Below are 57671 nucleotides of genomic sequence, written 5' to 3' on the forward strand. Positions count from 1 at the left end.
CGTAGCGCGACACTGCTTTGACTTCGCCGGTGGCCGGATCCAGGGTGATCTGATTCAGGGCGCGCGGATGCGGGGCGTCCTTGAGCAGATAGAAGACTTGCCCAGGCTGGCCGGCAGCTGGCGGCAGACGCAAGTTGTAGGCCTTGAGTCCGGGCCCTGCGGTTTTCTGGATGGTGTCCCAGATCGCCACGTAATCGACGACCAGCGGCGCTGCATCGGCTGGCGCTTGATTCCCGCCACGACCACGACCGCCGCCCTCGCCCCTGCGCTGCTCGCCAGCGGCCGGCGGATCACCGATCAACTTGGTCATGCCGTTGCTGACCCAGTCGTAGGACCAGATCAGACCGGTGATCGCCAACAACAGATAGACGATCAGGCACCAGGTACCGAACACCGAATGCAAATCCCAGTTGAAACTGCGTCCCTTCTTCGCCCAGTCCAGAGTCAGCCACACCCGCCAGTTCAGCGCCTGACGCGGCCAGCGCAGGTACAACCCGGACAGGCAGAAAAACACCAGGATCAAGGTACAGGCGGCAGTCACCTGCTTGCCGTACTCACCCGCGGCCAGGAATCGGTGCAATTGCAGAATGAAACCGAAGACGTCCTGACCGAACGCATCAGGCTTGAGATCGCCAGTGTAAGGGTCGAAGTTGTGCATTTCGCCCCGACGCTCGCCGGGGGCCGGCTTCATCCAGACTTGTGCAACCTTGTCACCGTCGACTTCGATGCGCAGCATGGCGACGGTGTCATGGGTTTGCGCCTGGATCTTGCGTACCAACTCCACCGGCGGCAGTTGGTGATCCCGGGGCTGCACGAAAAGGGTATCGGGATTGAGCACATCGAGAATTTCGTCCTCGAACGAATACAGCGCGCCGGTGATCCCCATCAGGGCAAGTACCAGGCCCGCTGTGATTCCGAAGAACCAATGCACTTGAAACAGGACTTTCTTCAACACCCTCGATCACCTCGATAACCCGCTGCGACGCGCATTATGCGCATAAACGGAATGCATTCTCATCCGTAGCTGATTCTTTATTCGGTCACAATCAGGACACAACAGCCGGGGCCAGCGTCCCGCAACCCCACCGCTCCCGGCTCTGTAGCAGTCCGGCTTGCCGGCGGGGGCGTCCCCTCGGCAACGCGGAGCTGCCTACACACAAAAGCCCCACTGGCCAAAGGCAAGTGGGGCTTCCCGGTTCCCCGTCTTGTTAGAAGTGGAAGCTGGTGGTCAGCAAGGCGGTACGACCGGCTGCCTGAGTCGCGAAGTGCGAGGCATAGGCTTTGTCGTAATAGGTCTTGTCGGTCAGGTTCTGCACGTTCAATTGCAGGTCGATGTTCTTGGTCAGCTTGTACGCCGCCATCGCGTCGTAACGGGTGTAGGACGGTACATAGACGGTATTGCCGGTATCGCCCCAGACGTCATCGACATAGAACGCGCCGCCGCCGATGGTCAGCTTCGGCAAGACTTGATAGGTGGTCCACAGGCTCGCGCTGTTCTTCGGCGTGTTCGGCATTTCGTTGCCGTCCTGCGAAGCAGCACCTGCGGTAACGGCACCGTTACGACCCGCTAGGCCGGAGCTGACCAGTTCGCTGTCCAGGTAGCTGTAACCGGCGAACACCTGCCATTTGTCGGTGATCTTGCCGCTGGCCGACAGTTCGACACCATCGACGCGGGACTTACCGGCATTCTGATAAGTGCCGCTGCTGACCAGTACCCGAGTGTTGTCTTTCTCGGTGCGGAATACCGCAGCGGTCAGCGACAGGCGCTCGTTGAACAGATCCCACTTGGTGCCGACTTCGTAATTCTTGGTGGTTTCTGGCTCAAGATCGCTGGTGGCGGTACCGGCAGTCAGCGGGTTGCCGTCCGAACCTTCGCCGACCAGACCGCCAGGGGGTGTCGCAGAGGTCGCGAACGACGCATAAATGCTGCCGTTTTCAGCCGGCTTGTAAGTGATGCCAGCCTGCCAGTTCCAGAAATTGTTATCGCTGCTAGCGTGCACGGTCGGTGAATTGGCGGTGACGTCGAAGCTGTCGTAGCGAACGCCGCCATTGATCAGCCACTGCGGCGTCAACTCGATGGTGTCGAAGGCGTAGATCGAACGGGTGTTGGCCGCCGTCTCGGTGGTGGTGTAGTTGCGAGCGATGGTGCCACCGTAGGCGTCATCCGGGTTCGGGTTGGCCAGCGAGGTACAGTTGCCCGAAACGCTGTTGCCGATACCGGTCGGCGAGCAGTTCTGCATCGCGCTGGTGCTGTACGTGTAGCCGTTGACACGGCTCTTCTCGCGGGTCAGTTCGATACCGGTCGAATAGTTGTTCTTCAACCCCAGCGTCTGGAACGAACCGAACAGATCGGTCTGGTTGGTGGTGGTATCGGTGTTGGATACGCGAGTGTTGGCACGGCGCCAGACAGTGCCGTAGCGGTTGACGTTGCGCTGGCTGTCGTCCGGTTGGGTGAGGATGTAATCCTGGCCCGAGTTGCCGTGGCGGAATGTGTTCTTCAGCGTCATGTCTTCGTTGAAGTCATGCTCGAAGCTGATGGTGGCGATGTCAGTGCGGGTCTTGCGGAAGTCCCGGTCCTTGAGGCCATAGAAGTTGTTGCTGTTGCCGCCATCGTCCGGTTTGTCATGCACGTGGGCGGTCGCGGTCGGCGAGGCGTAACCGTACGGAATGCCCGAATCCGGCAGGTCGTCGCTCTGCATGTGGTAGTAGCTGAGGTTCAGACGGTTTTCGGTGCCCAGCCCGAAGGTCAGCGACGGCGCCACACCCCAACGGTCATAGTTGATCGCGTCACGCCCGGCGACGTTCTGCTCGTGGCTCATCAGGTTCAGACGGAACGCGGCGTCGTCGAGGAACTTGCGGTTCACGTCGAGGGTGTAGCGGCGGGTCTGATCGGTGCCATAGGTGAAGCTGCCGTCGGTGAAATCGTTGGCTTTGGGCATTTTGGTGACCAGGTTCAGGCTGCCACCGGCCGAGCCACGACCGCCCATGGCCGAGTTCGGCCCCTTGCTCACTTCGATCGATTCGATGTCGAAGATCTCACGCGTCTGCGCGCCGGTGTCGCGCACGCCGTCGATGTAAGTGTCGCCCTGAGCATCGAAACCGCGAATGAACGGACGGTCGCCTTGCGGGTTACCGCCCTCGCCTGCGCCGAACGTGATGCCGGGTACGGTACGCAGTGCGTCCTGCAGCGAGACGGCAGCAGTGTCTTTCAACACCTGCTGAGGCACTACGGTGATCGAACGAGCGGTATCGATCAGCGGTGCGGTGTACTTGGGTGAAGAACCTTTTTCGGTTTTGTAGTCGGTGGACTGAGCTTCACCGTTGATGCTGGTCGCGCCCAGCGAAATTGCGCCCGCGTTGGCCTTTTCGGATGCTTCGGCGGCGTGGGCCATCTGCGATGCGGACATTGCAGTGACGGCCATGCCAATTGCCGAAGCGAGAAGCCGAGGCGAACTGACAGACGGATGTAAAGTGAGGCGCGACATGGTGGTTTCCTTCCCCAAGGATCGATGAGGTCGCGGAATATAGTTGAGACTGATTGCTATTCGCAGAAAACTTACATTCTTTACAGTTTCGCTTTACGGTTTTTTCACCCTCATCCGTCTACGCACGCTCGCGGGGTTTTACACAGACAATAAGAATCACTACCATTCGTTTCCTCTTTCGATCCTGAGTGGCACTGCCATGCTTCTACACATTCCCGGCCTGTTTACCCGTGAGGAAGTGCTGCGTGTGCGCCAGGCTCTGGAGCAGACCGAATGGGCCGACGGGAAGATCACCGCTGGACACCAGTCGGCGAAAGCCAAACACAACCTGCAATTGCCCGAAGGTCATCCTCTGGCCAAGGAAATCGGGGCGGCCATGCTCGAACGCTTGTGGCAGAACCCGCTGTTCATGTCAGCCGCGCTGCCGCACAAGGTATTTGCGCCGCTGGTGAACTGCTACACCGGCGGCGGCAGTTTCGACTTTCACATCGACAACTCGGTGCGCCAGGCCAAGGGCAGCATCGAGCGCGTGCGCACCGACCTGTCCTCCACCCTGTTCTTCAGCGATCCCGACGATTACGACGGCGGCGAACTGGTGATTCAGGACACTTTCGGTACCCGTCAGGTCAAACTGCCCGCTGGCGACCTGCTGCTCTACCCCGCCACCAGCCTGCACAAGGTCAATGCCGTGACTCGGGGGGCCCGCTACGCATCGTTCTTCTGGACCCAGAGCCTGGTGCGCGACGACGGGCATCGCACCCTGTTGTTCGAAATGGACAGCGCCATCCAGCAGCTGAGCCGTGACGTGCCTGATCATCCTTCGCTGATTCAGCTCACCGGCACTTACCATAACCTGCTGCGCCAATGGGTCGAGGTGTAGGTCATGAGTTGGAATCTGCGGCGTCAGGAAGTGCTCGATGGCGATCAACTGCGTGCGATGCTGCAGGACAATCCCGCCAGTGCTGCGAAAGCGATCCTCATCGCCGCCCAGGCAAACATGCTCGACGCCCAGGCCCTGCTCGGGCAGATTCTGCTGGACGGCACGGGCATCGAGCAGGACGCGGCGCTGGCCCTGGTCTGGTTTCAGATCGCCGCCCGTAACGGCCACGCAATGGCCAACAACATGGCAGGACGTTGTCATGAACATGGCTGGGGCTGTGAGCCCGATGCCGCCAAAGCCGCCGAATACTATCGCCTGGCCGCCGAGAGCGGGCTTGATTGGGGCTTCTACAATTACGGCAACCTGCTGGCCACCGGGCGCGGCGTCAACAAGGATCAGGCCCGGGCACTGGCCTGCTACCGCAAGGCCGCGCAAATGGGCCACGCCAAGTCGATGAACCTGCTTGGGCGTTATCTGGAAGAAGGCCTGTGTTGCGAACGCGATCTGGCCGCCGCCCATGACTGGTACCGGCGCTCGGCCGAGGGTGGGGATTTTCGTGGGCAGTTCAGCCATGCCGCCGTGCTGGCAGATCAGGGTCTGATCGATCAGGCGCTGGCCTGGCTCGGAACCGCTTTGCGCGTAGGCAATCTGAATTTTTTGCGCGTCAGTCGCAAGACGTTGCTGTCCTCCCCTCATCCGCAAGTCCGCGCACTGGCCGTTGAGTATCACCAGCGCGCGGCGGAGTTAGGGGATGGTTCGGACCTTCATGAGTTGAACGCCCTAAGCGTCAACGACTGAATCCCAGCGTAGGGGGTAATGAGATCAGCTCTGCCACTGTCGGCGCAAACCGTGGAGGTATGCAGTCATGGTCGCGGCATTTTCGATGAAACGGCCCACCTGCTCGACCACATCGCCATTGGCATCGAACTGGTTCTGGTGCGCAAAATCCCTGATCGTCTGAACGATGATGTCGACCTCTCGCAGGTACACCAGGCGATGGCCGGCCAGGCCCTGATAAGCCTTCAGCTGCCCGATCCTGAGTTCTTGCTCGCCGATCTCGTCGCCCAGTTCGCGCAGCCTGCGCTTTAGCGTATCCAGATCCCGTTGCAGCCTGCTTCTCAGGGAAATCAGGTGGCTGTACTTGACGGCCTCGTTGCCCAGATTCAGCTGATTCTTTAGACCCTCAAGCCCGGCCTGGATAGAACCCACCAGCGGATTCTTCGGGTCAACCTCAAGCAGCTTGGCCAGCGACTCCACCAGGGGTTGCAGACGATTCAGAAGGCTGATGGACTCCACCTCGGCAATCAGTTTGTTCAGAGCGGTTTCGTGCACCTGCAATTCGGCCAGTGGCTTGCCCTCTTCTTCAATCATGGCCCTGACTGGAGCAATTTCGGCCTCCAGCTGGATGATCACAGGATCGGCATCATCGAGGTTGATTGCTCTGAAATTACTCAGCGCGTGGTCAAGGCTGCCGACGTGGTCGGCAACATGGGAAATGCGGTTTCGAGCATCCTCTTCCAACTCCCGGGTCAGCTCCTCGATCACGACACTCGAGGCCACCGGCGCGTGCTCGCGCAGATCCATGATGGTCTTGATCAGTTCGGGCAAGCCATCGGTATTCAACGCGATGGGCGTTATGGTCAAGGCATGGAGCCCCTGAGCGTCAGCGATGTTGAGGTCGAGGAGTAACGAGCGGAGCTTCTCGCGCAGCCGGGACAAGTGAATATTCGCCAATGCCAACGTTTGCTGCCGCAATTGAGTACGACTGGTGTTAAAGGCAGCCATGTCGGGGGTGGGAAGTTGAAGGGGAGCATCCATGATGTAAGGCATGTGGGTTCTCGCAACGAATTCAAATAATGAGTGGAGTAATATGATTAGCGACCGATGGCGTTATCGAACGCGGTCAGCAGTTCTAAAGATTGCTTTTTGATATTGGTCCAGTTAGAAATAACAACATTGAACTGCAGCACCACAACGGCCAAATATGTTGCGCTTTTCAGACGAGCCACTCGGTTCTCCGAAGACTTGACCAATTCCTCAAGCAGTACCCAGATACTTTCGAGCCCGGAGATCCCGACGGTTGCACCATCGATTCGCCCCTCTAGATCTTGAAGATTGGTCTCCAGCGTGCGCAACAACCCCAGCAAATGGTTAAGTTTCATCAGCTGCTCTTCGATGCGCCGCTTGGATTCGATCAACTCATTCTTTTCCTTGCGCACGTTTTCGGCTTTTATTCCGTAAATCGACCCGGTTATCGCAGCGCCGATCGGGCCCCACCACACACCGATGAGCGCGTATTTGACGTACTCGCCATACTCTGCGGTCTTTTGGTCGATACGCTGGGTCAGGATCGCCAGCTCGCCGTTCAGCCGGGCAACTTCGCGGCTGGTGTCAGCACTGTTGGACAGCTGCACTTTCAGGCTGACGTCCGGTGCTATGCTGCTGCTCAGCGTTTTCTTGAATTCGCCAACGCCTGCCTTGACCCTCGTGGTGCTGGCACTGTGTTCCTGCAGGAGGGTTTTCAGCTCCTCGAAAAAGCTCATCAGTACCGGGATCTTTTGCCGGTCACCCGGGGCCAGCGCCACGGGCGGCAAGGCGTCGATCTGCTCGGGTGTGAGGTCCGCGACCCTGAGGCTCTGGTATGACTCCAACCCGGTGACAAACTCGACGATGGTCCTGGCGGTCTCCAGCAGGCTGTCAGAGAACACGTACAGATCGCTACCAACCTTGCGGATATCCGACTCCAGTGGCGCCCAGGTCTGGCAATGGGCCTGGATCATGGCGTAGAGATCCCGGATGTCCTCCGGCGCCAACCCGCTGATGCCACTGCTGTAGTTGCCAAGCAACTTACGAACCTGTTGCGGATTTGTCGGCAATGCCAGCCCACTGCTGACATAGGCACGAATCTGTCGGACGTCTTCGGTGGTCAGAATCAACCCTGGATCACGCGCAACCTGCGTCTCCTGCCCACTGGCAACCTTCATGAAGTTACCACTGGCCATTAACATTTCGTCCAGGGTATACACAGATGCACTTACGGTTTCTTTCTGTTGCATGATCAATTTCCCTATCGGTCATTACAATGAGGTGTCGCTCTTTATTCGCATAGATTACTTGAGCGACGCCAACAAACTAACAGAGCAACTATCGTTGGGCTATATGCATAGATCCGACACATAACGTAGGAAAAAGACGTAACAACGAAGGGAATAAATAAGCAGAGAAAATCAAAGCAGAGAAATTAAAATAACGTTAAGACGCTATCGATAAAAGGCTTGCCACCCCACAAAACCAAGCCGTAAAAAAACCCGCGATCACTCGCGGGCTTTCGCGTTATAGCGTCAGGCTCAGACGTAGAACGACTTCAGTGGCGGGAAGCCGTTGAATTCCACCGCGCTGTAGCTAGTTGTATAGGCACCTGTAGACAACCAGTACAAACGGTCACCAATGGCCAGGTTCAGCGGCAGGCCGTACTTGTAATTTTCGTACATGATGTCGGCGCTGTCGCACGTCGGACCGGCGATCACCACTTCCTCGACCTCGCCTTTTTTCTCGGTCCAGATCGGGAACTTGATGGCTTCGTCCATGGTTTCGATCAGGCCGGAGAACTTGCCCACGTCGGTGTAGACCCAACGCTCGACGGCAGTGCGCGACTTGCGCGCGACCAGCACCACTTCGCTGACCAGAATGCCGGCGTTGGCGATCAGCGAACGGCCCGGCTCCAGAATGATTTCCGGCAGGTCATCGCCAAAGTCTTCCTTGAGAAAACGGATGATTTCTTCGGCGTAGGTTTCCAGGCTGTTGGTACGGGTGATGTAGTTGGCCGGGAAGCCGCCGCCCATGTTGATCAGCTTGAGTTCGATGCCGTCTTCTTCTTTCAGACGCTCGAAGATCACTTTGACCTTGGCGATGGCCGCGTCCCATACGCTGATGTCGCGCTGTTGCGAACCGACGTGGAAAGAGATGCCATAAGGCACCAAGCCCAGTTCACGGGCCAGGATCAGCAGGTCCATGGCCATGTCGGTCTGGCAGCCGAACTTGCGCGACAGAGGCCAGTCAGCCGTGGTCGAGCCTTCGGTCAGGATGCGCACATAGACTTTCGAGCCCGGTGCGGCCTTGGCGATGTTGCGCAGGTCGGCTTCGGAGTCGGTGGCGTACAGACGCACGCCCTTGTCGTAGAAGTAACGAATATCCTTGGATTTCTTGATGGTGTTGCCGTAGCTGATGCGATCCGGGCCAACGCCCTGATTCATCACTTTGTCCAGCTCATAGATAGAGGCAATATCGAAGTTCGAGCCTTTATCCTTGAGCAAGTCGATGATCTCAACAGCAGGGTTCGCCTTCACGGCGTAGTACACCTTGGCGAATTCGAAACCGGCGCGCAGGTCGTCGTAGGCCTTGCTGATCATCGCGGTATCGATGACCACGAACGGGGTTTCTTGCTTGTCGGCAAACGCCTTCATTTTCTCGAAGGTGCTTTTCTCGAAATAGTCTTCGACCTGAATCGACATGCGGGGGACTCCTGTTGGCAAACGGTAAAAAACAATGGGTGTGAGAGCCAGGCCCTCTTGAACGTCCTCCGTATCCCCACTTTGGTTCGCCTACTTCCCAAGGCTGCTCGCCGAAAGCAAAAAAGGCCACAGGAACGCAGGTTCCCTTGGCCTTGCTGTCTCGTCGTCAGTACTTGAGCCGGATGGATCGTTTCCAGCATGGACGTTCGGCGCGAACTTTAGGACCTGAGGGGCTGGAGATCAACAAAAAATGTCGCGTTTATGCCCGTTTTTGCCAGACGGGCATTCGCGATAGTCATCCACCCTGTACTAACCGACCGACGTGACAGAAGGATGTTCCCCGGGGGCGGCGGCATCCTGATTCTGCTCCAAAGGTATGGGTGCCGCCGGGGGGGCGCTCCACCTTGCCTGCGCTCTGGCACGAAGCGGTAGCAATTGAGCATATGCGCCGTGCTAAAGCCCCCCCCGAATATCTGGATGTGCTATCGCATCGCGGCAGATCGCCGACCAGTCAAGCTCCCTCGCCTTTCGTCCGGAATAAATACGGCTTGCTCGCAACGGCCTGCTTCTGCCGAAGGCGTGGGAGTCCGGCTTGCCGACGATCTGGCGCGAAGCGGCAGCCATTTGACACATGCGGTGTCAGAGACCGCCGAAATGTCTGGCTGTGCTACCGCTTCGCGGCCGATCGCCGACAAGTCCGGCTCCCAGGCCCTGCGGGCAGAATCGAAAAACTCTAGCTACCCGCCTGCTCCGCCACCTCCGCTGGCGAAACAATACTGGTCTTCTTCCCGCGCGATTGGCCGGAACTCAGGTACGCAGCGATCGATTCCTGGGTCACTTCACCCAGGAACACGTTCTCTTTATCCAGCACCGGCAGCCAGGCGCGGTTGAATTCGTACATGCGCGACAGCAGGATGCGCAGGTGTTCGTCGTAGGCGGCGGTGGCATTGAATGCCTGCAGGTATTGCTCGCAGGTGCCGGTCTGGCGGTGCAGGTCGCGACGACGGACGTAGCCCATGGCCTTGTTTTCATCCCAATGGCAACCACCGGCATCGGCGCGTCAAAATGAACATGAGTAAGAAATCAAAAGACGAATAATAAACGCACAGTTTAATAAAACCATAGATTTACACACCCACCTCGACATAAGTGTAAGAGTGTACAGGTATTGTAGGTCACTTCGGAAAACACAAAACCTCTATTGCCAGCGCCGCTCAACAAACCTACCATCCTAAGCAGAAATAAGCATTGGAACAGAATATCCAAAAGCACGTCTGAAACATGGACATAATCAATTTAAAATCAACTCATCAGAGTGATAGAATTTTCACGCTGAACGCTGAATAGTGTCGTCGCCAGAAAACACCTGGACGCCGCTTAGACAAAGAGCTGCAAATATAATAAAACGATGAACTAAAGGGCACTGCAAGCAGATGACCATAGAAAACAAATATACAGACCTCTCAAACGAAATAAATCAAGATTCTGAATTTGTCAGAAAATTCGCTCTACAGACACCGCTAATACATCTTCCGTGGCTAAGTACTTCCGGCAGACAGGTATGGGCAAAGTTGGAATGCAACCAAATAACCAATTCTTTTAAAATTCGTGGCGCATACAATGCGATTCGGAAAATATCTCCTGACGCTCCGATCTTTACAGCGTCGGCGGGAAACCATGGCCTAGCAGTTGCTTATGTCGCCCAGCGCCTCAAGCGTAGATGTACTGTGTATGTCCCTTCGAATGCCTCTGAGCTTAAAACTCGCAGGATCATAGCATTAGGAGCGGATGTCCGGCCTGCTGGAAAGGACCTATTTGAAGCTACAACATTCGCTCGGGCTCAAGCAGTCTCACGAAATGGTTCTTTTATATCGCCGTTCTCCAATATAGATGTAATCAAAGGCCAGGGCAGCTTAGCCATAGAGTTACTGAGCCAATCGGGCATACAGTTCGAAAACATAATTATTCCCCTGGGCGGCGGCGGGCTACTGGCTGGGATGAGCTCTGTACTAAGGGCAAGACACAACGTTACAAACATTCTTGCGGCACATCCAAAAATCTTTAACCGCAATCTAGCATGTGCTGGACCGGGTGCGTTGAACAAAGCGGCTTTTCCTACAATCGCCGATGGGTTGGCAGTGCAACATGGGCCTGAAGATTTCGCATTGTGCGAATCGATCTGGCCTTCTGTGGAAAATATGTTAGAGGTTGAAGAAAAGGACATTGAACGCGCTATTGTGGCCTTACTACATAATGAAGGTGTCTTAGCGGAAGGTGCCGGGGCGATAGGTCTCGCGGCTCTAATGGCCGACCGGGATGAAAAGAAGATCTCCGGTTCTACTCTGGTTATCGTCACCGGCGGTAACATTTCAGTTTCCGCATTGGTAAAATGTGTGGCGACGCATGAAGCAAATTCGATGGACGCAGCCAAGCTTGGCCACCAATCCATAAAGCCCATTGGCGAATTACCTCAGAGGGCTTGCGCGCCCGTCGGTACAGCAACTCACAAACCAGTGGAGACAAACTCAAATCCAACATTCTGGGAAGAAGCATTTCTAAGACTGGTGAAAAGAATTCAGAAGTTCATCCAAGACATTGACAGACACTACGAGTTTCTGCAACTAGAAAATCTCTCTACCGACGTGGAAAGTATATCCTATACCAAAGAGCGCGCCATTGCTATTTTAGAAAGCGCAAACTCCGCAACACTAAGAACAGAAAACCAGCGCTCACTCAGATCTAATTACAGAGTACTAATTCAAGAATATTCCTTCCTACGCAACTGTTTAGCATGGTGTAGCGCGAGTAATGACCAAAGTGAAACTGCTATGTTTTTCGACCCTCAAGAAAATACGGACACGGCCCTCAATTATGACCGTTATGGCTCAATGCTTTTACGCGAAACTGAGGCCAATCTACTGGTGAGCCTCGGATTCGAGACTACAACTTGCGATCTGTTAATGACATCGTCAGGTCAGGCAGCGTACACGGTCATCGAAAGCTTCCTATTGAAAAATGTCCTGAAAGCAGGAAGCCATGTCAGCATTAGTCCATACATTTATTTTGAGGCACTGGAGCAGTTGGAACGACTGAGTCACATCGAAATAGGTCGGTCTGATTCTTGGTCAGTAGCTTCCCTGGCACAAATGATTTCAGAGTCTAGATCGGCTGCAATTTTCATCGACCCTATGGCGAATTTGGGCAGTATGAACTCAGTGGACTTTCAACAGCTCGCGCAGCTGATAAAAGCGCAGGATAACAGTGATAAGTGGTTAGTGATCGATGGAACAATGGTATCTGGCGGAATTAACGTCTTCGAAATATTTTCAGAACGGACTCACCCAGAGATCCTCTACTACGAGAGTGGGAGTAAGTACCTCCAGTTCGGACTCGACCTGCAGATGGCAGGTGTCGTAGTTAGCTCCAAAAAGCACAGTGCAGCTCTTACAACCCATCGCAGGAACACAGGTAGCGTTATGTATCAAACGGCCGTCAGTAAATTCCCGGAATATGGAAGGGCAGCATTCCTAGGTAGAATGGGCGTATTGACAAGAAATGCGGAAACATTGGTAACCCGCCTGAGCGACAGCCAATATTTAAAGGAACGCATTGAAATTGCATACCCGGGTAATTGGCAATCGCTAGGTTGGAAGCATGGCGGTGGAGTTGTCTCAGTGTCCATGAAGTCCATGGGCTTGAATAATCGAGCGTGCCTTGAAGGGTTTATCGCGATATTAATACAACGCTGCCGAGTAAAGCACGTAGCGATCACCAAAGGGGTCAGCTTCGGATTTGCCGTTACACGTGTATCTGCTGCAGCAGCCATGGCCGATAACATGCCACCCTTTTTGCGCTTTTCAGTTGGCGAAGAGCTTCCAGAAAACATGAAGCTGCTAGCAGAAACCATAGTTTTATCACTCTATGATTTTTTGAAAAAGTTTGATAATTAAAAACATCGATATTGGAGATTACTATGCCACCACTCCCGCCTTCACGGTTAAATAAAAAAAGCCAAGCCTCACCCACCTTGGTAGCGAATGAAATATTGCATGAAGTCCTGCGCACCTGTTCCGACCCTGAAATCCGTCGGAATGAAAAATCCGAAAAGCGGTTGATTCAGTTAATTGATGACGAAATCGAGAACGCTGTCATTTACAACACCGAATCGAGCTTATTAATACTCCACATCATCGCTAATGAAATACTTCGCCGGCGCTATAACGCTTTCCCTGACGCTGTCGAGCTATCTCCATTCGCGTTTATAATCCAGCAAAAAATCATGCAAGCACAGCTTGATTATGACCTAAGAGCTCTAAGTGGCGGAGCGCTTCCTTCAAATGAACATGAGTTTAAAAAATGGTTTAATAATAAATTCCAAGAACACCACACATCTTGCCACTCCCTGTTCGATTACATAGAAAAAAGCGCAAGCATTGAAGAGTTTCGACATTTTATAAAAATAGAAGCCGAGGTACATGTTTCATTCGATGATGTCATTGCCGCAACCCAGATAGGCGTAAGAGGACAAAAAAAACTTGAGTTTTCGGCAAACTATAACGATGAACTTGGTAACAACGACCCTCAAAATTTTCACCTTACTATGTTCGAACGTCTTATTGAAACGCTAGGCATTGTCGGCGTAGCAAGCAGCGACATTTTGTGGCAGGCGTTAGCATGCGGAAACTATATGATGTACCTCGCTCACTTCCGTAAACATTATCATCATTGCGCGGGCTATCTTGGGTATTTGGAAGCCCTAACTCCAATTCGCTTTGCTTCAATCGCAAAAGGCGGCGAACGCCTTGGGATTCCCTCAAAAGCCTTGGCGTATCACTCCGAGCATTCTGTGCTTGACGCCATGCACGCGGAAAGCTGGCTTGAAAATATAATTCTGGCAGAAATTCGGGAGCGCCCTGATTCGATCCATGAGCTTGCCCAAGGCGTACTCCTGCGTGAGCGGGTATCCAACCGATATTGGGATGCTATTTTGGATATCTACGCAAAACAGAATATATAAGGGCTATGTAATGAAAGGTTCAATTATTTTTGTCGAAGCCAGCCGGACAGGTGCAGGCGAAATGACTTGTGCGTATGCCCGGCACCAAAACCTTGAAGTTATCCTGCTCACCGGTGATACCCTTAGATATCCGCACGGCGTTACAGCCCACTGTCACCGTATCATTGAGACAGATACTACTAGCATCGCGGCGATGATTTCTGCCTTGGAAGCAACAGAAGCACATCACAACATAGTCGCGATTACAACAACTAGTGATTTTTTTGTTATCCAAGCGGCTGTACTGGCCAAGTATTATAAATTACCAGCTAATCCACCGGATGTTGTCGCAACATTAAGGAATAAACACTTAATGCGAACAGCTATCGAAAAATACCATCCGCACCTAAACCCCCTTTTTCAATTGACCCACAGCATCACAGATGCGTTATCTTTTGCAGAACGCATCGGGTTTCCGTTCATTGCAAAACCTATCAACGGCAATGATAGCTTGCACGTGGTAGAAATCTCGAACAAGGATGGTCTGGAAAAGTATTTTCAAGAGAGGGACGCGTGGGGGGATGATGCGTCCGGGCAGCGTTTCGAAGATGGCATACTTCTGGAGGAACTCATTGGGGGAGAAGAATTCTGTCTAGATATACTAAAACCTTTAGACCAAGATTTCATCGTAATGGGCGCGTTCAAAAAAATCATATCTCGCGGTTCAGGGGACCGATTTGTTAAAATCGGTGCCTGTTTTCCATCAAGCGATACGGATACTTCGACTTTATCCGATCATATCATTCCACTGTTGAAGAAGATTGGTTTTGCGGTGGGCGCAGCAGATATTGACTGTAAAATCATCGACGGAAAAGTCAAGATTCTGGAGATAAACCCACGATTAGTTGGAGACCAGATGGGAAGTCATATGATTGAGCTTTCTACTGGACAAAACGCCGCGCACGCGGTGGTCGACCTTGCTCAGGGCAAAACTTACAAATGGTCACCGACTAAAAACTGTGGCGTCGCGATTCATCGTTTGACGCTATCCGACCCGGGGTATTTTCTTGGGATCGAAAACGAGAAAGAGATAACCTCTCATTCTGGCGTCGAAAAATTATTAATTCTCGGACAGCCCAATACTTGGTACGAGCCTGCCACATCGAACCAAGGGGTTGTTGGATCAATCATCGTCTCGCAAGAAACTGCGAACCAGGCTTTGAGCTTGCCCAGAAACTAGCAGACCAAGCACGTATCAGTTTGGTAAGCAGCCTTATCTAATATTCGGTAACTCTTCCATGGACAAGTAATAAATGACGCGCCGTATCCCGACAATCGTTAAATTTCAGCTCTGCGGAACCTTTTTGAACAGTGCCAGTGCAATAATAAAATTGTTCATCCCGCTCTATCTACTTGGTGCGTACGATTTATCGTTCACGACCATCGGCTTGTGCATGGCGGGTTATGGCGCTGGATGCGTGGTCGGCGCCTACGCGGGGGGAATAATTTCCGAACGACTGGATATACAATGGTTCACGGCGCTATGCCTTCTAGCCAGTGGGGTAGTCGCATTTATAATGTCATACCCCCCACCGATCCTAGTTGTTTATTTTGCAATACCTCTAGGGGGTGTGTTCGACGGTGCGTTTCGACCAGCCAACTTACGAGGTGTAATGGAGAGCGCGCCCTTAAACTCGCAATTTAAAGTTCAGGGAATATATCGGGTGGTATTCAATTCGGGAGTGGCCGTTGCAGGTATCTTGGCAGGTTCAGTTGGAGACGGAAATTACAAATTTATATTTTTCTTGCAGTTTATATTCTGTTGCTCAGGGGGTTTACTCATCCTTTTTTGTGCAACTACGCGTAGCAAAGCATCCAAGCAAATAACGACAAAACTCCCGTTTGACGAAAGCCCCATCAGGTCCGAGGAAACAGGGACCTCACCATGGCGAGACAGAGCCTTTATTATTTTCATAATCGGGCAGTTATGCGCGCTCGGAATTTTTGATCAAATGTATGGAACACTCGGTTTTTTTTTGCTGGACCACGTGGCGGCAAACCCTAACTGGATAGGATATCTACTTTCAGTTAACGCCGTACTTATCGTTCTTTTCCAACTGCCCGTCAACCGCTGGATCGAAAGAAATGGTGTGGTTAACGCCTCTCGTCTGGGCACCGTCCTGCTCGGCACCTCGTTCCTGTTTTTGAATATAAGCGACCACTTGATATGGTCGGTAGTCACGATACTGTTTATCACCGCTGCGGAGTTACTGCTTACGCCCGCGTGGACGATGGCCGTTCTGAATCGGTCGGAGGGCGGGGAGCGCGGGAAATATCTAGGGATATTCAGCGCCGCTTGGCTGGGCCATTCGCTTTATGGCCCGGCAATAGGAACTTGGGTATATGGATCTTATGGCGGTTTTTTCCTATGGTGGGCGTGTGCATGCGTAGCCCTGCTGGTGATGTTGTTGCATTACTCTGCAATCCCGCTGCTATGGAAACGCTTGGACCGTGTCCAAACGAGCCCGACAGAGGCAGGCAGCACTATCTAAACGCCCATATGTGTGGGCACTATCGCTCGGCGACGGGTGACAACGAGGCCCTGAATAAACAACATGGCGTCCATCATGAATTTATTTGCCTACCCCACGCCGTCTAGCGACATGGGAGCAAATTCATTCACGATGACGCCAGTTCAGGCATGACATGCGCTCAGCAATTCACCTCACACTGACCCTGCCTGCTCCGCCACCTCCGCTGGCGAAACAATACTGGTCTTCTTCCCGCGCGATTGGCCGGAACTCAGGTACGCAGCGATCGATTCCTGGGTCACTTCACCCAGGAACACGTTCTCTTTATCCAGCACCGGCAGCCAGGCGCGGTTGAATTCGTACATGCGCGACAGCAGGATGCGCAGGTGTTCGTCGTAGGCGGCGGTGGCATTGAATGCCTGCAGGTATTGCTCGCAGGTGCCGGTCTGGCGGTGCAGGTCGCGACGACGAACGTAGCCCATGGCCTTGTTGCTGGCGTCGGTGACGACAACGTAGCGGCGGTCGTTTTCGTCCATGATTTCCAGCGCATCGGCCACCGGGGTTTCCGGGCTGACGGACGGTGCGTTGTCGGCGGCGTCTTCGGCCTTGACCAACAGCAGGCGCTTGAGGGTGCTGTCCTGACCGACGAAGTTGCTGACGAAGTCATCCGCCGGGTGCGCCAGCAGGGTGTCCGGGTGGTCGATCTGCAGCAGCTTGCCGGCGCGGAAGATGGCGATCTTGTCGCCCAGTTTGATGGCTTCGTCGATGTCGTGGCTGACCATGATTACGGTCTTGTTCAGCGCGCGCTGCATCTCGAAGAACTCGTTCTGGATCATCTCGCGGTTGATCGGGTCGACCGCGCCGAACGGCTCGTCCATCAGCAGCAGCGGAGCGTCGGCTGCCAGCGCACGGATTACGCCGATCCGCTGTTGCTGACCACCAGAGAGCTCACGCGGGTAGCGATGCAGGTACTGCTTGGGCTCGAGCTTGATCATGCTCATAAGCTCGCGGGCGCGGTCGTGACATTTCTGTTTGTCCCAGCCGAGCAGCTTGGGCACCACCACGATGTTTTCCTCGATGGTCATGTTGGGGAACAGACCGATCTGCTGGATCACATAACCGATGTTCCGGCGCAGGGTCACTTCATCCAGGCCCGTGGTGTCTTCGCCGTTGATCAGCACTTTGCCGGAGGTCGGCATGATCAGGCGGTTGATCATTTTCAGGGTCGTACTCTTGCCGCAACCCGATGGGCCGAGGAACACGCAGATCTCGCCTTCGTTGACGGTCAGGCTCACCGAATCGACGGCCTTCACTTCCTTACCGTTGCTCTGGAAGGTTTTCGATAGATTTTGAAGTTCGATCATTTGAGCAGTCCTTTTGGAGTCAGCGAGCGTTGCAGCCATTGCAGAAGCAGGTCGGCGAAGATGGCCAGGATGCTGACCAGTACGGCGCCGACGATCAGCATCGACATGTCGCTGCGGCTGATGGAAGCGAGGATGAGTACGCCCAGACCACCGGCACCGATGGTCGCGGCGATGGTCATGACGCCGATGTTCATGACCACGGCGGTGCGCACGCCGGCGAGGATCACCGGCACCGCGATGGGCAGCTCGACCATGCGCAGGCGCTGGCCGAAGGTCATGCCGATGCCTTTGGCGGCCTCACGAATGCCCGGCTCGACGCCGGTCAGCGCCAGATAGGTGTTACGCATGATCGGCAGCAGGGAATAGAGAAAAACAGCGGTGATTGCCGGCATCGGGCCCAGACCCTGGCCGAACCTGGAGTAGAACGGCAGCAACAGGCCGAACAGCGCGATCGACGGGATGGTCAGCAGCACTGTCGCGCTGGCCTGCAAGGGGCCTGCGAGGGCCGGGAAGCGGGTCATGAACACGCCCAGCGGCACGCCCGCCAGAATTGCCAGCGACACGGCGATGCCGACCAGGGTGATGTGTTGCAGGGTCAGGTGAAATACCTGATTCCAGTCCAGATGGGAGAAAGCGCTCCAGAAGCTCATAGTTTCTCCTCCTGTTTTTCCACCGGTGTCTGCTTGATCGGCACGCTTTCGGCGGAAGGGTTGATCGGATGATTACGCAGGAAATCTGCCGCCACCACGCTAGGGTTTTCGTGGTCGACGTCGATCCGCGCATTCAGGGTGCGCATGGTCTGGTCGTCCAGCAGTGCGGCCAGCGGTTTTAGCTGCTCGGCCAATTGCGGATGCTGGTCCAGGTACTCCTTACGAATCACGGGAGCTGCGGTGTAATCCGGGAAGTAATGCTTGTCGTCGGCCAGCACCTTGAGTTTGAAAGCGTTCAAGCGGCCATCGGTGGTGTAGACGAGCCCTGCAAACACTTGCCCGTTATGCAGCGCGGTGTAGACCAGGCCCGCGTCCATCTGACGAGTGTTTTCACGGCTCAGGTTCATGTCGTAGTGCTTGACCATGCCCACCAGGCCGTCGGAACGGTTGGCGAACTCGGTGTCGAGCGCGACGATATGACCCTCCTTGGCCTCATCCTTGAGCAAGGTTGTCAGGTCGGAGATGTTGTTGATCTGCGGGTATTGCTGCGCGATCTTGTCCGGCAGCGCCAGGGCGTAGGTGTTGTTGAACTTCGAGGGGGCCAGCCAGACCAGGCCTTTTTTCGCATCGAGTGCCTTGACCCGTTGATAGGTCTGTTCGCTGTCGAGCTTCTCGTCAACGTGGTTGTAGGCCACCAGCGACACACCGGTGTATTCCCACAACAGGTCGAGCTGCCCGGTTTCCTGGGCACTGCGCGCCAGGTTACTGCCCAGCCCGCCCGTGATCTGGACCTGGTAACCCTTGTCGCGCAGGTATTGGGCGGTCAGTTCGGCAAGCATGGTCTGCTCGGTGAAAACCCGCGCGCCAATGCGCAGCAGCGGTCTTTCGGCGGGGCTATCGGCCGCCTGGACAAATCCGGACAGCAGCAGGCCGGCGCCCACTAATAATGTGCATAACTTTTTCATTCAAATTCCTTTCTCAGCGCTCAGCGAGGCCTGATTCAGCAAGGCTTGATTAGCGAGCCAGCCCACGTTCCAGCCAGATACGACTGGCCAGGGTCACGGCGCCATCGAGCAACAGGGCCAGCAGAGCGGTGCATGCAGCACCCAGCACAAGCTGCGGCTGATTGTTCAGGGCAATGCCAGGGAAGATCAGGCTGCCCAGGCTGTTGGCGCCGATCAGGAAGGCCAGTGGTGCAGTGCCGACGTTGATGGCCAGCGCGACCCGCACACCACCGATGATGATCGGCACCGCATTGGGCAATTCGACGCGCCACAGCACCTGACGGGGGGTCATGCCGATGCCGGTGGCAGCTTCCTTGAGAGAACCCTGAACGTTTTTCAGGCCTTCGTAGGTGTTGCGCACGATGGGCAACAACGAAGCGAGGAACAGCGCGAAGATCGCAGGCCCACTGCCGATACCCAGGACGCCCAGGGCAATGGCCAGAACCGCGAGAGGAGGAACGGTGTTACCGATGTTGAAGATCTGCATGAAGCGTTCGGCGCGGCCAACCATGTTCGGTCGGCTCAGGACAATGCCGGTCGGGATTCCGACCACCAGTGCCGCCAGCATCGATGCCAGCACCAGCATCACATGGGCTTGCAGGTAGAACAGCAGATCATCCTGATACTGCTTGAAGGTACTGATGCCGATCCAGTGGACCAGCAGGGCCAGAAGCACGACGACAATCGCACCTCCCAATAGCCCCTTGCCATAGCGATTAGCCACGGGCGGACTCCTTATTTCAGTCGGCGAACGCCTCGCATGGGGGTCGCTACAAGGCAACCTGCGAACGTTCGCGAAGAGCAGCGGGTGGGTCGCCGGAAAGGGTGAACCTCGGCGAAAACACAAGCCATGAGCGCAGCTTCGTCAAGCTAACTTGCTGATTTTGCAGCCCTTGGCACTTGGCGTTACCCAGGGATGGACGTCTCCACAACCGCAAAGGTTCCCACGTGGGATGCTATTTGGCCACCCTTGATCGACTGAACGGTTCGGTTATTGCATCGACTTGGGCTATAATCGGCGCCCTTTTTTGAATCACCTCTCGGGCGATTTCCCATGACCAGACAGGCCGCCGAAGTCGCGAAACGCCGCACTTTCGCCATCATTTCCCACCCGGATGCGGGTAAGACGACCATCACCGAAAAACTGCTGCTGATGGGCAAGGCCATTGCCATCGCCGGTACCGTGAAGTCGCGCAAATCCGACCGCCATGCCACCTCCGACTGGATGGAGATGGAGAAGCAGCGCGGCATCTCCATTACCACCTCGGTCATGCAGTTCCCGTATCGCGATCACATGATCAACCTGCTCGATACCCCGGGCCACGAAGACTTCTCCGAAGACACCTACCGCACCCTGACCGCGGTGGACTCGGCGCTGATGGTGCTCGATGGCGGTAAGGGTGTAGAGCCACGCACCATCGCCCTGATGGATGTCTGCCGTCTGCGCGATACGCCGATCGTCAGTTTCATCAACAAGCTGGACCGCGACATTCGCGACCCGATCGAGCTGCTGGACGAGATCGAAGCGGTGCTGAAGATCAAGGCTGCGCCGATCACCTGGCCGATTGGCTGCTACCGTGACTTCAAGGGTGTCTATCACCTGGCCGACGACTACATCATCGTCTACACCCCCGGTCACGGGCATGAGCGCACCGAGACCAAGATCATCGAGAAGCTGGACTCCGACGAGGCCCGCGCCCACCTGGGTGATGAGTACGACCGGTTCGTCGAGCAGTTGGAACTGGTGCAGGGCGCCTGCCACGAGTTCAATCAACAGGAATTCCTCGACGGTCAACTGACGCCGGTGTTTTTCGGTACTGCACTGGGCAACTTCGGTGTCGACCATGTCCTCGACGCGGTTGTCGACTGGGCGCCCAAGCCACTGGCGCGGGTCGCCAACGAGCGCACCGTGGAGCCGGTGGAAGAGAAATTCGCAGGCTTCGTGTTCAAGATCCAGGCGAACATGGACCCCAAACACCGCGACCGCATCGCGTTCATGCGCATCTGTTCGGGCAAGTACGACAAGGGCATGAAGATGCGCCACGTGCGCACCGGCAAGGATGTGCGCATCGGTGACGCGCTGACGTTCTTCTCCAGCGAGCGTGAACAGCTGGAAGAAGCCTACGCCGGCGACATCATCGGCCTGCACAACCACGGCACGATCCAGATCGGCGATACCTTTACCGAAGGCGAAGCCTTGGGCTTCACCGGCATCCCGCACTTCGCCCCGGAGCTGTTCCGTCGCGTACGCCTGCGTGACCCGCTCAAATCCAAGCAACTGCGCCAAGGCCTGCAGCAACTGGCCGAAGAGGGCGCGACCCAGGTGTTCTTCCCCGAGCGCAGCAACGACATCATCCTCGGTGCCGTGGGTGTGCTGCAGTTCGACGTGGTGGCCAGCCGCCTGAAAGAGGAATACAAGGTCGAATGCTCCTACGAGCCGATCACTGTGTATTCCGCGCGCTGGATCGATTGCAGCGACAAGAAGAAATTGGAGGAATTCTCCAACAAGGCCGTGGAAAACCTCGCGATCGACGGCGGCGGTCACCTGACCTACCTGGCGCCGACCCGGGTCAACCTGGCATTGATGGAAGAACGCTGGCCGGACGTGAAATTCCGCGCAACGCGTGAGCACCATTAAGGACCAGTGAAGTTCATGGCCAAGCGATAAACCTGTTGATGATCGTTCCCACGCTCTGCGTGGGAACGATCATCGCCGCAATCGCGAGCAAGCTCACTCCTACAAGTGTTCACGCCTCACTTCACCACCATCCCCACTCCCCGCCCACGCGGGTCGGACGCGGTTTCGATTTTCGTTCCTTCGATCCTGATCGCCTGAATATTGCCCATCGACCAGCCCTGGTCCTTGAGCGTGTAGCCCATGGCTTTGAGTTCATCCGCCACCGGGGCGGACAGCGGCGCGAATTTCTCGGTGTAGATCGTGTCTTTGGGCAACAACTGGTGATGAACCCGCTGCGCAGCCACAGCGTCCTTCAACGGCATGTGGAAGTCATACAGATTGTTGAGCACCTGAAACACGGTGGTGAAAATCCGCGAACCACCCGGCGTACCCAACACCAACGTCACGGCACCTTCGCGCGTGACCAGGCTCGGGCTCATCGACGACAACATACGCTTGCCCGGCTCGATGGCATTGGCGTCGCCACCGACCACGCCAAAGGCATTGGCCACACCCGGTTTGGAGCTGAAGTCGTCCATCTCGTCGTTCATCAAAAAGCCCGCACCCTTGACTACCACTCCACTGCCGTAGTCCCAGTTCAGGGTGTAGGTGTTGCTGACCGCGTTACCCTTGGCGTCGACGATGGAGAAGTGCGTGGTCTGGTGCGACTCAAGACCGGCCTTGATGTTTTCCGTCGGTGAGATGGCGGTCGGGTTGACCTCATGCGCCCGTTGAGCCAGATAGACGTGGTCGGTCAATTGCGCGACTGGCGCCTGGGAGAAGTCCGGATCGCCCAGGTAATTGGCCCGATCGGCGAACACGCGCTTTTCGATTTCTGCCAGCAGGTGAATGTAGCGCGCCGAGTTCAGCGGCACGCCCTTGAAGTCATCACCCAACTGCTCCTTGATACCGATCAACTGCGCCAACGCCACCCCGCCGGAACTCGGCAACGGCGCGGTGTAAAGCGTATTGCCATTGAAGTTGACGTGCAGCGGCTTGCGCCAGACGGCCTTGTAATCAGCCAGGTCCTGCTGGGTGATCAAGCCGTTGTCATGCTGCATTTGCGCCACCAGCAGGTCGGCCGTCTGCCCCTGATAGAACTCGCTGGCACCCTTGTCGGCGATCCTCTCCAGGGTCTTGGCCAATTCTGGCTGAGTGAAGTTTTCGCCGGTTTTCAGGTTGCCGAAGTAATCGCCGAAGTTGGTCTTGCCGTTGAGCTGCTTGATCGCCGCCTCACCGTACATGTACTGCTTTTCAGCCACCTTGAAGCCATTCTTCGCATAACCGATGGCCGGGGTCAGCAACTCGGCCCAAGGCAACCTGCCGAATTTCTGATGCGCCTCCCAAAGCCCCATCACCGTCCCCGGCACCCCGGATGCGCGAGCGCCGACCAGACTCATGCCGGGAATCACTTCGCCTTTTTCATCCAGGTACATGTCGCGGCTGGCGGCCTTGGGTGCGGTTTCGCGGTAATCGAGAAAGTACGGGCGGCCATTCATGAACAGGGTCATGAAACCGCCGCCGCCGATGTTACCGGCCTCAGGGTAGGTCACCGCCAGGGTGAACGCGGTAGCGACCGCAGCATCGACGGCGTTGCCGCCTTTTTTCAGAATCTGTGCAGCGACCTGCGCGCCGTATTGGTCAGGCGATGCGACAGCGCCGCCTTCCAGAGCGATGGCGTACACCGGTGAGCTGGCGGCGAATATGACCGACAGGGCGAGGGTCTTGAGCGTCACGACTCGCATAGGGCTTCCTTGATGGGCTGATGCAACAGCTTCGGATGCGCGGGCTGAATGGAAGCTGTTTTGGGTGCGCACGAGACTAAAGGTCCAGGGCCTCATTAATGATGAAACTTCCCATAAACGCAAACGGCCACCCGAAGGTGGCCGCAGTCGAAGGTCTGGCGCTGTTCCTGTAGCAGTCCGGCTTGCTGGCGGTAGCGATCGTGAGGGCGCCCCGCCGGCGAGCCGGACTGCTACAGGGGCTCAGTGCAGCCCCGGCAAAACAGCATGCCGGTCGCCGGGCGACGCACCCTCAACCCTTGAGCATGTCCTGCTTGATCCAGTCGATGACTGATGTGCGTTGTGGCACCCAGCCCAGCAGTTCACGAGCATTCTTGCCCCGCACGCGGCTGTTGGAGCCCAGGCCATAGTTGGCCATTTCATAGCCCCACTCGGCTTCGGCGTCCTTGAGCGGCCAGTCCTGGGATGCGCCCAGCCCCAGCGCCTCGGCCATGGCATTGGTCATGTCGACGAACGAGGCTTCACCGCTTTCGACGAAGTAGAAGGTACCGGCAGGGTTGTTTTCCAAAGCCAGGGCATACAACTGCACCACGTCTTCGATGAACACGTTGGACCAGACGTTCTGGCCAGGGCCGACGTGGCGCACGATGCCACTCTTGCGCGCCTGCTTGAGCAGACGCGGCAACTGCACGCTGTCGCGGTCGACGCCCAGGCTCAGGCCGTAGATCAGCGTGTTGCAGATCACCGCCGAGCGCACACCGTCTTTGGCCGAGGCGATCACCAGATCATCGATGGCAACCCGCGCGGCTTTATCAGGCGTTGCGGCAGGCAACTGGCCCTCATAGTAGATCTGGCCGCCACCTTTGCCGCCCGATGCATCGCCGACGATGCTCGAACCACTGGTGTGCAGCAACGGTTTGTTCGAACCCTTCAGGCCTTCGATCAACGCCTCCACGGCACCGCGATGATCGCTGCTGGCCGCGTTGATCACGCCGTCGGATCTACGCGCCTGCTCGGTCAGCAGCACGCTGTCTTCCAACGTGCCAATCACTGGAACGATGCCCAGGGCTTTCATTTCTTCGGCCTGCTCGGCGCTGCGTACCAGGCCTGTGACGTGATGGCCGCGCTGAACCAGACCGGTTGCGATGGAGCCACCGATAAAACCTGCGGCGCCGGTAATGAAGATGTTCATGAGATGACTCCTGCTGAGCTGAATGATGGAGCCAGTATCTGCCGGGGATTGAGTGCGAAAAAGATCGGACAGCCCAAATGACTATTGCGTGCAGATCACGAATCGTCGCGATAAGAAACCTGTCCCTGATCGCCAATCAATAGGATGAACTGAAGTCGCGATTGTTAAGGTAGTGACAGCGCAAGGCTGCGCGCGTGACTGCAAGGAGCAATCCCATGAAAGTGATTTCTGCATTGATGGCCGTCGTTTCGATTGCCATGGCACTGCTCTATTTGACGTTCAAAGGCCCGTCATTTATCCAGACGACCCCTGAGACGACGGAGCCTGATGCCGCATTTACTGCCGCCGTCGGCAGAATCCGCGAGTTTGCGGCAACGCTTGAAGTGCAGGAGGTCGATATCGATCCCAGGGCTGTAACGCTGGATCAGAAAACCCTTGAGTTCACCTTGATCGACCATTCGATCACCGCCAGAAAAGTGCGCAGTGAGCAGGTCCTCAACCCTGATGGAACGCAAAGCATCGTCTGGTATGGCAACCTCGAGCCTCATGCCAGTGTCGTCCCTGAAATCGCGCAGTGGCAGGACCCGCTGAATTTCATCACCCTGGTGAAGTCCGGACAAACCGTCACCGGCACCATTCGTCAGGGCGGGCAGCTGTACCAACTGCGCCCGGTGGGGAGTCACCGGCACGTAGTAATAGTGCTCGACGGCACGAAAATGCCACCGGAAACAGACAACGTTGAGTTGCCCAAGCGCACCCTTAATCCTGCGCCTGCGCATAGTGCTTCCAACCGGTCTGCTGCCCCTGTCACCCTGGACGTCATGACCGTGGTGCCCCAACAGACCGTCACCGACTATCAGGGCGACATGCTGGCGCTGATGCAACTGGCCGTGGCCTTGGCCAATCAGAGTTATATCAACAGCAATATCGACATGACCTTGCGCCTTGTGTCTTATCAGGTGACTGACTATGTTCCCAATGCCGCATTCCCCGGTCTGGATCTGATCCGCTTGCGGACGCCGAACGATGGCTTCATGGACGACTCGCTCAGCGTTCGTGATCAGGTTCGCGCTGACGTAGTCATCTACATCTATCGCTCCGCGCCTGCCGGGGACGATTCACAATCCTGCGGTCAAGCGCTCCAGTACGGCTCGACTGCCGACACGGCGTTCGCCATGGTCAACCATGAATGCATCGCCAACTTCACCTTCGGTCACGAGATAGGGCATCTGCAGTTCGCGCGCCACGAGTTCGACAGTGATCCTTCCCTGACGCCCTATCCCTTTGCTCACGGTTATCGTTTCACCGCAGGCGGCCATACCTGGCACACGGTCATGGGGACTCAACCCAACCCGCCGACGTCCCAGCGTCTCAACATCTGGTCCAATCCCGACATTCGATACGAGGGCGCTCCTCTCGGTGATGCCGAATCGGCTGACAACCATCGGGTACTGGAAACCACCAAAGAGGCCATTTCCGGCTACAGGTGACGCATCACGTTTCAGGCGCTCTTCAACGCATTGATGCCGGTCCGCTCACGCCGCAGATTCAGCGCCAGCACGCTGCTCAGTACCACCAGGGAACCTGCGATCACCATCGGTGACGGCATCTCACCGAGCAACACCGAGGCAATAGCGATGGCCATGGGCGGCGTCAGGTACAAGCTCATGGAGGCGCGACTGACGTCCATGTGTTTGAGCACGTAGGCCCAGGCCAGATAGGCCAGCGCACTGGGAAAAAATCCCAGCACGGCCACGGCGATATTGACCCGCAGCGGTGCGTTGAGGATTTCGCCCATCAGCCCAGGCAGGTAGATCAACAGAAAGAACGTCCCGGCCCAGATGGTGTAGCAGACCATGGTCAGTCCGTCGTAACGGTGGCTGTAGCGCTTTTGCAGGGAGAAATACACACTCCAGGAAAACGCCGCCAGCAACACCAGCAAACCGCGCACGTCGATGTGACCGAAACCGCGATCCCCGGTGATCACGATTGCGACGCCAATCAGCCCCCATGCCACGCAGGTCCAGCGCCAGCCACTGACCCGCTCCTTGAACACAAAATGCGCCAGCAGTGCAGTGAACAATGGCATCGATTGAATCAGCACACTGGACGCTCCGGCGCTGACGCCAGCCTGGCCGAAATTCAGCGCGATGTGGTGCAGGCTGACCGCGAAGAACCCCAGCACGGCCAGCAGTGGCAAGTCCTTGAGCCGGGGCAGAGCAATGCGCATCGACGAGGCGATCAAGGCCATGAACAGCGAGGCAATGATGAAGCGCAGCAGCGCCAGATGGGTCGGATCGTAGCCTTGCAGACCGATGCGAATCCCGGTCGGAGAAAAGCCCCAGCAGGCCACCACGAACAAGGTCGCCAGTGCGACTTTCAGCCCTTGCCAGCGCATATTCGCGGGCTGCGCAACGGCCATGGCCGGCGTCGACGGGTTCGCAACACTCATTTCCACACTCCTGCCGACAGGCCCGACGCCTGTACTTGGCGGACAGTATCGAAACAACCTATGCTCACCACAACCGAACAATAATGACTTAACCATTCACTTTTGGTGATGTATGGAACTGGCTCAGATTCGCATGTTCAAGGCCGTGGCAGACACCGGCAGTATCGCGCGTGCCGCCGAGGTGCTGCATTGCGTGCCGTCGAACGTCACCGCTCGGATCAAGGCGCTGGAAGCGGAGCTGGGCACCGAGCTGTTTTTCCGTATCGGACGAGGTTTGCGTATCAGCCCGGCCGGGGAGATTTTTCTGACCTACGCCGGGCGCATGCTCAGTCTGGCCGAGGAAGCCAAGCGCGCGGTGCATCCCGACGCCACGCCATCCGGGCCGTTGCGCATCGGCGCCATCGAATCCTCGGCAACCTCGCGCTTGCCCAGGCTGCTTGCGCGCTTTCATGCGCGCTATCCGGATGTTTCGCTGGAACTGACCACCGGCACCGGTCCGCAGCTGCTCGACGCGACGCTGAACCACAAGCTCGATGGGGCAATTGTTGCCATCGACGTCAAACGCCCGCGCCTCAAACGCACCTCCATGTATCGAGAAGATCTAGTGCTGATCGCCGCCGAGTCCCTGGGGCCGATCCGCAGCGCTGCCGATCTGCAAGGCAAGTCGATTTTCATGTGGCCCGAAGGCTGCCCGTATCGCGCCGCCCTGGAACGCTGGCTGCTGAACAACGGCCAGACTCAGCCGATCATCAGCATCGCCAGCTACGGCACCATCGTCGGTTGTGTCAGTGCCGGCGCCGGCGTTGCACTGGTGCCCAAGGGGGTGTTCGAGCAGTATCACAAGGGTTCGGGCTGGGTCGGTTATGAGTTCCCGGAACTGACCTCCATCGACAACCTGTTCTACTGGCACGAAAACGCCGAATACCACCCGGCACGCGAGGCATTCGTGGAGATGTTGAAAGCGGAGTTCAGTGGGGCTGGCAGAGCATGATCAAGGTTCTGTAGCAGCACGGTTTGCAGGCGGCGGCGTCTTTCTGGTCACTGCCGCCGGCAAGCCGGACTGCCACAGACAAACCGGCCCTGATTCAACAAGACATGTGCTGTCAGGGATTAATCGTCACGACCCTCAAGCCGCATAGTTCGCCAGCTTCTGCTGGATGAAATCCAGAAAACACTGAATGCGCAGGGCCAGTTGCGAGTTGCGGTAGTACACCGCGTGAATCGGCTGGCGATAGCCGCTGTTGGCCTCGGGCAGGATGACTTTCAAGCGCCCCGAGCGGATATCCTCATGGGTCATGAAGTGCGACAGGCAGACGATGCCCTCCCCCGCCAATGCCAGCTGGCGCAGGGTCTCGCCGCTGGAGGCGGAAACCGTCGGCTGGATGAACAGGCGGTCGCCATCGGCGTGCCGCAGCGGCCAGTGATTGAGGGTTTCGGTCTGGGTAAACCCCAGCAACGAGTGTCCGCCGAGCGCATCGACGGTCTTGGGTGTGCCGTGTTTTTTCAGGTACTCGGGGCTCGCCAGAATATTCAGCGGGCTGGTGCCCAGCGAGCGAGCATGCAGGGTCGAATCGGCCAGGGCGCCGATGCGGATCGCCACGTCGGTGCTCTGCTCCAGCAGGTCAATGATCAGGTCGTTGCTGTTGAGTTCGAGCTGAATGTCTGGATACGTCGCCCGAAATTCGGCGACGTAGGGCACGATGGAATGCAGCATGAAGGGTGACGCGGCGTTGATCCGCAAGCGCCCGGACGGCGTCTGCTGACGCAGCGACATGCGCTCTTCCAGTTCCTCCATCTGGCCGAGAATCTGCTTGGCCCGTTCGAGGAAAAACTTGCCCTCCTCGGTCAGGTCCATGCGCCGGGTGGTGCGGTTGATCAGGGTAGTGTCGAGCTTGGCTTCCAGCCGTGACAGGGTCCGACTGATGGCCGACGGGGTTTGCCCCACCTGCTCGGCGGCGGCCGAGATCGAGCCGCTTTCAATCACCGAAACGAACACCTGCAACTCATCGGATCTGGCTTTCACTGTTGTCCCCCATTCAAAACAGACTGGATATTAGCCCTGTTTCGAGCAAAAGCCAGCACGCGTCATCAGGGCAGTGTCCTCAAGGTAATAGCCCCGCCACTCGATACGCCTCGATGGTGGCGTCGAACACGCCGAGATCGCCTCGACCCCGCGCCACCAGCTGCGCACCTTCGACTGCCGCATAAATCGCCAGCGCCTGCTGCTGGCTCTGATCGGCACCAAGCTCAGGCCGGCAGGTCGATAACACCTCGCTCAGCCACTGCACATTGACGTCGGTAAACGCATCGACTTCCACGCGAACCTCTGGCGGCAGGTCGTCGTATTCAGCAGCCATGATGCCGCACAGGCACATGCGATTGTCATTGAGCAGCGCCATGCGGAAGATCTCGGTGTAGCCCTTGATCCAACGCTGCGGATCATCCGAGTCGGCGCGCAAGCCGCTCAGGTAGGCCAGACCGTCCTCGGTATAGCGTCGCGCCAGCGCGCTGCCAAGATCACCCTTGGTCGGGAAATGGTAGTGAATGCTGGCGCTCTTGATGCCGACTTCCTTGGCCAGCTCACGAAAGCTCAAGCCGTTGTAGCCGCGGGTCTGCACCATTTTTCGGGCGACCGCCATGATGGTCTCCCGGGTGTCGGTGGTCATCTGTTCATCTCTCCAGCCAATGGGGTCCATCTATAGCAATCCGGCTTGCCGGCGGTAGCGTCTTGGAAATTGCCAGCGCCGGCAAGCCGGAATGCTCCAGAAGATCATTCGGCACTTAATTTTACCTATCGGTAGATAGGCATTGACAGTCGAAATATTCTGCGCGCATTGTATACCTACCGATAGATAGACAGCTATGGAGCACGCATGAAAATTTTTGATATTCCCGGTTTCCCCAACCCTCTACGGATTCGCATCGTGCTGGCCGAGAAAAGCCTGGCGTCCAGGATCGAGTTCATCAAAATCGATTTGCCCGGCGCTGAACACAAACAGCCGGCGTTCCTGGCGATCAATCCCACCGGCACCGTGCCGGTACTGCAGCTCGATGACGGCACCTACATTTCCGAGTGCACGGTGATCACTGATTACCTGGACAATCTGGATGGCAACCCGACGCTCACCGGCACGACGCTGAAAGAAAAGGCCATCATCCACATGATGCAAAAACGCGCGGAGTCGGAGCTGGCCGACCCGGTCGGGATCTACTTCCACCACTCCACACCGGGACTTGGCGCTGGCTTGCAACCGTACAAGAGCCCGGAATGGGAAGGTCGCATTGAATGGGGCAACCGCCAGCGCGACAAGGCGGTGGCAGGCATGAAGTATTTCGATCAGGTGCTGCGCAGCCAGCCGTATGTGGCCGGCGAGCAGTTCTCCATGGCTGATATCACGGTGTACGCCGGCCTGGTCTTCGCCGGTTTCGCCAGCCTTGCCATCCCGCAAGCATGCACCGCGCTGCTGGCCTGGCAAGCCAAGGTGCAAGAGCGACCCAGTGTGAAAAACCCCGCCTGACACACCCTGCCCGCGCCCCCCGATCAGGCTGCGCGGGTTATTTCCGGCAACCGTCTCAGACGCCGAACACCGACGCCAGATGCGCCTGGTAACGCTTCACGTCAGCTTCAATGTTCGGCACTTTCATCACGTCCACCGCCAGGAAGGTCGGCAGGCCGGTCATGCCCAGGAACTGGTTAGCCTTGTGGAACGGAAAGTAAACGGCGTCCACGCCCTTGGCTTCGAAGAAGTCGGTGGGATCGTCAAACGCCTGCTGCGGCGCGTTCCAGGTGGCGGAAATCATGTATTGCTTGCCTTGCAAAAGGCCACCGCTGCCGTACTTCTGCGAGCTGTCGGAACGGGTACGACCGTCGTTGGCATACAGGCTGCCATAGCCTTCGGTGAAGACTTCGTCGATGTACTTCTTCACGGTCCATGGCGCGCCCATCCACCAGCCCGGCATCTGCCAGACGATCACGTCCGCCCAGAGAAACTTCTGCGCTTCTTCAGCGACATCGTAGCCACCGTCGATGAACGTCTGCTTCACATCACACCCTGCGCGGTCCATGAACCCTAGTGCCGCCTCGTGCAGGGTCGCGTTGTAACGGCCCTCGGAATGAGCGAATTGTTTGCCGCCGTTTATGAACAGTACTTTTTTCATGTGAAACCTCGTCGTTGCTCAAGCTTTGGCCGCATGTATCGGGGCCGCAGTCGAGCTTCAATAACCGCAAGGGTTGGAAACTGGAATGGACGGCAGGATAACGATTTGGCGGGCAATGAATAAGCAGACAGCGAACAAAAAACATTTGTCTTAGACGCACGAATGGAGGCGAGATTGTTGACTTAGAATTTCTCCACTTTCATTTCAGGAGGCATTCATGAGCGATATGCACGGTTTCATTCTTCATGCCCGGACCAGGCCCGAAAAAGCGGCAGAATTCGAAGCGCTGTTCAGCAGCTATGTCGCCGCCAGCCGCAGTGAAGACGGCTGCATCGAATACCACATGCTGCGCGATCGGGAGGATCCGACACTGTTCATCTTCTACGAGATCTGGCAGTCGAAGGCGCACCTCGATGTGCATTCGGCGCTGCCGCACATGGCGAGCTTCTTTGAACAACGCATGGAGTACCTGCAGCGCGATTTCGATATTCGTCGGGTCGAAATGATCAGCCCGTCGTCAGCCGTACGCTGATCGGTCGCGTCATCCACTGATCAGCAGGTGCAGGCCCAGCAGCGCCATACCGATAAAGAACACCCGCTTGAACACCACGGCGCTGATGCGCTGACGCAGCCACTGGCCGAGCATCATGCCCAGCAGCGCCGGAATCACCGCCAACACTGAAGCGCTCATTTGCGCACCGCCCAGGGCGTCATTCCAGAAAAGCCCGGCGCCCAGCGCCAGGGTGGACACGGTGAACGACAACCCCAGCGCCTGCACCAGCTGATTGCGGTCCAGGCCAAGGCCCTGGATATACGGCACCGCCGGAATCACGAACACGCCCGTCGCCGAGGTCACCAGTCCGGTCATCAAGCCACACAGCGGACCCAGCCAGGGTTCTGCCGCAGGGGGCACCTTGAGGGTCGGTAGGAACAGCCCACACAGCGCATAGACAAACAGCGCGCCACCCAATGCCCGTCCCATGCTGTGCGCGCCGCCCATACCCAATCCATAAGAACCCAGACCGGTGCCGACGATGATCATGCCGAGCAGCGGCCAGAGGCGTTTGAGCGAACTGCGCAGATGGCCGCCCGCCGCCAGTTGCCAGAGGTTGGTAATGGTCGAAGGGATCAACAACAGCGCAGCAGCCTGAGTGGGTAACATAGCCACACCGAGCAAGCCCATGGCGACGGTGGGTAACCCCATGCCGATCACGCCCTTGACCGTGCCTGCCAGCACAAAGGCCGCGAGCACAAGCAGCGACAGGTTCCAGCCCATGGTTTGATACAGCGAAAGGAAGGTATTCATGGGCCTATCCTGGGCCTGCTGAGTGCATTTGCAAATCTGCGATATATTGAGCCAGCCTTCGCTCAGGACAGAGCCTGAACGGCAGGTATCCGCAGGGGAGAGCTTGCTCGCGACGCCATTTTTTCAGCCCCGATGATGACGACTGAGACAACGCATTCGCGAGCAAGCTCACGCCTACAGGGGTTCAATGCCCAGCCGCAATCCCCGGCGGCGTCCGGAAAGAGCAGGCCCAATGCACTTCGACCTGATCGACCTGAAGCTTTTCCTCAACGTGACCGAAGCCGGCAATATCACCGCAGGCGCCGCGCATAGTCACCTGTCCCTGGCGTCGGCCAGCGCCCGTATTCGCGGGCTGGAATCTTCACTGGGCATCGCCCTGCTCGAACGCGGCCGACGCGGGGTCACCCCCACTGCGGCGGGCAAGGCGCTGAGCCAACATGCGCGACTGATCCTGCAGCAGGTCGAGCGCCTGCAGGTCGACCTCACCGATTACGCCCAAGGCTTCAAAGGGCAGATTCGCCTGTTATGCAACACCTCGGCGCTCAGTGAACACCTGCCAGAACGGCTGGCCGAGTTTCTCGCCAGCCATCCCAACATCGACATCAATCTGGAAGAACATCCCAGCCTGCGCATCCTTCATGCCGTGCGGCATGGCACAGCCGACATCGGCATCATCTCCAACGCCGTCGACGCCAGCGACCTGCAAACCCTGGCGTTTTGTGCCGATCCCCTGACCCTGATCATGCCCGCCGATCATCCCTTGGCCGGGTTGCCGCGCACTGAGTTGGCGAGCCTGCGCTTCAGCCAGACCCTGCAATACGAGTTCGTCGGCCTTGGCGCCAACAGCGCCATGGCCATCTATCTGGAAGAACAGGCGCTGCATCTGGGTCGCAGGTTGAAAACCCGCGTGCGTGCCGAAAGCTTCGATGGGGTCATGCGCATGGTGCTGCGCGGCGCAGGGCTGGGTGTCGTGCCGCAGGCGGCGGTGGAGCGTTTCCAGCAGGCGGCACAACTCAAAAGTGTGCCGCTCAGCGACCCCTGGGCCGATCGCCAACTGCTGCTGTGCGCGCCGGACTTTGCCGCGCTGCCTCAGTACGCCCAGGCCCTGCTGCGCAGCCTGGGCGCGCAGACTGCGTTTCTGGACACCCCGATGTCGAGCACAGACAACTGACCTGCCCCAGAGGCCCCTAAGGTGGGCGAGCGCAACATTCGCCACCTTCTCTGGAGCAGTCATGAGCAATCCGATCACCGTTCTTCGCGACACCACGCCACTGCCCGTCGTTGACGCCTGCAAATGGGAGCGCATCGGCGGCGACCCGCACACCGTCAACCTCAACGCCTACACCAGCGAAGACGGCAGCAAGATCATGGGCACCTGGATCTGCACCCCCGGCAAATGGCTGGTTGAATACGTGAAGTGGGAATACTGCGACTTCCAGGAAGGCTACTGCATCATCACCCCTGAGGGTCAGGCGCCGATTCACCTCAAAGCCGGCGACAAGTTCATCGTCGAGCCGGGCATGAAAGGCACATGGGAGGTGGTCGAGACCGTGCGCAAGTATTTCGTGTTCGCCTGATGCCCGATTCGGCGCACAACCCTGGGTAGCAGCATGGCGTGCCGACGGTCGCGGTGGTGAAATCGCCACCGCCGGCAAGCCGGACTGCTACAGGTGATCAGCCACCAACTTGCTGAACGCCTCAAGCTCCCCCCTTTCCAGATCCGACACGGCGATGAAGCGCATGTGATCGTGCTGCCAGGCAACGACGTTATAGCCACGCAGCGAAAGGTCCTCACGGGGTTTTTCGCCGCCTGTCGCAGGCACGATGAACAGATTGATCAGGTGCTTCGCCCGGCCGTAGGACAACGCTGCCGCCGGCTGATGCTGCAGATAGTCCAGCCGTCCGCCCAGCAGTGGATAACCCTGTTCAGTCAAGTCATACACCGGTGGGGCAAAATCCAGTTTACCGGTGAACCAGGGCTTGACCGTGTGCCGGTCCGACGACACCACATCGTTCAAATGCCCGGCCATCAATGAGCGCACATGGCTGGACACCGCCTCCTCCATCCACGGCTGCTCGCCGGAAGGTGTGGCGATGTACAGCACTGCCGCCAATGCCAGTGCGGCGCTGGAAAACGCCGGCGCCAGCCAGTTGCGCAGGATCGAGGCCCATGTTTTTTGCCGCTCCGGTGGGGCTGCGAAGATACTGCGCAGCAGCAGATCGGGTGCGGCGTAATAAGGGGCTCGGCGTTTGACGCTGTCGACCAGCAGCCGGGCCTGCTCGTAGGACTGTCGGCAGTCGGCACAGCCGTGCAGATGCGCCGCCATCGCCTGCGCGGCGGCCGGGTCCAGTTCGTTGTCCAGATAACCGTGCAGGGTGGTGCGGCAGGTGGCGCAGTTCAGGTCAGTCATGGGCGTGCAACTTCAGCAGTTCGAGCCTGAGCATCGCGCGCGCCCGGGCCAGCCGCGACATCACGGTGCCCAGCGGAATATCCACCACCCGCGCGATGTCCTTGTAGGACATGTCTTCGAGTTCCTTGAGCACGATCACCTCGCGAAAGGCCGGGGCGAGCGCCTGCAACGCCTGTTGAATGAGCCGGGCATCCTCGGCATGCATGGCCAGAAGCTCCGGGGTTTGTGCGTGACTTAGCGCCAGGTCGTCTTCGGCAATTTCATCTCCCAGCGCCACCCAGCGACCGCCGCCAGCCGCCTTCAGCCAGCCATAGCTTTCGTGGCGCACGATGGTCAGAAACCAGGCTTTGGGATTGCCGTCGACGAAGCGGTGAACGAAGCGAAACGCCCTGAATGCACTGGCCTGCACCACATCCTGCGCGGCGCTCTCGTCGCCCGTGAGCCAGCGCGCGAGGTTGTAGGCGGCATCCATGTGCGGCGCGAACAATTCCTCAAATCGCTTCATGTCGGCTCCGGTCACTGATCCCCCTATAACCGCGATGCGCCGGGTTTTATTCCCGTAAAGCCGCAAATAAAAACTTATTTTTTCATCCGGAATAAAAGCGCATCTCGCCCGGTTGTAAAGGATGTCTGCTCAAACCGTGAGCCGCCACCGAGGCCATCGCCATGAACCGCCATCGCGACACATTCGAAAAGCGCACCGACGGGCCTCTGGACCCGCAACGCAGGACCCTGCTCAAGTGTTCGGCCTGGGCCGGCGCCGGCGTCCTCTGGGCCTTGGCCGGCGGCATTCCGCGCGCCTTCGCGCTCGACAGCAACGGCCAGCCAACGGACCCGGCGGCGCTCAACAGCAGCTTTCAGTTCGTGCAGATCAGTGATTCACACATCGGCTTCAACAAGGAAGCCAACCCCGAGCCGGTCAAGACCTTGCAGGAGGCGATCGACAAGGTGATCGCCTTGCCCCAGCGGCCCTCGCTGATCCTGCACACCGGCGATATCACGCACCTGTCCCGGGCCGCAGAGTTCGACACCGCCGCGCAGCTGCTCAAGGGCCTGCCCGCCACCGTGCATTACGTGCCCGGCGAGCACGACACGCTCGACGAGGGCGGCGGCAAGCTGTACCTGGAGCGTTACGGCAAAGGTAGCAAAGGCAACGGCTGGTACAGCTTCGACGACCACGGCGTGCACTTCGTCGCGCTGGTCAACGTGTTCAATTTCCAGGCCGGGCACGAGGCGACGCTGGGCGCCGATCAGCTGGCCTGGCTGGCCGATGACCTGCGCGCAGTATCCACCAGCACGCCGGTGGTGGTGTTCACCCATATTCCCCTGTGGACGCTCTACCAGCCTTGGGGCTGGGGCACCGAGGACGGCGACCAGGCAATTGCCATGTTGCGCAGATACGGCTCGGTCACGGTTCTCAATGGGCACATTCATCAGGTGATCCAGAAGGTCGAAGGCAACATCACCTTCCACACCGCCCGTGGCACTGCTTATCCACAGCCCGCGCCCGGCGCCGCGCCCGCCCCCGGGCCGCTGACCGTCCCCGCCGATCAGCTGCGCAATTACCTGGGCATCACCGACGTCAAGGCGACCCAGGGTGATCACCCATTGGCGCTGATTGATTCGACGTTGGCATAGCGCCAGCGAACCTGAAACAAAGCCGTCCGTAGCCGTCGACGAATCAACCGTGAGGACATTGGGTCATGAAAAAGCAGCTGCAATTTGCCCTTCTCGGCACCCTGATGGTCGCTCTGCCAACCTTCGCCCAGGACGTGCGCATCGATATCAAAGAGTTCATGTTCGCGCCTGTGGATCTGAACATCCCCCCGGGCACCAACGTCACCTGGGTCAACGATGACCAGATCCCGCACACGGTAATGGAGACCCACAAGGCGTTTCATTCGGCCGCGCTGGACACCAACGACAGCTTCAGCTACCGCTTCGATAACCCCGGTACGTTCGAGTATTTCTGCGCGTTGCACCCGCAGATGATCGGCAAGATCGTGGTCAGCGCTCAGCTTTGATCCAGGTCTGCCAACATTCAGCAGCCGGTCGGCGACGGTCGCATTGGCGGCTGTTTTGATAATCAGGCTCTATCGCCTTCATAGCCGTTGTTGACGCTGAAATTCCGGCAAATGTCTATAAGATGAAGCCCGTCATAATGGTCGGACTGGACATCCGGCCATTGGAAATCCATCCCGGGCCGCATTCCAAGGGCCGACTACGGAGTTCATTGTCATGTCTGAAGTCACGATCTACACCACCACTATCTGCCCGTACTGCGTGGCCGCCAAGAACCTGCTCAAGACCAAGGGTGTGAGTTACACCGAGATCAATGTCCAGACCTCGATGGAGCAACGCAACATCATGATGCAGCGCAGCGGTCGTCGCAGCGTGCCGCAGATTTTCATCGGTGAGCATCACGTCGGTGGCTTCGACGACATGGCGCTGCTCGAGCGCAAGGGTGAGCTCAATGGACTGTTGAACGCCTGAACACCGCGGTCTGCGCAATAACTCTGTGTAGCAGTACGGCTTGTCGGCGGTGGCGTCCTTGAAATCGCTGCCGCCGACAAGCCGTACTGCTACATACAGCGGCGACGTTCAGCAGGACCTGTACGGCAGGTTTCCATTTCTGCCAAGTCCACTTGCCATTTGAAACGTTTCCCCTGCCGGCGGTTTTTCCTAGCATCCCCCGACGTCAACGACGCCTGGTTCGCCAGCCATCAACGTATCTGAGGGGAAATGTTTATGTCTGATGCTACGGAGCGCCTGTGGGGCGCGCGGTTCAAATCCGCTCCGGCCCAGGCCATGGCCGACCTTTCACGCTCGCCCAGCGTGTACTTCCGCATGACGCCCTACGATGTTGCAGGCTGCAAGGCCCATGCTCATGAGCTTGAGCGCGCCGGCCTGCTGGATGCCGACGAGACACAGCGCATCATCGTTGCGCTGCAGTCGATTGATCAGGACTTCGCCGCTGGCAAGGTCCAGCCCATCCCCGCCGACGAGGATGTACACACCTTCATCGAACGTTTGCTCACCGAACGCCTCGGCACGCTCGGCGGCAAGCTGCGCGCCGGTCGCTCGCGCAACGACCAGACGGCCAACGACATGCGCCTGTTTCTGCGTGACCAGATTCGTCTGCTGACCCTGTCGATTCTGCAACTGCAGCACGCACTGGTCGGTCAGGCCGAGCAACACATCAACACCGTCGCGCCGGGCTTCACCCATCTGCAACAAGCCCAGCCGATTGTCTTCGCCCACCACCTGATGGCGCATGCGCAGGCCATTCATCGTGACATCCAGCGGCTGCAAGACTGGGATCGACGCTTCAACCTGTCGCCATTGGGCGCCGCTGCCATGGCAGGTTCGGCCATCGCCCGCGACCTGCAAAGCTCGGCCGCTGAACTGGGCTACGCCGGCCCCTGCGAGAACTCCATCGACGCCGTAGCCAGTCGCGATCACGTCGCCGAATTCCTGTTTTGCGCCAGCATGCTGGGCATCAACATCTCCCGCATGGCCGAAGAGTTCTGCCTGTGGACATCGCGGCAATTTCGCTGGGTCGAACTGGATGATGCCTACGCCACCGGCAGCTCGATCATGCCGCAAAAGAAGAACCCTGATATCGCGGAGCTGGCACGAGGCAAATCGGGTCGCCTGATCGGCTCGCTGACGGCGATCCTGTCGGTACTCAAGGCGCAACCGCTGTCGTATAACCGCGACCTGAGCGAAGACAAACACGCTGTGTTCGATGCAGTCGACACGCTGAATCTGGTGCTGCCAGCGTTCGCTGGTATGGTTCGGACGATGACTGTGCGTACCGAGGAACTGCTGCGTCAGGCGCCACTGGGTTTCACCCTGGCCACAGAAGTTGCCGACTGGCTGGCAGTGCGTGGCGTGCCGTTCAAGGAAGCTCACGAGATCACCGGGCAACTGGTGCAGCTCTGCGAAACGCAGGACATCGGGCTGCAAGAGCTGACCCCGGAAATGCTGGCCCAGACCGATGTCCGGCTGACAGCTGAGGTGCTGCAGAGCCTGACGCTGGATGCAGCGCTTGCAGCGCGCAGCGGTTGGGGCGGGACGTCGCCGGTACGGGTGGCCGAGCAGATCGAGCGGTTCAAGCAGCACTTGCTGGCTCAGGAAAAATGGGCCAAGGATTACAGCGGGCCGAGGGCTCAAGGTTGACCCCAGAGATGTCTGCCTGACACGGCTCTCTGTGGGAGTGAGCTTGCTCGCGAGGGGGCCTGTACATTCGCCGCATTTTCAGCGGCTCAAAGTCAGTCTTCGCGAGCAAGCTCACTCCCACAGGTTTTGTGCATGGTCCGTAAGTAAGTGTCGGACCAAGCACATGCCCCGCTCACTCCTTCTTCCGATAACCCTCGACCACCGCCGAGAAATCCTTGCCGCCATCGCCGCGCAGGCTCATCGCCTGGTACAGCTGCTGCGCCACGGCCCCGAGAATCACCGGTTGATGAGCGACTCTGGCGGCCTCGGTGGCCAGCCCCAGATCCTTGAGCATCAGCTCGGCACCAAACCCACCGCTGTAGCCTCGCGACGCCGGGGCGGTTTCGACGATGCCAGGCCAGGGGTTATACATCTCCGAGCTCCAGCAGCGCCCGGTCGAACTGTTGATGATGTTGGCCAGAATCGCCGTGTCGATTCCCAGCTTGTCGCCCAGTGCCATGGCCTCGGCAACGCCGATCATGGAAATCCCCAGCAGCATGTTGTTGCAGATCTTGGCAATCTGCCCGGTGCCGACGTCGCCGCAGTGGACGATGTTGCGGCCCATCTGCGCCAGGATCGGCTTGAGCACGGTGAAGTGCTCAAGGCTGGCGCCAACCATGAACGTCAGCGTGCCGGCCTGAGCGCCACCGGTACCACCGGACACCGGCGCATCCCCCAGCATGACCCCTTGTTTTTCAGCTGCCGCCGCCACGTCGCGAATGGTCTGCGGATCGATGGTGCTGCAATCGACCGCTGGTACACCCGGGGCAATACCCGCCAAGACGCCGTCGTCATTCAGGTACACCGCGCGAACGTGGGCTGCGGCAGGCAACATGGTGATCACCAGTTCTGCGCCCTGCACCGCATGTTTGGGTGATTCGCTGATGCGACTGCCCAGCTCGGCGAGTTCGGCCAGCACCTGAGTGTTGAGGTCGAACAGGTGCAACTGGTGCCCGGCCCGAATCAGATTGCGTGCCATCGGCGCGCCCATGTTGCCCAGACCGATGAATGCGATTTTCATTGTTGTTCTCCCTGTTCAGATTCAGTGGTGCAACCGACACCGATCACCTGTAGGAGTGAGCGTGCTCGCGATCGATTGTGTCAGTCACCGGTGTGATGACAGGGCTATCGCAATCGCGAGCACGCTCACTCCTACAGGTTTACGTCGTTGCGGCATCGATCAACGCAGATTGATCGTTGTGTTCACGCCGTCATTCACGCTGTCGTCGTCGAACCAGCGGCTGGTGACGGTCTTGGTCTGAGTGTAGAACTGCACCACCTGTTTGCCGTATGGACCCAGGTCGCCCAGCTTGGAGCCGCGCGAACCGGTGAAACTGAAAAACGGGACCGGCACCGGAATCGGAATGTTGATGCCGACCTGACCGATGTCGATTTCATTCTGAAACTTGCGCGCCGCCGCACCACTCTGGGTAAACAGGCCCACGCCGTTGCCGAACGGGTTAGCATTGACCAGTTCGATGGCCTGGTCCAGCGTGTCGACTTCCAGCACCACCAGCACCGGGCCGAAGATTTCCTGAGTGTAGATCTGCATCTGCGTGGTCACGCCGGTGAACAGGGTCGGACCGACGAAGTTGCCGTCTTCATAACCTGCGACCGTGATCCCGCGCCCGTCCAGCTCAAGAGTGGCGCCTTCCTTCACGCCGCTTTCGATGAGGTCGAGAATCCGCTGTTTAGCGCGCCGTGAGATGACCGGCCCGACGTCGGTACCCGGTTCGTTGCCGGCATTGACCGTAAGCTTTTGCGCCAGCGCCTTCAGATCGGGTATCCACTGCTTCGACGCGCCCACCAGCACCACCACCGAGGTGGCCATGCAACGCTGCCCGGCGGCACCGAAACCGGCGCCGACCAAGGCGTTGAGGGTCTGCTCGCGGTTGGCGTCGGCCAACACGACCGCATGATTTTTAGCGCCCATCATCGACTGCACGCGTTTGCCGTGTTTGCCCGCCAAGTCGTAAACATGGGTGCCAACAGCGGTCGAGCCGACGAAGGACACGGCCTTGATGTCCTTGTGCGTGCAGATGGCGTCCACCACCTGTTTGCCGCCGTGCACCACGTTGAGCACGCCCGCCGGGACGCCCGCTTCCACGGCCAGCTCGACCAGCAGCATGGTCGACATCGGGTCCTGCTCGGAGGGTTTGAGCACGAAGGTGTTGCCGCAGGCGATGGCCATCGGGAACATCCACAGCGGAATCATTGCCGGGAAGTTGAACGGAGTGATGCCGGCGCAGACACCGATCGGCTGGCGCAGGGTGTAGGTGTCGACCCCGCCCGCCACGTTTTCGGCGAACTCGCCCATCTGCAGCGTGCCGATGGAGCAGGCATGCTCGACCACCTCCAGACCGCGGAAAATATCGCCCTCTGCATCGGCGATGGTCTTGCCCTGTTCGGCGCTGAGGACCTCGGCGATGCGTCTGGAATGCTCGCGAATCAATGCCTGCAGCTTGAGCATGATGCGCATGCGTGCACCAATCGGGGTGTAGCGCCAGGTCTTGAAAGCTTCTTGCGCGGCGGCGACGGCGGCGTCGACCTCGTCGGTGGTGGCCATCGGTACCCTGGCCAGCACTTGCTGGGTCGCCGGGTTGACCACGTCCAGCCATTCGCGGGTCTGCGATTGCACCCATTGGCCGTTGATCAGCAGTTTTACGCTGGCCACTGTGGTGTCGTTCTGATTCAGTGAAACGTTCATCTCGATGTTCTCCATTCGAAGCGGCGCCATTTGGGCAGCACCGATGATGCTCTTGTGTAGTTGTCCGGCTGGCTGGCGATGGCGGGCCGAAAGATCGCCACCGCTGCCACGCCAGGCTGCTAGGGGGCTTTGTAACGTGGCGGGTCGCGCTTCATCAGCGCCGTGCAGACCAGCGCCACCAGTGCCAGGCCGATCAAATACACGATCACGTAATGCGGATTGCCGCCGCCCATGGCCAGCAGCTGCGTGGCGATCATCGGTGCGAAGCCGCCACCCAGGACACCGGCCAGCTGCACTGATACCGAGATGCCGCTGTAGCGAATCTCGGCGGGAAACTGCCGGGCAAACAGCAGCGATTCCGGCGCGTAGAGAATCGGGAACACCACGCCCACCGCCAGCACCATCGCCCACCAGACCAGTTGCGGTTCACGGCTGCCGAGCATGGCGAAGAAGGGATAAACGAAGGCGCAGAGCAGCAACAGACCGGCGAAGTACAGGCGCTTCTGACCCACCTTGTCGGACAGATGCCCACACAACGGCATGGTGATCAGCGACAGCGCGGCGCCAGCGGTAATGGCGCTCAAAATATCGGCACGAGGGATCTGCAACTGGTTGGCCGCATAGGCCAGCGCAAAGGTCACCGACATGTAGAACCAGGCGTTCTCGGCCGTGCGGGCGCCGATGATGGTCAGGGTTTCTCGCGGGTGTTCGCGGAACACTTTGAACAGCGGAACCTTGACCGCGATGTTGTCCCGTTTCAGCTTCTCGAAGTCAGGCGATTCGGGCACCTTGAGGCGGATCAGCCACCCCACGCCGAGCAGCACGACGCTTGCCAGAAACGGCAGGCGCCAGCCCCAGCTGAGCATGTCGGCTTCCGGCAGTTTCGACACCAGCCCCATCGCCAGCGATGCCAGCACCAGACCTGCGCCGACACCGGTTTGCGGTAGGCTGCCGTAGAACCCTTTGCGCCCTTCGGGTGCATGCTCGACGGCCATCAACACCGCGCCGCCCCATTCACCACCGACGGCCATGCCTTGCAGAAAACGCATGGCGACCAGCAGCACGGCCGCCCAGTAGCCGATCTGCTCATAAGTCGGAATCAGACCGATGATGATGGTCGGAATCCCCATCAGCATCAGGGTGAACAACAGCATCGACTTGCGTCCGATTTTGTCGCCGAAGTGACCAAACAGGATTCCGCCCAGCGGCCGTCCGAGAAACCCCACCGCGTAGGTGGCGAACGCCGCCAGCACGCCAATGATCGGGTCCAGCGCAGGAAAGAAGATTTTGTTGAAGATCAGCGCGGCAGCGGTGCCGTAGAGAAAAAAGTCGTACCACTCGATGGTCGTGCCGGCCATGCTCGCCGCGCCGGCAAGCCGGTAGGATCTGGCCTTCTTTGGTGTCGTGCTGGCGTCTGCGATACCGGGATCAGGCACCCCGGGATTCGCCGTTATAGCGTTCTTCATAAACTCCTCCGCTTATTATTTTTGTGCAGGGTGTTATGGCATGTAGGTGGTGCGGTTTTCGGGTATCTCAGCTGGCACTTTCCCTGTAGGAGTGAGCTTGCTCGCGATGGCGGTCGCTACACTCATCGGCAACTGACAGACCCCTATCGCGAGCAAGCTCGCTTCTACACAGGTGATAACACGGAACCGTAATACGTTGGTTTGCCCCGTGCTTCGGAGTATAGATGTGCAAACTTCTAATAAGAACGCACATAAAAGCAGGTTCAACATGCAAAAAAACATCACCTCCCTGAGCGCATTGAACTGGGATGACCTGAAGTTTTTTCTCGAAGTGGCGCGTACCCGCAAGGCCAGCACGGCGGCCAAGCGGCTGGCGGTGGATTACACCACCGTGTCGCGGCGGATCAACTCGCTGGAGGCATCGCTTGGCACGTTGCTGTTCGAAAAGTCTCGCAACAACGGCTTTATCCTGACTGCCGAGGGCCAGCGGTTACTGGGCTCGGCCGAGTCCATCGAAAGCACCCTGCACATTGCCTGCGAACAGGTCTCAGGCTCCGGGGTTGCACTGTCGGGGCACGTGCGCATGGGCTGCACCGAAGGCTTTGGCAGCTTCTTCATTACCCCGCAGTTGAGCCACTTCACCGACGTTTATCCGGCGATCTCGGTGGATATCCTGCCGCTGCCACACTTCATCAGCCTGTCCAAGCGCGAGGCCGATATCGTCATTGCCCTGGAGCGGCCCGAACACGGTCCGTACGTCTGCTGCAAGCTGTGCGATTACAACCTGCGGCTGTATGCGACCCAGGCGTACCTGGAGAGTCACCCGCCGATCAAGCGGGTGGAGGATCTGGCCGAGCATCGCTTCGTCAGCTACGTCGACGACCTGGCATTCAGTTCGCAGCTGCTGTATCTGAGCAATCTGCTGCCCGGCGCCCATGCCAATCTGCGCAGCACCAGCGTCATTGCCCAGTACGTCGCAGCCCTGCAGGGCCGGGCGCTGGCGATCCTCCCGTGTTTTCTGGCGGCGCAGGACTCAAGATTGCTGCCGGTACTCGAAGCGCAGATCAACATCACCCGGCAATTCTGGATGTACTGCCGCGAAGACTTGCGCAAGCTCAAGCGCATTACCTTGTTGTGGGATTACATCCGCACCACCACCGAGGCCAACCAGGCGTTTTTGCTGGGGCAGACCCGTGAGATGGGGTTTGTGGATTGACGCGCCTGCCCCTGCCACACGCTTGGCCACTGTAGGAGCGAGCTTGCTCGCGATGGGTCAAGCCCAAGGCCAACACCCTGGGACACACACCCTGCAATCGCGAGCGAGCTCACCCCCACACACAGGGTGATTTGCAAGATTCGTGTCTACATCGCACCTCGCCACCATAGTTTAGAAATCTCTGAACTATGCATTTGAGCTTTCCTATTCTTTCCGTTCATCGGCCGAACCTAAGATCGGCCCCAATAAAGGAGCCCGTCCACTAGAGACACGGCCCGAAGATTGCCTTTTTCAGATGTGACTGCCGTTGTACCCCCGTTCGGCCCGCGCCGTGGCGGAGCTATGCCCAAGGTCACCCTGTCAGTCGCCAGACGCAATCTTTGAGGACGTTCGATGAAACTGGAAATCTTCCGCACGATGTGGGGCTACACCGCCCCCAGGGCTCAGGCACTCGATGAGTTGCTGCAAGCCGGTTTCGACGGCATGGAAGCGCGCCTGCCGCTCACGCCCGTCGAGCGTGCTGAATTGGGCGCCTTCCTGCGCGCCAACCACCTGCCTTACATCGCAACTGTCTTCACGGCATATGACGTGCTGCCTGAACAATCGGCGACGACTGCCGAGCACCTGATCGATCTGGAAAACAAACTCGCCTGGTCCACCGAACTGAACCCGCGCTTCGTCAACGTGCTTGCAGGCAATGACCGCTGGCAACTGCCGCAGCAGGTGGAGTTCTTCGGCCAGGCGCTGGAGCTGGCGCGCAAGCATGGGCAGATGGTCACCTTCGAAACCCACCGCGCCCGTTCGCTGTTCAATCCATGGGTGACCCTGGAGCTGATTCGTCAGCTGCCGGATCTGCGTTTCACCAGCGACATCAGCCACTGGATCGTCACCTGTGAGCGCCTGCTCAACGATCCCGAGGACGACCTCAGCGCGTTCGTCGAGCGCGTCCATCACATTCAGGCCCGTGTCGGTTATGACCAGGGCCCGCAAGTCCCGCACCCCGCCGCGCCTGAGCGTGCCAGTGAGCTGGCCTTCCATCAGCAGCATTGGGAGGCCGTCTGGACGTCCCAGCAGGCGCGTGGTTATCAGGTCAGCACCCTGACCCCCGAATTCGGCGCCGACGGTTACCTGCATCACCTACCCTTCACCAATGTGCCGGTGGCCGATCTGTGGTCGCTGAACGTGTGGATGGGCAAGACCGAACGTGAACACTTCCAGCGCTTCACCCATAAAACAAGTCGATAAGGAGCGTTTCGCCATGCCTGATCAGTCTCAAGCGGCGGCCCCGAAGGTCGCCAATTTCAACAGCATTCCGGTGGTCGACATCGCCGGTCTGTTCAGCGCCGACATCCTCCAGCGTCAGGCGGTAGCCGACGAGCTGGGCAAGGCGGCGCGGGAAGTCGGCTTCCTGTACGTCAAAAACCACGGCATCGAACAAGGACTGATCGACGGCTTGCGTCAGGCCGCCAAGGATCTGTTTGCTCAGTCTCTGGACTACAAGATGCAGCACTACATCGGCACTTCGCGCAGCCACAAGGGCTTCGTGCCGGAAGGCGAAGAGGTGTACGCCAAGGGCAAGCCAGATCACAAGGAAGCGTTCGATATCGGTTTTGAAGTCGGCGATGAAGACCCGCTGGTCATCGCCAAGACGCCGCTGATCGGCGCCAACGAATGGCCGGACCTGCCAGGTTTCCGCCCCGCCGTGGAAGCCTATTACGCCGCCGTGTTTGCCTTGGGCCGTCGGCTGTTCGACGGGTTCGCACTGGCATTGGGCCTGGAAGAGGGCTATTTCGAGGCGATGGTCACGCGCCCGCCCTCCAAACTTCGCTTGATCCATTATCCGTTCGACGACGCGGCACAGGACGCGCCCGGTATTGGTGCGCATACCGATTACGAGTGCTTCACCATGCTGCTGGCGGACAAACCCGGCCTTGAGGTGATGAACGATCTGGGCCAGTGGATTGACGCGCCGCCCGTGGACGGGGCTTTTGTGGTCAACATTGGCGACATGCTGGAAGTCATGACCGCTGGTACGTTCGTTGCTACGGCTCATCGGGTACGCACCGTCAGCGAGGAGCGTTACTCGTTTCCGCTGTTTTTCGCCTGTGACTTCCATACCCAGATCAAGCCGCTTCCCCAATTCGATATGGGAAGCAAGGAATACGAAGAAATCACCATTGGCGAACACATGTTCGGCCAGGCCCTGCAGACCTATCAGTACTTGCGGCGCAAGGTCGAGAACGGCGAGCTCAAGCTGTACGAAAAAGCCCGCAAGCCATCGAGCTTTGGCCATTTGAAGAATCAGGCACAGGACGCGTCCTGATGCGACGCGACCCCACAAGCCCCATGAATCCAGAACACACCGTGCCTTACTTACCTTCCGTGGAGTCACCGACGATGCGCAACACTTTGAACACTGCTGTTCGCTTGACCGTTCTTGCCACCGCCGTGCTCGGCGGCTCTCTGTTGCAGGCGACCCTGGCTCAGGCCGACACCACCGTGACACCCGGGCAGTTCAAGGTCGGCATGGAGATCACTTATCCACCGTTCGAATCCTATGACGAGAAGAAAAACGTCGTCGGTTCCGACCCGGACCTGTCGCGCCTGCTGGCCAAGCACATGGACCTGAAGGCGGACTTCGTCGACACCAAGTTCTCCAGCCTGATCCTGAGCCTCAATGCCGGTCACTACGACGCTATCATCTCGGGCATGTACATCACCCCTGAACGTCAGACCCAGGCCCAGACCATCGCCTACGCCAAGACTGGCGCGGCGATCATGGTTCTCAAAGACAGCACCATCAAACCCAAGGTGCCGGAAGACCTCTGCGGCCTGAAAGTCGGCCTGGAAAAAGGCACGACCTGGGTCGCTCAGTTCAACAAGTTGTCAGCCGATTACTGCGTGCCCAACAACAAGGGCGCCATTGCCGTCAGCGAGTTCCCGTCTGCGCCGGAAGTGACTCAGGCGCTGCTGTCCGGCAACGTTCAGGCCCAGGTTGAAATCGACGGCGCCGCCGGCATGATCGCCGAACGCACCAAAGGCCGTGTGGTGGTCAGTACCGAGCATTCGATCTACCAGCAGACGCTGGGCATCTATGTGAAAAAGGGCAACGACGAGCTGTATCAGGCCTTGCTCAAGGCGTTCGACGAAACCAAGAAGTCCGGCGAGTACGCAGCGTTGCTGAAGAAGTACAACCTGGAAGAGCCAACTAACTGATTCAGTGACAGCCCTGTAGTAGCTCGGCCGGGCGGCGCTCCGTTTGCCGGACTGCTACAGGTCGATTGATGCTTTACCCCTGTAGGAGTGACCGGGGTGGCGTTCCTACAGGTAATTTGTTTGACAGGGGATTACCCCAGGGTTTCCCCGCTGAGGTGTGTATGCAATTCGAATGGTCTTACTTTTTTTCTCTGTTCTCGGTCTCGGACTTTTGGGAGTCGTGCATCACGGTCATCGAGCTCAGCGCGCTGGGCTGGTTCATCGGCATGCTGCTGGGCTTCCTGCTGGCCTCGGCCAAGCTCTCGACCGCGCGCTGGATCAGCGTTCCGGCGTCGATTTATATCTGGTTCTTTCGCAGTGTGCCGCTGCTGGTGCTGGTGGTGTTCACCTATAACCTGCCGCAGATGTTTCCGATCACTCGCGAGGTGCTGTCCAACCCCTTCTACTCCGGCCTGCTGGCACTGGTTGTCACCGAAGCGGCCTACATGGCTGAAATCCATCGCGGCGGTCTGATCTCGGTCGCCAAGGGGCAAAAGGAAGCCGGTCGTGCGCTGGGCGTAGGACTGATCGGCATGCAGCGTCTGATCGTCATTCCGCAGGCGTTTCGTATCTCGCTGCCGACCCTGATCAACGAATACATCACGGTGGTGAAACTGACCTCGCTGGTGTCGGTCATTTCCCTGACCGAACTGCTCACGGTCGGTCAGCGCCTGTATGCGCAAAACTTTCTGGTCATGGAAACCCTGTCGGCGGTAGCGGTGTACTACGTGATGATCGTCACCGTGTTCGGCTGGCTGTTTCATTGGCTCGAGCAGCATCTGGAGCTGAACAACCGCAAGCCGCAGACCCTCGATGACAGCGCTTTGAGCAAGCTGCGTTCAAGCCTGGTGGTGCAGCCCTCGGCAGCCCAGCGCGCCGCTTGCGGCCCGGGTGCGGCGCCAGCGTTGCAGCTGATCAACATTCACAAGCGTTACGGTCATCATGAGGTGCTCAAGGGCATCAGCCTGGACGTCAATACCGGTCAGGTGATTTCCATCATCGGTCCGTCGGGCTCGGGCAAGACCTCGCTGATTCGGACCGTGAACAGCCTGGAAACCATCGACAAGGGCGAAATCATTCTCTTCGGCGAAGGCTTCATTCACGCCGGCGACAGCCCCAATGCGCCGCAGATCCGCCGGGGCGTGCAGCGCATCGGCATGGTGTTCCAGAACTTCAACCTGTTTCCTCACCGCACCATCCTCGACAACGTGACCCTGGCGCCGCGTTACCACGGCCGCGACAAGGCCATCAGCGAACAACGGGCCTACGCCCTGCTCGATAAAGTCGGGCTGCTGGCCCATGCGCAGAAGTACCCGCATCAACTGTCCGGCGGTCAGCAGCAACGGGTGGCGATCGCCCGCGCGCTGGCCATGGACCCGCAAATCATGCTGTTCGATGAGCCAACGTCCGCGCTGGATCCGGAGCTGGTAGGCGACGTGCTGAAGGTGATTGGTGATCTGGCCAGGGAAGGCATGACCATGCTCATCGTCACCCATGAGATGGATTTCGCGCTGTCGATTTCCGACCGAGTGATCTTCATGGAGAACGGCGTGGTGCAGGTCGATGCGTCGCCACAGGCCATCCTGGCCGATCAGTGCGGCGAGCGAGTTCGCAAGTTCATGGGGCTGGACAGCACAGTCACTCAGGAGCCGGTTCGCAAGGAAGCCTGAGTGGCTGTGCCGGCGTAGCAGACGATCAGGTCCGTGTAGCAGTCCGGCTGGCCGGCGGTGGCGAACTCAAAAACGCCACCGCCGGCAGCCGGACTGCTACAACGCGCTTCACAACTCCAGCATCAACCCGCTCAAGCGCTTGACCTTGCGTCGCAGCGCTTCTTCGAACACGCCCTGACGTGGCTCAATGAGGCTGAACCAGTGCTTCGCCCGGGTGATGCCGGTGTAGATCAGCTCTTTGGTCAGCACCGGGTTCAGCGCCTCGGGCAGGATCAGCGCGGTGTGGGCGAACTCCGAGCCCTGGGATTTGTGCACGGTCATGGCGTACACCGTCTCCACATCATTGAGCCGGCTGGGCAATACGAAGCGCACCCCGCCGCTGCCATCGTTACGCGGGAATGCCACGCGCAGGGCCTGGCGATGCTCCTCCACCGGCCCCTCGGGCAGACGCAGAGCGATGCCAATGTCGCCGTTCATCAAGCCCAGGCCGTAGTCGTTGCGGGTCATGAGCACCGGGCGACCTTCGTACCACTGATGATCGCTCTCGATCAGCTGCGCGGCGAACAGGGTCTGGGTGATCCGCTGGTTCAGCCCTTCAACGCCCCAAGGCCCTTTACGCACGGCGCACAGCAGCTGGAATTCGTCGAATGCGTTCAAGACCTGCCGCGCCCACTCGATGCAGCGCGCATCTTCGATCGTCTCCAGTCCCTGCGGTCGTTGCGCGTGCATCACGCCCAGATAGTGCCGATAACCCTGGGGCCCATTGGCGTGGCCGTCGAGCAACAGCCGCGATAACGCGCGGTCCTGCTCACCTTTGAGCGCCAGTGAATACAAATCCGTGTAACCGCCGTTGAGCAGAAGCGAGCGGGCCTCCTGATCCTGCTGCTGATTGACCAGTCTGGCGAGCTGACCAATGCCGCTGCCTGCGACGAAGCGCCGGGAATGGCGCAGCATCACCACCTGCTGGGCCAGCGCATGCCGTGCGTCGTCGCCTTGCTGCAAGCCGCTCTTGTTCAAGTCCTCGCCACTGACCGCCGCCAGCCACGCCTGGGTCTGCGGGCTATACATCCCGGCTTCAGCATCACGACACAGATCACCCAGCACGGCACCGGCTTCCACCGATGCCAATTGATCCTTGTCACCGAGCAATACCATGCGCGCATGGGGCGGCAAGGCATCCAGCAGGTTGGCCATCATTTCCAGGTCGATCATCGATGCCTCGTCGACCACCAGCACATCCAGCGGTAACGGGTTGCCCGCGTGATGCCGGAAATGCCGCGTTCCAGGACGGCTGCCGAGCAGACGGTGGACAGTGGTCACCTCACTGGGGATTTTCTGCCGCACCGCTTCAGTCACCTGCAGCGACTGCACCTGATGGCTGATGGACTCGGTCAGACGCGCTGCCGCTTTACCGGTGGGCGCGGCCAGACGAATGCGCAGCGGTTTACCGGCTTCAACGGCCGGCGATTGCAGCAGTGCCAGCAAGCGCACCACGGTGGTGGTCTTGCCGGTGCCGGGGCCGCCGGTGATGATGCTGAATGCACCACGGGTGGCCAGCGCACAGGCCAGCTTCTGCCAGTCGATCAGCGCGTCGGGCGCAGGATTGGCCGGGCCGAACAGGGCATCCAGACGCTGCGCAAGATCATCCGGCGCGGGCTCGGCCTGGGCCAGACGCCGACGCAACGCGGCATCGATCCTGCGCTCGTAGGTCCAGTAGCGCCGCAGGTACAGGCGCCGATCTGACAACACCAACGGCTTTTCTGCCGCGGCCTCGCTGTTATCGCCAGCCCTGGCCACCAGCTTGCTGTCGGCCAGCGCCTGACACCAGGTCGGCCCATCCAGCGCCTTGAGCAAGGCCGAAGGCAGCAACATCGGCGTCGACAACAGATCGCCTTCAGGCGGCAGCGACAGGGCGAAGTCCGGCTCCTTGAGGGTTTCGAAGAGGTCCAGGCAAACGTGCCCGTGACCCAGCTGGTGGCTGGTCAGTGCCGCCGCCAGCAGTACCAGCGAATCCGCCGCCGGATCGAGGTCGGCAAGGAAGGCGACAAACGCCTTGTCCAGCGCGCGCAGCCATCCGCGCTCGACCCAACGCTCAAGCAACAGCAGCAGGTCATCGACCCGGCTCAGCGGTTGGAGCTCGCAAAGGCGCTCGGCGTCCAGCGGCGTGGGCAGCAAATGAGCAAAGGTGCGATTCATGCGAGGTCTCCCGACAGGGCTTGTTGCTCGATGACGGCGCGTCCCTGGAACAGTAAATCGAGGCTTTCGATCAGCTCACGAGGCGGTCGGGTGAACCAGGCGCCTTGACTGGCCGAGCGGCTGCCGCGCACGAACAGATACACCGCGCCGCCCATGTGCCGGTCGTAGTCGTAGTCGCTCAGCCGTGCCTTGAGCTGGCGATGCAGGGCCAGCAGATAAAGCACGTATTGCAAGTCGTAGCGGTTGTCGAGAATCGCGTTTTCCATGGCCTGATGGGTGTAGGCATCGTCGTCGACACCCAGCCAGTTGGACTTGTAATCGGCTACGTAATAACGGCCGTCATGCTCGAATGTCAGGTCGATGAAGCCCTTGAACATGCCGTTGAGCGAGACGGTTTCTGCCGCAGCCCGAGGCGCGCCATTGTGGGTATAACGGCGAACCAGCGCGTCCATCTGCGCCACATCGACTTTCGAACAGGCGAACCAGAACTCCATCTCGACGCGATACTGGTTGGGCTGGTCCAGCGCACGCAAGGCCACCGGTTGAGTCTCCTCGCCCAGACTCAGCGGCATGCCCAGCAGGTGTCCGAGCCAGTCGCTGAGGGTATTGATCCAGCCTTTCCAGTCGCGGCGATTGCAGCGCTGGGCGACCACTTTTTCCAGCGCCGCAGGATCGCTGGCAGCGGCGGCAAAACCCTTGTCGCCCGCCCACTCCAGCAAACCATGCAGGAAGGTGCCGGGGTTGGGTCCGCGGGGGAAGCGATGGATGTCGCCGCCGCTGACCAGCACCTCGCGCGGCGCGTCCGGGTCCAGGCGTTCATCGTCGAACAGCTTCTGCGCCTGCGGGCTGTCGGGTGACTGATCACCGCTGTCGGTGATGGTGTCGCCGATGCGCAAGGCGCTGTAGGAGGCGATCCACCAGTTCTCCCTGGCGCTGCGTCGAGGCATGCGCGGCTGGCTCAAGGCGACCTCGCTGCGCGGTGCACTGAAGGTCTCGTCGGTCGGCTCCGGTACCACGTCAACCCGCAGCGCCGGCTGGTTTTGCGCCAGTGACTGCAGCCACTGGATGAGCCCGGCTGAATCAGCCAGGGCGTCACCCCCACCGAGCAGATAACCCAAGGCCGAACGGTGCAGGATCGAGCTGTTGGTATTGCCGCGCTTGAGATCGGCAACGCCCAGCCAGCAAGCGTGCTGCGCGCGCGTCAGGGCCACGTAGAGCAGACGCAGATCCTCGGCCAGACGCTCGTTGTCGGCTTGCTCGATCAGCGCGGCGGTGGGTTTGAGACTGATCTGCGCATGGCCGTCGGGGTCATGAAAATGCAGCGGCAGGCGACTGCCATCCACCGGTTTGGTCGAGCAGATGAATGGCAGGAACACCAGCGGATATTCCAGCCCCTTGGACTTGTGGATGGTCACCACCTTGACCAGTTGCTCGTCACTTTCCAGGCGCAGGATCTGCTCTTCGCCGGTCTGACCGGACAACGCAAGATGCTCACCCAAGTGACGGATCAGCGCCTGCTCACCGTCCAGCTCGGCGGCCGCCTGCTGCATCAGTTCAGAGAGGTGCAGCAGGTTGGTGAGCACGCGTTCGCCGTCGTTGCGCTGGATCAACGCCTGGGGCAGTTTGAAGTCGTGCAGCAGGCGACGCAGCATCGGCAACACGCCCTGCGTGCGCCAGATGCGGCGGTAGTCGCGAAACTGCATGACGCGGTTTTCCCACGCCAGTTCGTCCTGATTGAGCAGTTCAAGCTCGGCCAGTGGCAGGTCGAGGGTGATGCAGGCCAGCGCGGCGCGCAGGGTGCGCTCGGCGTCAGGTTCCGCGCAGGCCTTGAGCCAGGCCAGCAGGTCATGGGCCTCTTGCGCAGCGAACACCGAGTCCTTGTCCGACAGGTAAACGCTGCGTACGCCACGCGCCGACAGTTCGCCACGCACGGCCTGAGCTTCCTTGCCATCGCGGACCAGAATCGCAATGTCGGCCGGCAACAAACCTCTGAGCAGCTCGCCCTCTTTGGCAAAGCCCGCACGGCCCTGTTGACCGGCGTTGAGCAGACGCACGATCTCGCTCGCACAACTGGCGGCCAACTGCTGACGATAAGCCACGCCCGAGACCGGCTGATCACTGTGCAATTGCCAGACATTCAATGCGGCGGCGACCTGACCGTCCACTTCAAAGCTTTCCTTGCGACCCTGCGAACCGACCTTGAGGAACGGCACCGGATTGTCGTCCGGGCTGCGAAACAGAAACGCACCACGTCCGGCGCTGCTGTTCTCCGCGCGCACGAACACATGATTCACCGCCTCGACCATGGCATGGCTGGAGCGGAAGTTGGTGCCCAGCGTATGCAGCCTGCCGGTGGTCGCGTAACGGGCGCGCAAGTAGGTATAGATATCGGCGCCACGGAAGGCGTAGATCGCCTGCTTGGGGTCGCCGATCAGGAACAGCCCGGTGCTTTCATCGTTGGCATCCAGGCGATAGATGCTGTCGAAAATCCGGTACTGCACGGGGTCGGTGTCCTGGAATTCGTCTATCAGCGCGACCGGGAACTGTTCGCGAATCAACGTGGCCAGACGTTCGCCGCCGGAACCACGCAAGGCGGCGTCAAGACGCAGCAGCATGTCGTCGAAGCCCATTTCGGCACGGCGACGCTTCTCTTCCTCAAACCGCGCGCCCACCCACTGCGCGGCGTGCTCAAGCACCGCGGCGTCGGGGGTTGGCAGGGTGTCCAGGGCCACCTTGAGCTCGACCATGGCTTCGAACGCCGGGTGCGAAGGCGGGTTGTTCTTCCATGCTTCGGCAATACCGTCAGGCGTCAGGCGCGTAAAGCCGGTGCCCAGGTTGAGCTGCTCCTGCTGGTCATCGTTGGCCCAGGCGATCAGTTTGTCGAACCAGGGTCTGAAGTAGCGCTCCTGCATCTTGCGGCCGTCGACGACTTTACACGCCACCCCATCGAGACAGATGGCATGCAACTCGGCAGCCCAATTGGCCCATGGCGATTTGAGCTGGCGCAAGGTCTCGCGGCGCTCCTGAATAGACGCTTCGATCAACTGGGTCGGGGTCTGCGTGATGCTGGCACGCTCGCTGCCAAACATTGCGCGAACCCGCGGCATCAAGGCCGCCGGCCCGCCCCAGTTGTCACGCACCCAGGCGAGCGCATCACCGCTCATGGGGTAACAGAACTTGCGCCAGTAATCGCGCAGCACTTCGCCCAGCAGATCGCTGTGGTCGGTCTCCAGGCTCTGGGTGAACAGGCTGCCGCTGTCGAAGGCGTGCTCACGGAGCATGCGCTGACACCAACTATGGATGGTCGAGACTGCCGCCTCATCCATCCATTGCGCAGCAATGTCCAGGCGACTGGCGCAGCCGGCCCATTGCTCTGTCGAGAACTCGTTGCGCAGATCAGTGATCAACGCGTCGGGGGCTTCGATCTCCTGACGAAAAAAGCGCGCGGCTTCGGCCAGTCGCGTACGAATCCGATCACGCAGCTCCTTGGTTGCGGCATCAGTGAAGGTCACCACCAGAATCTGGGGTGGCAGCAACTCACGACCAAAACCCGACAGCTCACCGCCATGGCCCAACACCAGGCGCAGATACAGCGCCGAGATGGTGAAGGTCTTGCCGGTGCCGGCGCTGGCTTCGATCAGCTGGCTGCCTTTGAGCGGGAAGCGCAGGGCCAGCGGTTGTTGTGCGTCACTCATGCTCAGGCCTCCTCACTGGACAGGGACTGCCAGGGCGCGTCGAATATGGGTTTGTACAGCGACTCACTCCAGCCGACGAACTCCTCGCTGCCGAGCAGCGCGTCGAAATCCGGAAATTGGCGGGCCAGGGCTGTGCTCTCGGCACGCTCGCCGTTGCTGGTCTGGCCATCGCCTTCGTAGGCCTTGCGCGCGGCCGCCTCGGCTTTCACCTCGTCGCCCTGCCCCAGCCAGGCGAACGCAGTCTTGATCGCCACTGGCAGCGGTCGTTGCATACCCTGTTGCCAGGCCAGCAGCAGATCGTTGAGCGTTCGCCTTGCGGTGTCGTTGTCCAGCGGTGGCAACAGCAGGGTTTCGTCGCTGGCGACCAGTGCGGTGGTCAATGACAGGTTGCAGGCACACGCCACCAGATGGTTGACCCACGGTTTGCTCAAGCGATGCCATTTGCGCGACTTCTTGCCACCGATCGCATTCGGGATTGCGGTCACCGCGAGCAACTGGCCTTGAGCATTTTGATAGAGGCCATCGACCCAGCCGTCGAGTTCGACGCCCTGATGCTGATAGGTCACCGGCAGCGCGCTGTGCAGCCGCTGGGGCCACTTGGACAACAGATCGTGGTAGCGCTGAACCAGGTCGGGCAGCGGCTCGATCAGCTCATCCTGCAGCAAGGTGCCGAACCCGGCCATGGGCAACAGCCCGCTGGCTTGCAGGCGAATGGCGCGGGCCCTGAGCGCTGCGTCGATGTGCTCGGGGTCGATCAACGCCGCTTGCAGCAGGCTGTCGCTGAGCCCGTAACGCTCAAGCGCATCCAGCACGAAGGGCTCTTCATCGGCGAGCGGCGCCTCGGCGACTTCGAAAAAAATCTTCAAACGTTGACTGAAGAAGTGCTTGACCGGGTTGCGCAAAAAATCCTGCAGCTGCATCAGACTCAGGGGTTCTTCCTGCTGGTGTTTCGCAAGCATCTTCGTTTCGCCAGCCTCGGCCGCGGCCTCATGCAGCACCTGCCATTCGCGGGCGAAACTGAAGAACTCCATGCTTTCTTGAAAGTACTTGGCGCTAAAGGGTTGCAGCGGGTGTTCCAGAGTCAGTTTGTGCAGCAACTGTTGGCCTGGATCACGCTTATTGTCGTCCTCGGGGTCAACGGCGTCGGCCAGCCGCCAACCGCTGGCAAGGTGATCGCGCAATTGACCGATCAGCACCGAGGCCGGTCGTTCGGAGTTGTCACGAATGCTGCGCCCTACCCAACTGACGTAGAGCTGATCACGAGCGGACAGCAGTGCCTCGAGCAGCAGATAACGGTCGTCCTCACGACGGGAGCGGTCGCCAGGGCGATAGTCGCTGCCCATCAGGTCGAAGTCCAATGGCGGCTGAGCGCGGGGATAATCACCGTCGTTCATCCCCAGCAGGCAGACGATCTTGAAAGGTATCGCGCGCATGGGCATCAGCGTGCAGAAGTTGACCGAGCCTGCGAGAAAACGCTGCGACAGGCGCCCCTGGTCGAGCCCCGCAAGCCAGGCTTCACGCACCACGGTCAGTGGCAGCTCTTCCATCAGGGCAACAGATTCGCAGGTCTGCAGCCAGGTTTCGCGCAGGGTTTCCAGTTGGCTGAGCAGGTAGTCGTCATGCTCGCTGTCGGCACTGAAGAACAGCTGCATGAGCGCCTGCAGACGCACGCCCCAAGCCGCAGGAGTGGCCGGTTGCGATAACTCGTTGTGGGCGACCTGCAGCGCATCGATCAACGCCACCAGTGGCCCGATCAGCGCGGCGTCCAACCCGCCAATTTCATCGTAGGGCTCGATACCGTCATAAGCGACGCCTGCACCGACCGCGTAGCCGAGCAACATCCGACGCAGCCCGAAGTGCCAGCTGTTCTGCTCCAATGCCTGAGG

Annotated in this window: 46 protein-coding genes and 1 pseudogene (2 of these 47 running past the window's edge); 22 read left to right on the plus strand and 25 right to left on the minus strand. The window is 58.9% G+C overall.

The window, feature by feature from the left end; all coding sequences use genetic code 11:
* A protein-coding gene (locus tag ACI2KS_RS03320) for a PepSY domain-containing protein (protein ID WP_404617271.1) crosses the window boundary here: on the minus strand, positions 1 to 952 show its beginning. Its footprint begins 1610 nt before the window's first position; 952 of the gene's 2562 nt are visible here — the first part of the coding sequence; its start codon is at positions 950 to 952; its stop codon lies beyond the left edge, outside the window.
* A 256-nt stretch (positions 953 to 1208) separates the two neighbouring features.
* Entirely contained in the window at positions 1209 to 3485 is a 2277-nt protein-coding gene (locus tag ACI2KS_RS03325) for a TonB-dependent receptor (protein ID WP_404617133.1), read from the minus strand.
* Positions 3486 to 3684: 199 nt separating this feature from the next.
* On the opposite strand from ACI2KS_RS03325, the gene ACI2KS_RS03330 reads away from it, so the two are divergent.
* Positions 3685 to 4365, plus strand: coding sequence for a Fe2+-dependent dioxygenase (locus ACI2KS_RS03330; RefSeq protein ID WP_404617134.1), 681 nt, complete (start codon positions 3685 to 3687; stop codon positions 4363 to 4365).
* Between the two features lie 3 nt (positions 4366 to 4368).
* Positions 4369 to 5163, plus strand: coding sequence for a tetratricopeptide repeat protein (locus tag ACI2KS_RS03335; protein WP_404617136.1), 795 nt, complete (start codon positions 4369 to 4371; stop codon positions 5161 to 5163).
* Positions 5164 to 5187: 24 nt separating this feature from the next.
* Here ACI2KS_RS03335 and ACI2KS_RS03340 read toward each other — a convergent pair whose 3' ends face one another.
* The 4 genes and pseudogenes from ACI2KS_RS03340 to ACI2KS_RS03355 all read right to left on the minus strand — a co-directional run.
* Complete coding sequence (locus ACI2KS_RS03340) at positions 5188 to 6183, minus strand: alpha-xenorhabdolysin family binary toxin subunit B (protein WP_404617138.1); 996 nt, start codon at positions 6181 to 6183, stop codon at positions 5188 to 5190.
* A gap of 56 nt (positions 6184 to 6239) precedes the next feature.
* Positions 6240 to 7421, minus strand: a complete 1182-nt coding sequence (locus ACI2KS_RS03345; protein ID WP_404617140.1) for an alpha-xenorhabdolysin family binary toxin subunit A — start codon at positions 7419 to 7421, stop codon at positions 6240 to 6242.
* Positions 7422 to 7712: 291 nt separating this feature from the next.
* Positions 7713 to 8876, minus strand: a complete 1164-nt coding sequence (locus tag ACI2KS_RS03350; RefSeq protein ID WP_404617142.1) for a type III PLP-dependent enzyme — start codon at positions 8874 to 8876, stop codon at positions 7713 to 7715.
* A 733-nt stretch (positions 8877 to 9609) separates the two neighbouring features.
* Positions 9610 to 9906 (minus strand): annotated as a pseudogene (locus ACI2KS_RS03355) (glycine/betaine ABC transporter ATP-binding protein); the annotation flags it as partial.
* Between the two features lie 403 nt (positions 9907 to 10309).
* Here ACI2KS_RS03355 and ACI2KS_RS03360 point away from each other — a divergent pair.
* The 4 genes from ACI2KS_RS03360 to ACI2KS_RS03375 all read left to right on the plus strand — a co-directional run bounded on the left by ACI2KS_RS03360 (position 10310) and on the right by ACI2KS_RS03375 (position 16424).
* On the plus strand, positions 10310 to 12826 hold the full coding sequence (locus ACI2KS_RS03360) for a pyridoxal-phosphate dependent enzyme (protein WP_404617144.1): 2517 nt from the start codon (positions 10310 to 10312) through the stop codon (positions 12824 to 12826).
* Positions 12827 to 12849: 23 nt separating this feature from the next.
* The gene (locus ACI2KS_RS03365) at positions 12850 to 13893 is read left to right on the plus strand and encodes an iron-containing redox enzyme family protein (RefSeq protein WP_404617146.1); all 1044 of its coding nucleotides are present in this window, start codon (positions 12850 to 12852) and stop codon (positions 13891 to 13893) included.
* 10 nt (positions 13894 to 13903) lie between these two features.
* Entirely contained in the window at positions 13904 to 15112 is a 1209-nt protein-coding gene (locus ACI2KS_RS03370; protein ID WP_404617148.1) for an acetyl-CoA carboxylase biotin carboxylase subunit family protein, read from the plus strand.
* A gap of 73 nt (positions 15113 to 15185) precedes the next feature.
* Positions 15186 to 16424: an MFS transporter gene (locus tag ACI2KS_RS03375; protein ID WP_404617150.1), complete on the plus strand. Its 1239-nt coding sequence runs from the start codon at positions 15186 to 15188 to the stop codon at positions 16422 to 16424.
* A gap of 173 nt (positions 16425 to 16597) precedes the next feature.
* On the opposite strand, the gene ACI2KS_RS03380 is transcribed toward ACI2KS_RS03375, so the two are convergent.
* The 4 genes from ACI2KS_RS03380 to ACI2KS_RS03395 are packed head-to-tail and all read right to left on the minus strand — an operon-like array spanning position 16598 to position 20145.
* Entirely contained in the window at positions 16598 to 17767 is a 1170-nt protein-coding gene (locus ACI2KS_RS03380) for a betaine/proline/choline family ABC transporter ATP-binding protein (protein ID WP_404617152.1), read from the minus strand.
* Positions 17764 to 18417, minus strand: coding sequence for an ABC transporter permease (locus tag ACI2KS_RS03385; protein ID WP_404617154.1), 654 nt, complete (start codon positions 18415 to 18417; stop codon positions 17764 to 17766). The genes ACI2KS_RS03380 and ACI2KS_RS03385 overlap by 4 nt, the downstream gene beginning before the upstream one ends.
* Complete coding sequence (locus tag ACI2KS_RS03390) at positions 18414 to 19382, minus strand: glycine betaine ABC transporter substrate-binding protein (RefSeq protein ID WP_404617156.1); 969 nt, start codon at positions 19380 to 19382, stop codon at positions 18414 to 18416. Before ACI2KS_RS03390 ends, ACI2KS_RS03385 begins: the two co-directional genes overlap by 4 nt.
* Before the next feature lie 49 nt (positions 19383 to 19431).
* Positions 19432 to 20145: an ABC transporter permease gene (locus tag ACI2KS_RS03395; protein ID WP_404617158.1), complete on the minus strand. Its 714-nt coding sequence runs from the start codon at positions 20143 to 20145 to the stop codon at positions 19432 to 19434.
* Positions 20146 to 20475: 330 nt separating this feature from the next.
* Here ACI2KS_RS03395 and ACI2KS_RS03400 point away from each other — a divergent pair, with 330 nt between their 5' ends.
* Positions 20476 to 22059, plus strand: coding sequence for a peptide chain release factor 3 (locus ACI2KS_RS03400; protein ID WP_404617160.1), 1584 nt, complete (start codon positions 20476 to 20478; stop codon positions 22057 to 22059).
* Positions 22060 to 22175: 116 nt separating this feature from the next.
* Here ACI2KS_RS03400 and ggt read toward each other — a convergent pair whose 3' ends face one another.
* Positions 22176 to 23843: a gamma-glutamyltransferase gene (gene ggt, locus ACI2KS_RS03405; RefSeq protein WP_404617162.1), complete on the minus strand. Its 1668-nt coding sequence runs from the start codon at positions 23841 to 23843 to the stop codon at positions 22176 to 22178.
* Between the two features lie 289 nt (positions 23844 to 24132).
* Entirely contained in the window at positions 24133 to 25032 is a 900-nt protein-coding gene (locus ACI2KS_RS03410) for an NAD-dependent epimerase/dehydratase family protein (RefSeq protein WP_404617164.1), read from the minus strand.
* Between the two features lie 215 nt (positions 25033 to 25247).
* Between ACI2KS_RS03410 and ACI2KS_RS03415 the strand changes: the two genes are divergently transcribed.
* Complete coding sequence (locus ACI2KS_RS03415) at positions 25248 to 26522, plus strand: zinc-dependent metalloprotease family protein (RefSeq protein ID WP_404617166.1); 1275 nt, start codon at positions 25248 to 25250, stop codon at positions 26520 to 26522.
* An 11-nt stretch (positions 26523 to 26533) separates the two neighbouring features.
* Here ACI2KS_RS03415 and ACI2KS_RS03420 read toward each other — a convergent pair whose 3' ends face one another.
* Positions 26534 to 27430, minus strand: coding sequence for a DMT family transporter (locus ACI2KS_RS03420; protein WP_404617273.1), 897 nt, complete (start codon positions 27428 to 27430; stop codon positions 26534 to 26536).
* A 166-nt stretch (positions 27431 to 27596) separates the two neighbouring features.
* Here ACI2KS_RS03420 and ACI2KS_RS03425 point away from each other — a divergent pair, with 166 nt between their 5' ends.
* Positions 27597 to 28475, plus strand: a complete 879-nt coding sequence (locus tag ACI2KS_RS03425) for a LysR family transcriptional regulator (RefSeq protein ID WP_404617168.1) — start codon at positions 27597 to 27599, stop codon at positions 28473 to 28475.
* Between the two features lie 135 nt (positions 28476 to 28610).
* Here the strand turns inward: ACI2KS_RS03425 and ACI2KS_RS03430 are convergent, their stop codons facing one another.
* Positions 28611 to 29507 (minus strand): LysR substrate-binding domain-containing protein, encoded by an 897-nt coding sequence (locus ACI2KS_RS03430; protein ID WP_404617170.1) that lies wholly within the window; start codon positions 29505 to 29507, stop codon positions 28611 to 28613.
* 79 nt (positions 29508 to 29586) lie between these two features.
* Entirely contained in the window at positions 29587 to 30150 is a 564-nt protein-coding gene (locus tag ACI2KS_RS03435) for a TetR/AcrR family transcriptional regulator (protein ID WP_404617172.1), read from the minus strand.
* A gap of 207 nt (positions 30151 to 30357) precedes the next feature.
* Between ACI2KS_RS03435 and ACI2KS_RS03440 the strand changes: the two genes are divergently transcribed.
* On the plus strand, positions 30358 to 31002 hold the full coding sequence (locus ACI2KS_RS03440) for a glutathione S-transferase (RefSeq protein ID WP_404617174.1): 645 nt from the start codon (positions 30358 to 30360) through the stop codon (positions 31000 to 31002).
* Between the two features lie 55 nt (positions 31003 to 31057).
* Here the strand turns inward: ACI2KS_RS03440 and ACI2KS_RS03445 are convergent, their stop codons facing one another.
* The gene (locus tag ACI2KS_RS03445) at positions 31058 to 31642 is read right to left on the minus strand and encodes an NAD(P)H-dependent oxidoreductase (RefSeq protein ID WP_404617176.1); all 585 of its coding nucleotides are present in this window, start codon (positions 31640 to 31642) and stop codon (positions 31058 to 31060) included.
* A gap of 217 nt (positions 31643 to 31859) precedes the next feature.
* On the opposite strand from ACI2KS_RS03445, the gene ACI2KS_RS03450 reads away from it, so the two are divergent.
* On the plus strand, positions 31860 to 32174 hold the full coding sequence (locus ACI2KS_RS03450) for a putative quinol monooxygenase (RefSeq protein ID WP_404617178.1): 315 nt from the start codon (positions 31860 to 31862) through the stop codon (positions 32172 to 32174).
* A 9-nt stretch (positions 32175 to 32183) separates the two neighbouring features.
* Here ACI2KS_RS03450 and ACI2KS_RS03455 read toward each other — a convergent pair whose 3' ends face one another.
* The gene (locus tag ACI2KS_RS03455) at positions 32184 to 32948 is read right to left on the minus strand and encodes a sulfite exporter TauE/SafE family protein (RefSeq protein ID WP_404617180.1); all 765 of its coding nucleotides are present in this window, start codon (positions 32946 to 32948) and stop codon (positions 32184 to 32186) included.
* Positions 32949 to 33180: 232 nt separating this feature from the next.
* On the opposite strand from ACI2KS_RS03455, the gene ACI2KS_RS03460 reads away from it, so the two are divergent.
* Positions 33181 to 34119, plus strand: a complete 939-nt coding sequence (locus ACI2KS_RS03460) for a LysR substrate-binding domain-containing protein (RefSeq protein WP_404617182.1) — start codon at positions 33181 to 33183, stop codon at positions 34117 to 34119.
* Between the two features lie 61 nt (positions 34120 to 34180).
* The gene (locus tag ACI2KS_RS03465) at positions 34181 to 34525 is read left to right on the plus strand and encodes a cupin domain-containing protein (RefSeq protein WP_404617184.1); all 345 of its coding nucleotides are present in this window, start codon (positions 34181 to 34183) and stop codon (positions 34523 to 34525) included.
* An 87-nt stretch (positions 34526 to 34612) separates the two neighbouring features.
* On the opposite strand, the gene ACI2KS_RS03470 is transcribed toward ACI2KS_RS03465, so the two are convergent.
* The gene (locus ACI2KS_RS03470) at positions 34613 to 35359 is read right to left on the minus strand and encodes an anti-sigma factor family protein (RefSeq protein WP_404617186.1); all 747 of its coding nucleotides are present in this window, start codon (positions 35357 to 35359) and stop codon (positions 34613 to 34615) included.
* Positions 35352 to 35864, minus strand: a complete 513-nt coding sequence (locus tag ACI2KS_RS03475) for a sigma-70 family RNA polymerase sigma factor (protein ID WP_404617275.1) — start codon at positions 35862 to 35864, stop codon at positions 35352 to 35354. The genes ACI2KS_RS03470 and ACI2KS_RS03475 overlap by 8 nt, the downstream gene beginning before the upstream one ends.
* Positions 35865 to 36025: 161 nt before the next feature.
* Here ACI2KS_RS03475 and ACI2KS_RS03480 point away from each other — a divergent pair, with 161 nt between their 5' ends.
* The 4 genes from ACI2KS_RS03480 to argH all read left to right on the plus strand — a co-directional run bounded on the left by ACI2KS_RS03480 (position 36026) and on the right by argH (position 39541).
* Positions 36026 to 36997 carry a metallophosphoesterase family protein gene (locus ACI2KS_RS03480; RefSeq protein ID WP_404617188.1) on the plus strand — a complete coding sequence of 324 codons (972 nt, stop codon included), beginning with the start codon at positions 36026 to 36028 and terminating at the stop codon, positions 36995 to 36997.
* Positions 36998 to 37062: 65 nt separating this feature from the next.
* Complete coding sequence (locus tag ACI2KS_RS03485; RefSeq protein WP_404617190.1) at positions 37063 to 37383, plus strand: cupredoxin family copper-binding protein; 321 nt, start codon at positions 37063 to 37065, stop codon at positions 37381 to 37383.
* Between the two features lie 214 nt (positions 37384 to 37597).
* A complete protein-coding gene (gene grxC, locus ACI2KS_RS03490) occupies positions 37598 to 37852 on the plus strand; it encodes a glutaredoxin 3 (RefSeq protein ID WP_404617192.1) in 255 nt (84 codons plus the stop codon).
* Positions 37853 to 38107: 255 nt separating this feature from the next.
* Positions 38108 to 39541, plus strand: coding sequence for an argininosuccinate lyase (argH, locus tag ACI2KS_RS03495; RefSeq protein ID WP_404617194.1), 1434 nt, complete (start codon positions 38108 to 38110; stop codon positions 39539 to 39541).
* A gap of 172 nt (positions 39542 to 39713) precedes the next feature.
* On the opposite strand, the gene mmsB is transcribed toward argH, so the two are convergent.
* From mmsB to ACI2KS_RS03510, 3 genes are all read right to left on the minus strand, one after another.
* Entirely contained in the window at positions 39714 to 40601 is an 888-nt protein-coding gene (mmsB, locus tag ACI2KS_RS03500; RefSeq protein WP_404617196.1) for a 3-hydroxyisobutyrate dehydrogenase, read from the minus strand.
* A gap of 159 nt (positions 40602 to 40760) precedes the next feature.
* A complete protein-coding gene (locus ACI2KS_RS03505) occupies positions 40761 to 42287 on the minus strand; it encodes a CoA-acylating methylmalonate-semialdehyde dehydrogenase (RefSeq protein WP_404617198.1) in 1527 nt (508 codons plus the stop codon).
* Positions 42288 to 42406: 119 nt separating this feature from the next.
* Positions 42407 to 43753 carry an MFS transporter gene (locus ACI2KS_RS03510; RefSeq protein WP_404617200.1) on the minus strand — a complete coding sequence of 449 codons (1347 nt, stop codon included), beginning with the start codon at positions 43751 to 43753 and terminating at the stop codon, positions 42407 to 42409.
* A gap of 268 nt (positions 43754 to 44021) precedes the next feature.
* Between ACI2KS_RS03510 and ACI2KS_RS03515 the strand changes: the two genes are divergently transcribed.
* The 5 genes from ACI2KS_RS03515 (at position 44022) to ACI2KS_RS03535 (ending at position 49894) form a co-directional block, all read left to right on the plus strand.
* Positions 44022 to 44969, plus strand: coding sequence for a LysR family transcriptional regulator (locus ACI2KS_RS03515; protein WP_404617202.1), 948 nt, complete (start codon positions 44022 to 44024; stop codon positions 44967 to 44969).
* A gap of 393 nt (positions 44970 to 45362) precedes the next feature.
* Positions 45363 to 46214: a sugar phosphate isomerase/epimerase family protein gene (locus tag ACI2KS_RS03520; protein ID WP_404617204.1), complete on the plus strand. Its 852-nt coding sequence runs from the start codon at positions 45363 to 45365 to the stop codon at positions 46212 to 46214.
* 13 nt (positions 46215 to 46227) lie between these two features.
* Positions 46228 to 47292 (plus strand): isopenicillin N synthase family dioxygenase, encoded by a 1065-nt coding sequence (locus ACI2KS_RS03525; protein WP_404617206.1) that lies wholly within the window; start codon positions 46228 to 46230, stop codon positions 47290 to 47292.
* Between the two features lie 74 nt (positions 47293 to 47366).
* Entirely contained in the window at positions 47367 to 48185 is an 819-nt protein-coding gene (locus tag ACI2KS_RS03530) for an ABC transporter substrate-binding protein (RefSeq protein WP_404617208.1), read from the plus strand.
* Positions 48186 to 48346: 161 nt separating this feature from the next.
* On the plus strand, positions 48347 to 49894 hold the full coding sequence (locus ACI2KS_RS03535) for an amino acid ABC transporter permease/ATP-binding protein (protein WP_404617210.1): 1548 nt from the start codon (positions 48347 to 48349) through the stop codon (positions 49892 to 49894).
* Positions 49895 to 50002: 108 nt separating this feature from the next.
* Here the strand turns inward: ACI2KS_RS03535 and recD are convergent, their stop codons facing one another.
* The 3 genes in view from recD to recC are tightly spaced (at most 2 nt apart) and all read right to left on the minus strand, a layout consistent with a single transcriptional unit that may run on beyond the window.
* A complete protein-coding gene (recD, locus tag ACI2KS_RS03540) occupies positions 50003 to 52090 on the minus strand; it encodes an exodeoxyribonuclease V subunit alpha (RefSeq protein ID WP_404617212.1) in 2088 nt (695 codons plus the stop codon).
* Positions 52087 to 55785 carry an exodeoxyribonuclease V subunit beta gene (recB, locus tag ACI2KS_RS03545; protein WP_404617214.1) on the minus strand — a complete coding sequence of 1233 codons (3699 nt, stop codon included), beginning with the start codon at positions 55783 to 55785 and terminating at the stop codon, positions 52087 to 52089. Before recB ends, recD begins: the two co-directional genes overlap by 4 nt.
* Positions 55786 to 55787: 2 nt before the next feature.
* Positions 55788 to 57671: the 3' portion of an exodeoxyribonuclease V subunit gamma gene (gene recC, locus ACI2KS_RS03550; RefSeq protein ID WP_404617216.1), read on the minus strand. Its footprint extends 1596 nt past the window's final position; only the last 1884 of its 3480 coding nucleotides appear in the window; the start codon falls outside the window, past its right edge; the stop codon is at positions 55788 to 55790.

The organism is Pseudomonas sp. NPDC087358, assembly GCF_044900785.1.
Lineage (GTDB): Bacteria > Pseudomonadota > Gammaproteobacteria > Pseudomonadales > Pseudomonadaceae > Aquipseudomonas.

Coding starts and splice junctions, on each gene's coding strand:
- ACI2KS_RS03325 (WP_404617133.1), bottom strand. CDS start 3,485: ATGTCGCGCCTCACTTTACATCCGTCTGTCAGTTCGCCTCGGCTTCTC.
- ACI2KS_RS03330 (WP_404617134.1), top strand. CDS start 3,685: ATGCTTCTACACATTCCCGGCCTGTTTACCCGTGAGGAAGTGCTGCGT.
- ACI2KS_RS03335 (WP_404617136.1), top strand. CDS start 4,369: ATGAGTTGGAATCTGCGGCGTCAGGAAGTGCTCGATGGCGATCAACTG.
- ACI2KS_RS03340 (WP_404617138.1), bottom strand. CDS start 6,183: ATGGATGCTCCCCTTCAACTTCCCACCCCCGACATGGCTGCCTTTAAC.
- ACI2KS_RS03345 (WP_404617140.1), bottom strand. CDS start 7,421: ATGCAACAGAAAGAAACCGTAAGTGCATCTGTGTATACCCTGGACGAA.
- ACI2KS_RS03350 (WP_404617142.1), bottom strand. CDS start 8,876: ATGTCGATTCAGGTCGAAGACTATTTCGAGAAAAGCACCTTCGAGAAA.
- ACI2KS_RS03360 (WP_404617144.1), top strand. CDS start 10,310: ATGACCATAGAAAACAAATATACAGACCTCTCAAACGAAATAAATCAA.
- ACI2KS_RS03365 (WP_404617146.1), top strand. CDS start 12,850: ATGCCACCACTCCCGCCTTCACGGTTAAATAAAAAAAGCCAAGCCTCA.
- ACI2KS_RS03370 (WP_404617148.1), top strand. CDS start 13,904: ATGAAAGGTTCAATTATTTTTGTCGAAGCCAGCCGGACAGGTGCAGGC.
- ACI2KS_RS03375 (WP_404617150.1), top strand. CDS start 15,186: ATGACGCGCCGTATCCCGACAATCGTTAAATTTCAGCTCTGCGGAACC.
- ACI2KS_RS03380 (WP_404617152.1), bottom strand. CDS start 17,767: ATGATCGAACTTCAAAATCTATCGAAAACCTTCCAGAGCAACGGTAAG.
- ACI2KS_RS03385 (WP_404617154.1), bottom strand. CDS start 18,417: ATGAGCTTCTGGAGCGCTTTCTCCCATCTGGACTGGAATCAGGTATTT.
- ACI2KS_RS03390 (WP_404617156.1), bottom strand. CDS start 19,382: ATGAAAAAGTTATGCACATTATTAGTGGGCGCCGGCCTGCTGCTGTCC.
- ACI2KS_RS03400 (WP_404617160.1), top strand. CDS start 20,476: ATGACCAGACAGGCCGCCGAAGTCGCGAAACGCCGCACTTTCGCCATC.
- ggt (WP_404617162.1), bottom strand. CDS start 23,843: ATGCGAGTCGTGACGCTCAAGACCCTCGCCCTGTCGGTCATATTCGCC.
- ACI2KS_RS03410 (WP_404617164.1), bottom strand. CDS start 25,032: ATGAACATCTTCATTACCGGCGCCGCAGGTTTTATCGGTGGCTCCATC.
- ACI2KS_RS03415 (WP_404617166.1), top strand. CDS start 25,248: ATGAAAGTGATTTCTGCATTGATGGCCGTCGTTTCGATTGCCATGGCA.
- ACI2KS_RS03420 (WP_404617273.1), bottom strand. CDS start 27,430: ATGCGCTGGCAAGGGCTGAAAGTCGCACTGGCGACCTTGTTCGTGGTG.
- ACI2KS_RS03425 (WP_404617168.1), top strand. CDS start 27,597: ATGGAACTGGCTCAGATTCGCATGTTCAAGGCCGTGGCAGACACCGGC.
- ACI2KS_RS03435 (WP_404617172.1), bottom strand. CDS start 30,150: ATGACCACCGACACCCGGGAGACCATCATGGCGGTCGCCCGAAAAATG.
- ACI2KS_RS03440 (WP_404617174.1), top strand. CDS start 30,358: ATGAAAATTTTTGATATTCCCGGTTTCCCCAACCCTCTACGGATTCGC.
- ACI2KS_RS03445 (WP_404617176.1), bottom strand. CDS start 31,642: ATGAAAAAAGTACTGTTCATAAACGGCGGCAAACAATTCGCTCATTCC.
- ACI2KS_RS03450 (WP_404617178.1), top strand. CDS start 31,860: ATGAGCGATATGCACGGTTTCATTCTTCATGCCCGGACCAGGCCCGAA.
- ACI2KS_RS03455 (WP_404617180.1), bottom strand. CDS start 32,948: ATGAATACCTTCCTTTCGCTGTATCAAACCATGGGCTGGAACCTGTCG.
- ACI2KS_RS03460 (WP_404617182.1), top strand. CDS start 33,181: ATGCACTTCGACCTGATCGACCTGAAGCTTTTCCTCAACGTGACCGAA.
- ACI2KS_RS03465 (WP_404617184.1), top strand. CDS start 34,181: ATGAGCAATCCGATCACCGTTCTTCGCGACACCACGCCACTGCCCGTC.
- ACI2KS_RS03470 (WP_404617186.1), bottom strand. CDS start 35,359: ATGACTGACCTGAACTGCGCCACCTGCCGCACCACCCTGCACGGTTAT.
- ACI2KS_RS03475 (WP_404617275.1), bottom strand. CDS start 35,864: ATGAAGCGATTTGAGGAATTGTTCGCGCCGCACATGGATGCCGCCTAC.
- ACI2KS_RS03480 (WP_404617188.1), top strand. CDS start 36,026: ATGAACCGCCATCGCGACACATTCGAAAAGCGCACCGACGGGCCTCTG.
- ACI2KS_RS03485 (WP_404617190.1), top strand. CDS start 37,063: ATGAAAAAGCAGCTGCAATTTGCCCTTCTCGGCACCCTGATGGTCGCT.
- grxC (WP_404617192.1), top strand. CDS start 37,598: ATGTCTGAAGTCACGATCTACACCACCACTATCTGCCCGTACTGCGTG.
- argH (WP_404617194.1), top strand. CDS start 38,108: ATGTCTGATGCTACGGAGCGCCTGTGGGGCGCGCGGTTCAAATCCGCT.
- mmsB (WP_404617196.1), bottom strand. CDS start 40,601: ATGAAAATCGCATTCATCGGTCTGGGCAACATGGGCGCGCCGATGGCA.
- ACI2KS_RS03505 (WP_404617198.1), bottom strand. CDS start 42,287: ATGAACGTTTCACTGAATCAGAACGACACCACAGTGGCCAGCGTAAAA.
- ACI2KS_RS03510 (WP_404617200.1), bottom strand. CDS start 43,753: ATGAAGAACGCTATAACGGCGAATCCCGGGGTGCCTGATCCCGGTATC.
- ACI2KS_RS03515 (WP_404617202.1), top strand. CDS start 44,022: ATGCAAAAAAACATCACCTCCCTGAGCGCATTGAACTGGGATGACCTG.
- ACI2KS_RS03520 (WP_404617204.1), top strand. CDS start 45,363: ATGAAACTGGAAATCTTCCGCACGATGTGGGGCTACACCGCCCCCAGG.
- ACI2KS_RS03525 (WP_404617206.1), top strand. CDS start 46,228: ATGCCTGATCAGTCTCAAGCGGCGGCCCCGAAGGTCGCCAATTTCAAC.
- ACI2KS_RS03530 (WP_404617208.1), top strand. CDS start 47,367: ATGCGCAACACTTTGAACACTGCTGTTCGCTTGACCGTTCTTGCCACC.
- ACI2KS_RS03535 (WP_404617210.1), top strand. CDS start 48,347: ATGCAATTCGAATGGTCTTACTTTTTTTCTCTGTTCTCGGTCTCGGAC.
- recD (WP_404617212.1), bottom strand. CDS start 52,090: ATGAATCGCACCTTTGCTCATTTGCTGCCCACGCCGCTGGACGCCGAG.
- recB (WP_404617214.1), bottom strand. CDS start 55,785: ATGAGTGACGCACAACAACCGCTGGCCCTGCGCTTCCCGCTCAAAGGC.